Raw genomic sequence first — 48,430 nt, 5'->3', positions numbered from 1 at the left:
CTGGGGATCCCTCAGCCCCGCGGGAGAGGGTTAGGGTGAGGGAAATTAGCGCACACGGATCCCTTCGATAATCATCCGCTGCACGTTTTCCAGGGTGCTCTGGAAAAACGCCTCGTCCTGGAGCGTTTTACCGGTTACCGCCTCGACCTGGGCCGCGAAGTCAGCGTAGTGCTGGGTTGAGGCCCAAATCATGAAAATCAGATGTTGCGGATCGACGGGCGCCAGTTTTCCGCTGGCGACCCATCCGGCAATAATGGCCGATTTTTCGTCCACCAGCTGCTTTAGATCTCCCGTCAGCTCCGCCTGCAACAGCGGCGCGCCCTGTAACATCTCCAGACAAAACAGCCTCGATGCCTGGGGATAATCACGCGATACCTCCAGCTTCAGGCGTATGTACTCCTCTATCGCAACCAGCGGGGCCAGCTCTTCGCGAAATGCTTTAAGCGGTGCGAGCCAGATATCCAGGATCTGCTGCATCACCGCCACATATAGCGCCTCTTTCGACGGGTAGTAGTAGAGCAGATTGGTCTTGGACACCCCGGCCTGCTCCGCCACCTGCTCAAGGCGTGTACCGTGAATACCAAACTGCGAAAATGTCTCCAGCGCGGCGCTGAGGATCGCCTGTTTCTTGGCGCTCACCGCCTGCGAACGTTTACCGGGTGTTTTCACTGCGCCTTGTGTCATTTTCGCTCTCCATTTTCTGTCCTGCGCTCAGCATAGCAAAACCCCCGTCTCGCCACGACCTTCTGCACCCTCAGCGCGCATGAGTGCCTGTTTTCTGTGCAATGATTTTGACCACTTAGTCCACATTTTCGCTGTTAAATTTAACAGCCACCAGTTAACACCCTAATAACAAAGTATTTTTCAAAACTGGCACTCCCTTTGCAAAAACGTCGTGACACCTGCGACGTAATGAAGAGAGGTTCGTGATGAAAATTGGCGTATTTGTACCGATCGGCAACAACGGCTGGCTTATCTCGACCACGGCCCCGCAATACATGCCGACCTTTGAGCTGAATAAAGCCATCGTGCAGAAAGCGGAGCATTACCACTTCGACTTTGCGCTCTCGATGATCAAGCTGCGCGGTTTCGGCGGTAAGACCGAATTCTGGGACCACAACCTGGAGTCCTTTACCCTGATGGCGGGCCTGGCGGCGGTAACCTCGCGCATCCAGATTTACGCCACCGCCGCCACCCTTACCCTTCCCCCGGCAATCGTGGCGCGGATGGCCTCCACCATCGACTCCATCTCCGGCGGGCGCTTTGGCGTCAACCTTGTCACCGGCTGGCAAAAGCCGGAGTACGAGCAGATGGGGATCTGGCCGGGTGACGATTACTTCTCCCGTCGCTACGACTACCTGACTGAATACGTGCAGGTGCTGCGCGATCTGTGGGGCACCGGCAAAAGCGATTTCAAAGGCGACTTCTTCACCATGAACGACTGCCGTGTCAGCCCCCAGCCGTCGGTGCCGATGAAGGTGATTTGCGCCGGGCAGAGCGACGCGGGGATGGAATTCTCCGCCAAATACGCCGACTTCAACTTCTGCTTCGGCAAAGGCGTTAACACCCCTGCCGCCTTCGCGCCCACCGCGGCACGCATGAAAGCGGCCGCCGACAAAATCGGGCGCGACGTGGGCTCCTACGTGCTGTTTATGGTGATTGCCGACGAAACCGACGACGCCGCGCGCGCCAAATGGGAACGATACAAGGACGGCGCCGACGAGGAAGCCCTGAGCTGGCTGACCGAGCAGAGCCAGAAGGATACCCGCTCCGGCGCGGACACCAACGTTCGCCAGATGGCCGACCCGACGTCTGCCGTCAATATCAACATGGGCACCCTGGTTGGCTCGTATGCCAGCGTCGCCAGAATGCTCGACGAAGTGGCTGCCGTGCCCGGCGCCGAAGGCGTGCTGCTGACCTTCGATGATTTTCTCACCGGCGTGGAAACCTTCGGCGAGCGTATTCAGCCGCTGATGCAGTGCCGTGCCCACATCCCTGCCGTGACGAAGGAGGTGGCGTAATGACGACCCTCAACGCTCGCCCGGAGGCCATCACCTTTGACGCGCAGCAGAGCGCGCTGATCGTGGTGGATATGCAAAACGCCTATGCCAGTAAAGGCGGGTATCTGGATCTGGCCGGGTTCGACGTCTCGGCCACGCAGCCGGTGATTGAGAATATCAAAACCGCCGTGAGCGCCGCGCGTGCTGCGGGCATGCTGATCGTCTGGTTCCAGAATGGCTGGGACGACCAGTACGTCGAAGCTGGCGGTCCCGGCTCACCCAACTTTCACAAATCCAATGCCCTGAAAACCATGCGCCAACGGCCTGAACTCCAGGGCACGCTGCTGGCGAAAGGCGGCTGGGATTATCAACTGGTGGATGAACTGGTACCGGAAGCTGGCGATATCGTGCTGCCGAAACCGCGCTACAGCGGCTTTTTCAATACCCCGCTCGACAGCCTGCTGCGCAGCCGGGGCATTCGTCATCTGGTCTTTACGGGCATTGCCACCAACGTCTGCGTGGAGTCCACCCTGCGCGACGGCTTCTTCCTCGAGTATTTTGGCGTGGTGCTGGAAGACGCTACCCATCAGGCAGGGCCGGATTTCGCCCAGAAAGCCGCCCTGTTCAATATCGAAACCTTTTTTGGCTGGGTCAGTAACGTCAATGATTTCTGCGACGCGCTGGATCCCCCGCTCGCCCGCATCGCCTGAGGAGAACCGCTATGCCGAAATCCGTGATTATTCCGCCGGGCACCAGCACCCCGATAGCCCCGTTTGTCCCCGGTACCCTCGCCGACGGCGTGGTGTATGTCTCAGGCACGCTGCCGTTTGATAAAGACAACAACGTGGTGTTTATCGATGACCCAAAGGCGCAAACCCGCCACGTGCTGGAGACGATCAAAACCGTGATCGAAACGGCGGGTGGCACGATGGAGGACGTGACCTTCAACAGCATCTTTATCACCGACTGGAAAAACTACGCCGCGATTAACGAGATCTACGCGGAGTTTTTCCCCGGCGATAAACCGGCGCGGTTTTGCATCCAGTGCGGGCTGGTAAAGCCTGAAGCGCTGGTTGAAATTGCCACCGTTGCGCACATCGCGAAGTGAGGCCGCCATGAAACTGTCCATTTCCCCGCCCCCCTTTGCGGGCGCGCCCGTGGTGGTGCTGATTGCCGGGCTCGGCGGCAGCGGGAGCTACTGGCTGCCTCAGCTCGCCGTGCTGGGGCAGGAGTATCAGGTGGTGTGCTACGACCAGCGGGGCACGGGGAATAACCCGGATACCCTGCCGGAAGACTACACCCTCGCACACATGGCCGACGAGCTCGCGCTGGCGTTAGCCGGGGCCGGGATCGCCCGTTACTGCGTGGTCGGCCACGCGCTGGGGGCGCTGGTCGGCCTGCGGCTGGCTATCGATAAGCCTGACGCCCTCACCGCGCTGGTTTGTGTCAACGGCTGGCTGACCCTCAATGCCCATACCCGACGCTGTTTTGACGTTCGCGAACGTCTGCTGCATGCGGGCGGGGCTCAGGCGTGGGTAGAGGCACAGCCGCTGTTTCTTTACCCGGCAGACTGGATGGCTGCCCGCGCTCCGCGGCTGGAGGCCGAGGAAGCGCTGGCGCTGGCCCATTTCCAGGGCAAAGCCAATCTGCTGCGCAGGCTGCATGCGCTGAAACAGGCCGATTTCAGCCGCCACGCTGCACGCGTTCGCTGCCCCGTGCAGATTATTTGTTCCACCGACGATCTGCTGGTGCCGTCCGTCTGCTCCGCGGAACTGCACGCCGCCCTCCCGCACGCCCGCAAAACGGTCATGCGCCAGGGCGGGCATGCCTGCAACGTGACCGCGCCGGACATCTTTAACACGCTGCTGCTGAACGGGCTTGCCAGCCTGCTGCACAGCCCTGAACCCGCTTTGTAAGGAGCCTGAATGAGCGAAGCCATCACGCCCGCCGCGCTGGAAACGCTGTTTACCGGCGCACGTACCCATAACGGCTGGCTGGATATACCGGTCAGTGACGAGACGCTGCGCGAGATTTATGACCTGATGAAATGGGGGCCGACGTCCGCCAACTGTTCCCCGGCGCGCATTGTCTTTGTGCGAAGCCCGGAAGGAAAAGAGAAGCTGCGCCCGGCGCTCTCCAGCGGCAACCTTGAGAAAACGCTCACCGCCCCGGTCACGGCAATTGTCGCCTGGGACAGCGAGTTTTATGAGCGCCTGCCTGTACTGTTCCCGCACGGCGATGCCAGAAGCTGGTTTACCTCCAGCCCCGCACTGGCGGAAGAGACCGCCTTTCGCAACAGCTCGATGCAGGCCGCGTACCTGATTTTCGCCTGCCGCGCGCTCGGGCTCGACACCGGGCCGATGTCCGGCTTTGACCGGGAAAAAGTGGACGCGGCCTTTTTCACGGGCACGCTGCTTAAAAGCAATCTGCTGATTAACATCGGCTATGGCGATATGAGCAAAGTCTATGGGCGCTTACCGCGTCTGACCTTCGAAGACGCCTGCGGGCTGGCGTAAGGAGCCATCATGACGACACCCGATCAACAAACCTTCCGTGATGCCATGGCCTGCGTCGGTGCGGCGGTCAATATCATCACCACCGACGGCCCTGCGGGAATGGCGGGCTTCACCGCCAGCGCGGTATGCAGCGTGACCGATTCCCCGCCCACTCTGCTGGTTTGCCTCAACCGTGGCGCGTCCGTCTGGCCGATTTTCAGCGAGAACCGCACCCTGTGCGTTAACACGCTGAGTGCCGGACAGGAGCCATTATCCAACCTGTTTGGCGGTAAAACGCCGATGGCGGAACGCTTTGCCGCTGCCCGCTGGCAGACAGGCGACACGGGCTGTCCACGTCTGGAAAATGCCCTGGCCTCGTTCGACTGCCGCATCAGCCAGGTGGTTAGCGTCGGCACCCACGACATTCTGTTTTGCGACATCGTATCCATCGTTCGCCACCCGGCACCGCAAGGGCTGGTGTGGTTCGACCGCGGCTATCACGCACTTATGCGACCCGCCTGTTAATCCGCATTCAGGAGACAGAACATGTTCGGACTTCCTCACTGGCAGTTGAAATCGACCTCCACAGAAGCAGGCGTGGTCGCGCCGGATGAAAGGCTCCCGCTCGGGCAGACAATGGTGATGGGCGTGCAGCATGCGGTCGCGATGTTTGGTGCGACGGTGCTAATGCCCATGCTGATGGGGCTGGATCCTAACCTCGCCATTTTGATGTCGGGTATGGGTACCCTGCTGTTCTTTTTTGTCACCGGCGGGCGCGTGCCCAGCTATCTGGGCTCCAGCGCCGCCTTTGTGGGAGTCGTTATTGCAGCGACCGGGTTTAACGGTCAGGGCATTAACCCCAACCTGAGCGTGGCCCTCGGCGGCATTATCGCCTGTGGGCTGGTCTACACCCTGACCGGTCTGGTGGTGATGAAAGTCGGCACGCGCTGGATCGAGCGGATGATGCCCCCCGTCGTCACCGGGGCGGTGGTGATGGCGATAGGCCTGAACCTCGCGCCGATTGCGGTGAAGAGCGTATCCGGCTCGCCGTTTGAAAGCTGGATGGCGGTGATTACGGTGCTGTGCATCGGCGTGGTGGCGGTCTTTACGCGCGGGATGATCCAGCGGCTGCTGATCCTGGTCGGGCTGATTGCGGCCTGTCTGATCTACGCGCTGCTGGCGAACGTGTTTGGTCTCGGCAAGCCGGTTGATTTCACACTGATTCACCAGGCCGCCTGGTTCGGGATGCCGCACATGACCTCGCCCACCTTTAACGCTCAGGCGATGATGCTCATCGCGCCTGTCGCGGTGATTCTGGTGGCTGAAAACCTGGGCCACCTGAAAGCCGTAGCGGGAATGACCGGGCGCAATATGGACCCGTATATGGGGCGGGCATTTGTGGGAGACGGTCTGGCGACCATGCTCTCCGGCTCGGTCGGCGGCAGCGGCGTGACGACCTACGCGGAAAATATCGGCGTGATGGCAGTGACCAAAGTCTACTCGACGCTGGTCTTCATGGCGGCGGCGGTGATGGCGATGCTGCTCGGCTTTTCCCCAAAATTCGGCGCATTGATCCACACCATCCCGGCACCCGTGATTGGCGGCGCCTCGATTGTTGTATTTGGTCTGATTGCCGTCGCGGGGGCACGCATCTGGGTGCAGAATCATGTTGATCTGAGCCAGAACGGTAACCTGATCATGGTGGCGGTCACGTTGGTGCTGGGCGCAGGCGACTTCGCCCTGACGCTGGGCGGGTTTACGGTGGGCGGGATTGGCACGGCGACCTTCGGCGCGATCCTGCTCAACGCCCTGCTTAGCCGCCGCAAAGGGGATGAAGCGCAAGCGGAAGCCATCACCCCCTGAACCTGAAATAGCCGGTTGACGCTACGCTTACCCGGCCTACATGCCAATTGTAGGCCTGTGCAAGCGAAGCGCCGCCGGGCAAAACGGACAGCGTGCGCGTTGTTAGCTATCTGCCCCTTGTTCAGTGCCCAACCCGGCAGTCGACTTACGTCGTTTTTTTAACTTTAACTCGCTCACCAGCACCCCGGCGACAATAAATGCCGCGCCCACCAGCGCCAGCAGCGGCAGACGCTCCCCGGCGAGTCGCCCGAAAATACCCGCCCACACCGGTTCACCGGTATAGATGACCGTCGCCCGTGTCGGAGATACGCTGCGCTGCGCCCAGTTCATGGTGACCTGAATAATAGCGCTAAAAATGCCCAGCCCCAGCGCCACGACGATAAGCCCGGTAGACATCGGCGGGACGGACTCCCCTGCCGGCACCATCGTCGCGAACGCCACCAGCGACGCGGTGGCAAGCTGCACGACCGTCACCCGCTTGACGTCCACTTTTCCTGCCCAGGCGCTAATCAAAATAATTTCTGCCGCAATGGCAACGGCCCCCACCAGCGTGATGATCTCTCCCGGCCCCAGCGCCAGCAGATTATTTCCCGGCCCGGCTAATAAAATGAGGCCGATGAACGCCAGCACGATACCAATGCACGACATCAGGCCCGGTATTCTGCCCAGGCACAGCCACTGCAACAGCGGCACCAGCGGTACGTACATGGCGGTGATGAAGGCGGATTTACTGCTGGAGATAGACTGAAGCCCCCACGTTTGCAGGCTATAGCCCATGGCAATCGCCACGCCAATAGCGACACCCGCTTTAAGCTCTCTCAGGGTCAACCCGCGCAGGGTTTTCAGCGAAATAAGCGCCACGGCAACCGCCGCGGTTGCAAAACGCAGCCCTACAAAGAAAAACGGATCGCTCATCGTGACCGCGTACTGAACGGCAAGAAAGGTTCCGCCCCAGAACATGGTGATCAAAATCAGGATGGCTTCCTGAGGCTTAATGGAGAAAGTAAAACGGGAAACGGACATGGGACACCAGCACGAAGAATCAATCCTGTAGTGTGCGATGCCTTTGATTACAGTTCAATGTAGCAGACATAAAAAAACCGCCGGGAAACCCGGCGGCAGAGAGTTAACCCGGCGTACTACTTGTTGCTGCCGTGGCTATTTTTACCCCCTTTTTTGCCAGCCTCTGATGCGCGCTGAGGGTCGTTTTTAAAATTGCCCCCGCTAGACTGGCCACCTTTACGACCTGCTTCTGATGCTCTTTCACGGTCTTCAGCGAAATTACCTGAACCACCACGATGGTTTGCCATCTCTAACCTCCAGAGTGTGAAACATTAGACATCATATTGCATTCAGTAAAAGAGGATTCTTTCACCTCGCGGCTCAAGGACAGTGCCTTTATCTGTGCCGCGTGAAACTAAGCTTAGTGTAATGCGGCTATCCGGCAAGCGAGAGGTAATATTCTGCAACATGATCTCAGCCTTTCGTATGAAATATTGAGGAGGTCATCCATAAGCCGTTCTTATATTTTGAAAAATCAGCGCCGCTAAAGTTGTTTCATTTTGCTACAAAGCACGTAACGAAAAGATATTGTTATATATCAAATAAATGCCGTTCATTTTTGCAGTCTGGCCGTGATGTCATATCTTTAAAGTAACGCAGCGATCCGCTGTAAGAAAAACCAACGAGGAGTGATGCAAAATGGCAAAAGTTCTGGTGCTCTATTATTCCATGTATGGACACATTGAAACCATGGCTCACGCAGTTGCAGAAGGCGCAAACAGAGTAGACGGCGTTGAGGTTGTGGTTAAACGCGTACCGGAAACCATGCAGGCGGAAGCCTTCGCCAAAGCCGGGGGAAAAACACAAAACGCCCAGGTCGCCACCCCGCAGGAGCTCGCGGACTATGATGCCATTATCTTCGGCACCCCGACCCGCTTCGGCAATATGTCCGGCCAGATGCGCACCTTCCTCGACCAGACGGGCGGGCTCTGGGCCTCCGGCGCGTTATACGGCAAGCTGGCCAGCGTGTTCAGCTCTACCGGCACAGGCGGCGGCCAGGAGCAGACGATCACCTCAACCTGGACTACCCTTGCACATCATGGGATGGTGATTGTGCCGATTGGCTACGGCGCGCAGGAACTGTTTGATGTTTCCCAGGTCCGTGGCGGGACACCGTATGGCGCGACAACCATTGCCGGTGGGGATGGTTCACGTCAGCCAAGCAATGAAGAACTTTCGATCGCCCGCTATCAGGGTGAATACGTCGCGGGTCTTGCCAAAAAACTGAACGGCTAACCCAACAGGAGGACAAGTATGCCAACTCAAGAATCCAAAGCTCACCACGTGGGCGAATGGGCAAGTTTACGCAATACCTCTCCGGAGATTGCAGAAGCCATCTTTGAAGTCGCCAGGTATGACGAAAAGCTGGCTGAGCAGATTTGGGAAGAAGGCAACGATGAAGTGCTGGTTCGCGCCTTCGAAAAAACCGACAAAGACTCGCTGTTCTGGGGCGAGCAAACCATTGAACGTAAAAACGTCTGAATGTTCCCCCCGCCCGCGCGGGGGGTTTTCTTCTATTTCGCCGCGTTGTTCATCACCGCATTGAATTTATCGATCGGACAGAAGCCGTTGCCATCTACCGGACAGCCCTTCAGCTCCAGCGTCACGCGCTGCCCAGGAGATTGCAGCGACAGCACGCTGGCATTACGCAACTGCTCAGAACTCTGGTAGACATACTCAATTTTCATCAGCTCCTGGTTAGTGTTTTTGTCATGCCAGCGCTGGAAGACAATTTTACCGCCAATCGGGGTTCGTTCCTGCTGGTCGTGCAGCTGATACGGCCTGAAATCCAGCGCGGTCAGCAGCGAGGCAATGTTGGAGTCGTGCCCCACCAGCAGGGTAATTTTTGGCGCTTTGGCCTGTTCGGTCACCAGCGCTTTATCAATGTACTTCACCAACGGTTTAGCCACGTTCTGCGCCACGTCCGTCGAGGTAAACAGCGAGTCCTGGTAGCCGTTTTTCAGCTTCGACAGCACGCGCCACTGCTGATCGGTTTTGATTTCCCCCCATGCCACCTGGTCTGCCGGGAATCCTTCGTAATACTGTAGGGTGAACGCATCCACCAGCGAGTTACCCACTTTCAGCGGCCCGGAGACGCCCGGCTCTTTTTCATAATCGGCGCTGAACGTATCTTTCGCCTCCGTCAGGGAACAGACTTTTTTCTCCTTGCAGGACGGCGAGTCGCTATAGTTTGTCAGCAGCTCCAGCAGTTTGTAGCTTTCATCCAGCTGCATTTTCTGCCGTTCTGTCTCCATCGCTTTCAGCGCTTTCTCACGAAACTCAGGGGAATTATCGGTAATGACCGGATTGAAGGTGGGGTCCATAGTGCCCATTTTTTCCTGATGATGCACAGGCACATCGCACCCCGGGAACGCGCCGGTGATAAAGAACTGCGCGGTCGCCACGGTGCGCTGGAGGCTGTTGGCGTAGGCATAGACGGTATCCGCTTGCGGGCATTCACCCGTCTTCACCATCCCCTGCTCTGCCAGCCACTCGCGTATATAGTGACCCATATACACTTCCAGTACGCCCCCTTTGGTGGTGAGCTGTCCACCCGGGACGTCCCACTCCGGCCACTGCTTCGGCGTGGACTGCTCCAGCACGCTGCCGTTATTGGCGAGCGGCGCACGCAGGTTGTGGCGGCTCATGATGAGTACCTGTTCCAGCTGATAGCCGTCCGGTGTGTCCTGCGCCTGTGCGCCAAAGGTCACGGCAAGGGTACCTGCCACGGCAACTGCAAGTAGTGCTTTTCTCATCCCTAATTCCTCACACGTTTTTTTAATGTCGCATTGAGTGTGACAGATTCGTGACAGGTTTTTCGGGAAGCATTTCTCAAACTGATGAATACGTGACTCGCTGATTCAGAGGCTGATGCCGGTGACGATGCCGACATACAGCGCCGCCCATGCGCAGGCTGAAAGCAGGCTGATGGCGTAAACCTTTATCGCGCTCAGCCTGAGCATGCCCGCCGCCAGCGGCACGATATAGCGCAGTACCGCCAGGAAACGCGAGGTGAACAACACCAGCAGGCCATTTTTATGCAGCTGGCGCTGTACCCGCAAAAACTTCCCGGCATGTTTTGCCGTGAAGCGTGACACTCGCCGGGTATGCCCCATCAGCTGGCCGATATGGTAATTCAGCACCGATCCTGCCGTAGCGCCCATCACCACCGCCAGCCACGTCAGCGCCGGATGCATACTCGAATGGCTGACGGCAATCCCCGCCAGCAGCATGACCGATGCGGGCGGGAGCACGGAAGAGATCAGTACCGTTGATTTACTCAGTGCCATAACAACGAGCAACGCGAAGAGATGCGTTGGATAATGCGCAAAATGATCCAGCAGCGTGTCCAGCCATGCCATTTTACTCTCCCCGGTAACATCAGAATTCCCCATTAGAAGTGAAAATAGTTAAATAAAACGTCAACATTCATTCAATAATATTCATTTAAACCATACTTAAACATTATTAAAATTCCTCAGCAGCCATTTTAAATAAGCGTATTATCCCTCACGCTTTACAACGATCTCGTTATGGCGAGGCTCCTGTACAAATACACGTTATCGCTCTGGTGGGTTCGAGAGAACCGGCACAGGGTAAAACAGGCACTGTCGAATCAAGGCTTTGCCAGTATAACTTCCCTTACGGGATACGGTGTACAGTGCTGAACCCAGGACGTGGGGATCTCCTTTCCGACATGCCCTGTCTTGCTCGCCCCTGAGAGATTTTATTATTCAAAGGGAAGTTACAATGTCTTACGCTATTCACAACCAAAATCTGGCTTTTAACGACAGCGCCATCGCGCAATATATGAATACCGATTTTATCGTTATTGATATTTCATTATGCGTGGCTCTGGCACGCGAGCAGTTCTTTGAAAAATTGAAAGATGATGATATTCCGTCACATATTTTTATCGAAGACAACGGTCGCCTCGCGGGTTTGATTGCCGTACGTAAATTATTGCAGGCCACGGATACCGTACAGCCCGTTAAGGGGCTGATGATATCGGATTTTATCCAGCTTAAACCGGAAGATGAGCGGGCGGATGTCGCCGGGTTGCTGGCGCACGCAGGTGCGGATGTCGTACCGGTGGTGACCCACGGCAAGCTGGTGGGCTGCCTTACCGAGCGTGAAATCGCCCATCTGCTGGAAGATGACGTTACTGAAGATGCCCAGCTTCAGGGGGCAACGCTGCCGCTGGAGAAGCCCTATCTGGAAACCAGCGCCTTTAGCCTGTGGAAGAAACGCTCCGTCTGGCTGCTGCTGCTGTTTGTCGCGGAAGCGTATACCAGCTCGGTGATCCAGCATTTTGAAGAGGCGCTGGAATCCGCCATTGCGCTGGCGTTCTTTATTCCGCTGCTGATTGGCACCGGCGGAAACAGCGGGACGCAGATTACCTCGACGCTGGTGCGCGCCATGGCGCTGGGTGAAGTCCACCTTCGCGACGTGGGTCGCGTGCTGCGCAAAGAGATGAGCACCTCGTTAATGATTGCCGCCACGCTAGGCCTGGCGGGCTGCGTTCGTGCCTGGATGATGGGCATTGGGATGGAAATCACGCTTATCGTCAGCCTGACGCTGGTCTGCATTACGCTGTGGAGCGCCATTGTCTCATCGGTGATCCCGATGGTATTGAAACGTTGCAAAATCGACCCGGCGGTCGTTTCCGCGCCGTTTATCGCCACGCTGATCGACGGTACCGGGCTCATTATCTACTTCAAAATCGCACAGTATACGCTTGGGCTGGAATAACGAAAAAACCCTGCGATATTGCTATCGCAGGGTTTTCGAATTTGGCGGAAGCGTAGAGATTCGAACTCTAGAACCCTTTCGGGTCGCCGGTTTTCAAGACCGGTGCCTTCAACCGCTCGGCCACGCTTCCAAAGTGAGGCGCACTATAAACATCTCTGAGCATGATGTAAAGCAGGAAATTGCATTACGTTGAGCTTCTTGCGTCATTCCCTTCCGCTCCGATCACTTCTTCGTCATCGGCTGGCTAAAATGTAAACATTTATTTTTACATCACATAAACTTATTAGAATGAAAGTTTGTGATCTAGACTCTTTTTCATACACCGCAGCTTATCCGTGCAACATTACCACCTCAATATGCCCTTGTAAGACCCTATTCACGCAGGTCACTGCGATAAGAGATTTTCCATGAAATTATTCGATACCGATAACTACAGACTTATTCTCTGGCGTAAATTTCTGCCGTGGCTGATCCAGAACGGTGCGCAAAAAAACAACCCGCATGACTATTTTCTGGTGTACTTAAAAGATGCCGACAATACGCGTTATATTCTGAAGAAGCACGAAAGCAGCAACGTGGTGCTCTGCCCGATGCATAAAAGCGAAGATGTCAGTATGAGCGTGGAAGATATCAGCGAAATGCAGGCTGAAATCATTCACTATAAGCGCAATGGGTTTCAGGCTTACAAAGGCATTATCCCGTTTGCCTTTGACCATTATACGAAAATCATCACCTTAAAAACGGCCCTTGCTCGTCTGAAAGGGCGCTGTATTTCTGGCCTGAAATCTGATTCAGAAACCATCAGCCGGGACCGTTACAACTTGCTCAGGCTGCTGGTGACCGACTACGTCAACCAGCGCCCTTCGCGCGTTTCGTCTGGTTTCACCCAGCGGGAAGTGATCGCCATGCTTTACGGCACACTTTGGTATAAACATATCAAAAATGAGTCGTTTAGCAGAAAAATCGCGCTCTTACTTGAGTCGCTCGTGATCACGGGCGATCTCAGCGAAGAGGGTAAGGTGTACTACGTGCAGGGCCAGGCTATTACCACCATGGTCGAGTATGAAAAAGAGGACCAGCGGGTAACGCATCAGCAAAAAATGCAGAAAAAAATTACGCGTTTTATGTTTGCGATAACGCTATCTACGCTGCTGATTATTCTGGTTCTGCTGTCGATGGCAGGGGTCGTCGACCTCGCCGCTGTCTGGCAGAAAATACTACAGATTAAGCCTCTTAGATTTTTAATGAATTTTATCTAAAACCCTGACCATTAATTATGAATTTTATTTTTATCAGCGATAACTATTACCTTTGCCACGGTGTCTCAAGCTCACTGACATCTACCCATTTGATTCGCAATGAGGAGGATATTCACCATCTTTATGAGGTCGATCCCGAGCTGGATTTTATCATTGCGATTGAACAGGATAAGTTACGCAATAAAACCATTCAGCAGGTCAAAAAAGTCAAGCGTGATTACATTGTCCTGATGCATGAGATAGAAGCCAACAGCGCGGTGAGAATTGATAATATTATCTATTCGTCGATGCATTTTACTGCTCACCCTTTTCAGCAGCTGATGCGCTTTTATCGGGCGCTCAGGACACACTCCTTTACCCGACGCGAATATGACGTGCTAAAGCTTTTCCATATGGAAAATCATGAAATCGCGAAAAAGCTGCAACTGTCACAAAAAACGACCAGCACCTACCGCGTGAGGATCCTCGAGAAATTGAATATGCGTTCAAAAAACATTCTGGCGATGACCCGTATAAAATCGGCGATTGTCGATCAGAAACTGTGATCTTTTGGCTTACCTTGGGAAAACCGGGGCCTCAGGTTTCGCCCTGAGGGGGTTTGGCGGGCGCGGTATACCAGTTCTCTTTGGCAACCATTACGCTGCCCTCTGGCTGCATAACAAAATTCGGAGACATGATCTGCACGTTAAATTCGTTAAATACATCCTGTATCTGGCTATGCAGCTCATTGCGGGCAACCGCGAGGGACTGGTCGGGCAGCAGACGAACCTGCAACTCGTAGGCAATATACCAGTCCATTAACCCTAACTGGCGCACCAGCGGCGGCTCAGAAAGATCAATCCCTTTTGCCCGTTTCGCGGCCAGCTCCAGCATGGCATGCACCTGACGCCATGGGGTGTCATAACCGATAGTGACGCTGACCGTCAGATTGAGGCTGCCATCGGGCTGTAGCGCGCTAAGGTTGGTGATCTTACCGCTCACCACCACCGCATTGGGCACGGTAACGACATAATTTTCCCGGGTAATAATTTTGGTCGCCAGCATGCCTATTTCACTGACCTTACCTTCGTTATCCGCCACCCGAATGACATCGCCTTTACGCAGTGCGCGGGAGTAAATCAGGACCAGACCGCTCATGGCATGGTTCATCACCCCTGCCGAACCCAGCGTTAACATCAGGCCGAAGAAGACGCTAATACCTTTAAACGCCAGTGAGTTTGCGCCGGGCAGAAACGGCCAGGCAGCGGAGAGAGCAAATAGCCAGACGGCGACGGAAATGAGCTTACGGGTTGCCCCCACGGTTTCCGGATGTACGCCGGGAAGTTGCAGACGACCAGCCTCCACCTGATTCAGCACCATCCTCAGAAGCTTCAGAATAAAAGCGGTAATGAGGAAAATGATCAGAACAATCGTCAGCCCCGGCATAGCCGAGACAATCGCCAGGGCAATTTGCTGCACCACGCGAAGCGACCAGTCTCCCAGCGACGTGCCCCACACCCGCGTCCACGGAAACAGACTGAATGCCCAGCTCAGCCAGACGTAAAAGCCAATCAAACCCAGCAGGAACATCAGCAAGGCGTAAAGCCGAATCTCAATGGCGCCAATGTACCGCCGCCAGCTTTGCGGCACCCGGCTGCGATTCTCCACAATACGCAGACGGTAGACGCGTCGAAACCAGCGCCAGGATCGCCAGGCGCCATAGCAGAGCAGCAAAAGCGCCAGCAGGCCAGCGGCAGCTTTTACCGTCGACAGCGCCAGCCAGCCGGTATCGTATTGATCGCGCAGCGCCATTCTCTGCGCTTCCATGCGCGCCAGCACGCGCTGCGCCGCCTGATCGAGGGTGAGATCGTCCCCTTCGTCCAAATCCCCTTCCGTCAGCAGCATCACGGGCTTACCGTTCATCACGATCAGCCGCCCCTGCTGGTTATAGCGGGTCACGGGGACGATAGTGAGCGGCTCACGCACGTCCGCCTCGGTAAAATTGCGCAGGGTGTTGCGGATGCGTAAAACGCGCTCCTCCGGCGTGGTCAGGCCAAATTTCGCCTGAAGCATGACGATCGGCTGATGAAAAATATAGACCGTCCGGGCGCGCTCCTGCTCAGAAGGCGCCTGGCGGGGCTCAGCGGCATACGATGAGAAGGCGCTCAGGGAGGCAAAACAGAACGCAAACGCGAGCAGGATCTTTTTCATCCTCACTACCCCAAATCAGAAATCTTGTTGTTTTTCAGGCAACCCGCGAATGCCAGGTGGGTATGTTGAGAATAGTCCAGCCTTTCGTTTCTGCAACAAGCGACGGTGAGCGTGTTGCTCTCAATCACAATATATGTATTATGTTATAACATAACAATTTGGGATTGTGTTCTATGTTACTTAAAAAAGGGTTATTTCTGGCTTTACTGCTCTCCATGGCGCCTGCCGCTTTCTCAGCAACCTCATGGCCCCTCACGTTTGAAAATTGCGGCGTAAAGCAGACCTTTGCGCAGGCTCCTCAGCGCGTCGTGACCGTGGGACAGCATGAAACAGAATTACTGCTCGCACTGGGGCTGGAGAAAAAGATCGCCGCAACGTCGGTCTGGTTCGGCAAGCTCCCGGATCCGCTGGCAGATGCCGGGAAAAATATCCCCCGGCTTGCAGATAATTCCCCCTCCTTTGAAGCCGTGGTGGGACAGAAACCTGAGCTCGTTCTCGCGCAGTATCACTGGCACATTGGTCCGCAGGGAGAAGTGGGCACCCGTGAGCAGTTTGCCTCGCTGGGGATTAATACGTGGATCTCTCCTGCCGACTGCACGGATAAAGCGGTGACGGAAAAGTCAAACGCAGACGGAGCACGCAGCGCGCCGTTTTCGCTGGCCGAAATCACACGGGAAGTGACAGATCTGGCGACGATATTTGATGTTTCCGCGCGAGGTGAGCAGCTTAATCATACGCTGACGGAACGTATCAAAAAGGCCAAGGCGCGCGTCTCAGCGAAACCGCTTCGCGTCGTATTCTGGTTCTCAAGTAGCCGTCTGAATGGCGATCCCTGGGTGGCGGGGAATTACGGCGCGCCTGGCTGGATCAGCCGCACGCTGGGGTTGAAGAACATTATTGACTCTCATGACGAATGGCCGGCTGTAACCTGGGAACATATTGCCCAGTCGCAGCCGGACGTGATTGTTATCGCCGGGATGTCCCGCAGGCTCTACCCTGCCGATGACGTTAAGGTAAAAAAAGCATTCTTGCGTAATGACCCGGTGACGAAGAACATGCCTGCGGTCAGGAACAACCACATTATTGTGGTGCCGGCGATGTCGTTAAACCCTTCATTACGTAACGTCGATGCGGTTGAGCTTATCAGCGAGCGGCTGGCTTCTTTCCGGGATGAACAATGAGTCATTTCGCTTTTGACCGCCGCCAGCAAGGTTTACTGGCAGCAGGCGTCATGGCGCTGCCGCTAATGCTGGTTTTTGCCGCCAGTATCGGTGATATGCCGGTGTCGTATGCCAGTACCGGGAAAGCGATCCTCAACGGACTGGGTTTGACCTCTTATGCGTTGCCACAAACGGAGGAGGGTATCGTCTGGCAATATCGCATGAGCCGGGCAGTGATGGCCGCGTGCAGCGGCGGTGGCCTGGCGCTGTGCGGGCTGGTGTTACAGTCGATCCTGCGTAACCCTCTGGCTGAGCCTTATCTGCTGGGGATTTCCGCGGGCGCCTCGCTGGGGGCCGTCTGCGTGATGCTTCTCGGCATGGGGGGAAGCGTGATTGGCGTGAGCAGCGGTGCGTTTGTCGGCTCCTGCGCCGCCTTTGCGCTCATCATGGTGATTACAAACGGGATGAGTGAAAGCCCCTCGCGCATTTTGCTGGCCGGTATTGCGGGCACCCAGCTCTTCAACGCCATGACCGCGTACGTCGTCAGCACGTCCGCCAATGCCGAGCAGTCCCGTAGCGTCATGTTCTGGCTGATGGGGAGTCTGAGCGGCGTGCGCTGGCCTGACGCGCTGCTGGCGCTGGCCGTTACGCTTGCGGGTTTACTGGTGGTATTGCTCTTTTCCCGGGCGCTGGACACCTTCACCTTCGGGGATGAGGTCTCCACCACGCTGGGGATCCCGGTTACCGCCGTGCGTATTGTTTTATTGCTGACCTGTGCCGTTGTCACCGCCACGTTGGTGAGCGCCACAGGCGCAGTGGGGTTTGTCGGGCTGGTCATTCCCCATGTGACGCGCATGCTATGCGGGCCGGGCCATCGCCGCTCGATCCCGCTGACGTTTCTCATTGGCGCCCACTTTATGATCCTTGCCGATATCGTCTCACGCACGCTGATCGTGCACCAGGTTCTGCCCATCGGGGTGGTGACTGCGCTGGTGGGCGCCCCCGTCTTTGTGGCGTTGCTTTATCAAAATCGAAAGGAGCATCCATGAATATAACAGTGGCCGGGTTAACCGTAACCCGACAGGCGCAGACGGTGCTTAAGGATATCGATCTCGACCTGCCATCCGGGCAGATTGTCGGCCTGTTAGGGCCAAACGGCTCAGGCAAGTCGACGCTGCTGCGCTGCCTCGCCGGGCTGTTTCCACGACACAGCGAACGTGTTGCGCTTAATGGCACAACGCTTGGCTTGATGCCGCTGAAAATACGGGCGCAGCACATGGCGTTTGTCCCGCAACATGCTGAGGTCGACGGGGAACTGACCGTTGAGGATATTGTCAGGCTGGGGCGTACGCCCTACCGGAAAACATTCCAGAGAACCACGCGCGACGATGAGGCTGCGGTTGAACAGGCGATTGGCCTGATGCAGTTATGCAGCTTACGCCAGCGGCGATGGCACTCTTTGTCAGGCGGAGAACGACAGCGAAGTCAGATTGCCCGCGCGCTGGCCCAGCAGCCGCAGGTGCTGTTGCTCGATGAACCGACAAACCACCTGGACATTCAGCACCAGCTGGAGCTGATGCGGCTCGTTTCACAGCTGCCGCTTACGGTGGTGGTTGCACTGCACGATCTCAATCTTGCGGCCAATTATTGCCAGCGTCTGATCCTCCTGAAGGCCGGGCAGATCGCAGCCACGGGCGCGCCCGAAGCGGTGCTGACGCCCTCGAACATCGCGGATACCTGGTGCGTAAAAGCTCAGGTCTGTAAGGCCGACGCCGGGATCACGATAAGCTATAACATGGGTAACATGGCGGAGAGCCAGAACAAAAGCAAAAACCCCTGCGATATTGCTATCGCAGGGGTTTCGAATTTGGCGGAAGCGTAGAGATTCGAACTCTAGAACCCTTTCGGGTCGCCGGTTTTCAAGACCGGTGCCTTCAACCGCTCGGCCACGCTTCCTAAGTGAGGCGAACTATAAACACCTCACCGCGCGCTGTAAAGGGTGCGCGCATTCGTTCGCTTTAAAAATAGCCAAAATGCGTTTAATCGGTTGAATAGACAACAGATTGGCCGTTTTACCAGCATAATATCCACCGCGGATCGTTAGTGCTTTTTGATGTACATATCTTTGGTGTAGTAGTAGCCAAGCTTATCCGGCGTGAAGCCCCCTACCCACGGTTTCACCAGGTGCGTGCGCACGTAGTGATAGACAGGGATCGCCGGCACATCGCGCCCCAGCAGATCTTCTGCCTGCTGGTAGAACTTACCGCGCTCCTCCGCCGTTTTCGCCTTCGCCGCATTCACCAGAGCCAGATCGTATTCCGGATTGCTGTACTGAGTGGTGTTTTGGCTGTCACCGGTACGGAAGTTATTCAGGAAGGTTGCGGCGTCATCGTAATCAGCAATCCAGGCGTAGCGCACCGCGTCAAAGTTATGGGTGTGCATGGTATCAAGCATGGTTTTCCACTCCTGGTTTTGCAGCTTCGCCTCTACGCCGAGGTTCTTCTTCCACATCGAGCTGGCGGCAATCGCAATACGCTGGTGCGATTCCGAGGTGTTATAGAGGAGATTAAAGCTGAGCGGATGGCTGTCATTAAATCCGGCTTCGGCCAGCAGTTTTTTCGCCTCGGCAATGCGTTTATCCATCGGCCAGCTGGCGTAATCAGGGTTCTGTAACTTGACGCCGCCAATATCCGGCTGGCTGATGAGCCATGCCGGGCGTTGCCCCTGCCCTAAAACTTTCCCGGCGATAATATCTTTATCCAGCGCCAGATTCAGCGCCTTACGCACGCGGGCGTCGCTGAACGGCGGCCTGGTGGTGTTGAATTCGTAATAATAGGTGGCAAGCTGCGGCGATACATCCAGCTCGCTCCCCAGCGTTTTCTTCAGCTGAGCAAACTGGTTGATCGGCACCGTGTAGGCGATGTCGATTTCGCCCGCTTTGTAGCGGTTGACGTCAGCGGCTTCGGAGGAAATGGGCAGATAGGTCACCTTGTTGATGACGGTATGTGCGTTATCCCAGTATTTCGGGTTTCGCACCGCCACAATGCGTTCGTTCACCACCCACTGTGACAGTTTATAGGCCCCGCTGCTGACGAAGTGCTCCGGTTTGGTCCACTTATCACCGAAACGACCTACCAGGACTTTATCTATCGGCACCAGAGACGGGTGAGCCAGCATCGCCAGGAAAGCAGCATTTGGCTGGGTGAGCGTAACTTCCAGCGTGGTGTCATTGATGGCTTTCACGCCCAGCGACTCGGGTGCTTTTTTGCCTTCTGCGATATCAGTGCCGTTGACGATACGCATACTGCCGGGATAGCTGGCATACGGAGAGACGGTTTTCGGGTCGACCAGTCGCTGCCAGCTCCAGACGACATCTTCCGCGGTGATGGGGGTGCCATCGCTCCAGGTAATGCCTGGGCGCAGATGGAAAGTCCAGACGGTGTTATCTTTATTTTCCCATTTCTCCGCCAGGCGCGGCTGGATTTCACCTGCCGGAGAGACGCTGACAAGCCCGTCGAATAAATCGCTGATAATATTGAATTCGACATCGCTTTCGACTTTATGCGGGTCGAGCGAGGCGGGTTCACTGCCGTTGTTCCTGACCAGTTCCTGCTTATCTGCCAGCTGGGTTCCTGCTGGCACGTTAGCCGCCCAGGTTGCCGTGCTGGCGCACAGGACCCCTGCGGTTAACAAAGAGAGCGTAAAGTGCATGCGTGTTTGTGGTTTCATTTCCTTCGCCTTATTGTCTGTTTTTATGACGATCCGGAAATAACTCTTAGCGGCCTTAGGGAAATAACGCAATATTTTTCAGTGACCTATAAGAGGTTGATCTGAATACACCTTGCATACCGCACTTCATTCTGAGTACAAAGGCTTTATCAGAATAAAAAACCAGCATAATCCCTAAGGGGCTGAGTAAAGATGGGTAAAACCACTTTGCGTCTGCCGCGCCGTTTCCTATTCTTTGCGCTAATTACATCTGTCATAAGAGAGTGACTCATGGATCGTATAATTACTTCTTCACGCGACCGCACATCGCTACTCAGCACCCATAAGGTGCTGCGCAATACCTATTTCATGCTCAGCCTGACGCTGGCGTTTTCGGCGATCACCGCGACGGCCAGCACCGTACTGATGCTGCCTTCTCCGGGCCTGATCCTGACGCTGGTGGGTATGTATGGTCTGATGTTCCTGACCTATAAAACCGCGGATAAACCGGTGGGTATTCTCTCCGCTTTCGCCTTCACCGGCTTCCTGGGCTACATCCTGGGGCCAATCCTGAACGCCTATCTGTCTGCCGGAATGGGCGACGTGATTGGTATGGCGCTGGGCGGTACCGCGCTGGTGTTCTTCTGCTGCTCGGCCTACGTGCTGACCACCCGTAAGGACATGTCCTTCCTCGGCGGTATGCTGATGGCGGGTATCGTGATTGTGCTGGTCGGTATGCTGGCGAACATCTTCCTGCAATTGCCTGCTCTGCATCTGGCAATCAGCGCGGTGTTTATCCTGATTTCATCCGGCGCAATCCTGTATGAAACCAGCAACATCATTCACGGCGGTGAGACGAACTATATCCGCGCCACCGTGAGCCTGTATGTGTCGCTGTACAATATTTTTGTCAGCCTGCTGAGTATCCTGGGCTTCGCCAGCCGCGATTAACTCACCGTGCTGTGAACAAAGCCCCGCTTATGCGGGGCTTTGTTTTTTTGGTAGACTGAGGCGGTTTTTGACAAACGCGTGAATGAATATGTTGAGTTTTGAAGGCAAAGAGATCGAAACCGATAACGACGGTTATCTGAAAGAGAGCAGCCAGTGGAGCGAAGCGCTGGCGGAGAAAATTGCGGAAAACGAAGGAATTACCCTCTCCCCGGAACACTGGGAAGTGGTGCGCTTTGTGCGCGAATTCTACCTCGAATTCAACACCTCTCCGGCTATCCGCATGCTGGTCAAAGCCATGGCGAATAAATTTGGCGAAGAGAAAGGCAACAGCCGTTATCTGTATCGCCTGTTTCCGAAAGGCCCGGCTAAACAGGCGACAAAAATTGCCGGCCTGCCAAAGCCGGTAAAATGCATTTAATAGCGAATACTGAAGTCAGCGTATTCCCGGCCGGGTTGATGCGGTTCCGTTAGCACCTTATCAACCCGCGCGCTGCGCGGTCCGCCCGCTTTCAGCCACGCCACCAGCTTCTCTACCCGATCCGCCTCACCGCAGGCCACAACCTCCACGCTGCCATCATCCATGTTACGCGCATACCCCGTCAGTCCGAGCTGAAGGGCTTCGCGCTGGGTGCTGTAGCGGAATCCGACGCCCTGTACAAGGCCATGGACCCAGGCAATGGTGCATACATTTGACATCATCCTTCTCCTTATCCGACTGGCGCGTTGCATTTCCTCGCTGAAGTCGGGAAAATGGCGGCCATTTCATTGGAATCGACAGAATAGCAAATTATGAGTGTACGTTTAGTGTTAACCAAAGGGCGCGAGAAGTCATTACTGCGCCGCCATCCCTGGGTCTTTTCCGGCGCGGTTGCCCGCATAGAAGGTAAAGCCAGCCTCGGTGAAACCATCGATATTGTTGACCATCAGGGGAAATGGTTAGCACGCGGCGCATACTCGCCTGCATCTCAGATCCGCGCGCGCGTCTGGACGTTCGATAAAGAAGAAGCCATCGATATCGACTTCTTTGTCCGTCGTCTGCAACAGGCGCAGCAGTGGCGCGAGTGGCTGGCAAAGCGTGACGGGCTGGACAGCTATCGTCTGATTGCCGGTGAATCCGACGGGCTGCCGGGCGTGACCATTGACCGCTTCGGCAATTTCCTGGTGTTGCAGCTGCTGAGCGCCGGGGCGGAATACCAGCGTGCTGCGCTAATTAGCGCCCTGCAAACCCTGTTCCCGGAATGTGCCATTTACGACCGCAGCGACGTGGCGGTACGTAAAAAAGAGGGCATGGAGCTGACCCAGGGCCCGGTCACCGGCGAACTGCCGCCTGCCCTGCTGCCTATCGAGGAGCACGGCATGAAGTTGCTGGTGGATATCCAGGGCGGCCATAAGACCGGTTATTACCTCGACCAGCGTGACAGCCGTCTGGCAACGCGCCAGTACGTTGCCGATAAGCGCGTGCTGAACTGCTTCTCCTATACCGGCGGCTTTGCGGTCTCTGCCCTGATGGGCGGCTGTGCCCAGGTTGTGAGCGTCGACACCTCACAGGAAGCGCTGGATGTGGCGAAACAGAACGTTGAGCTGAACAAGCTGGATCTGAGCAAAGCGGAGTTTGTGCGCGACGACGTGTTCAAACTGCTGCGTAAATACCGCGACCAGGGCGAGAAATTTGACGTTATCGTGATGGACCCGCCGAAGTTTGTAGAAAATAAAAGCCAGCTGATGGGCGCCTGCCGTGGCTATAAAGACATCAACATGCTGGCGATCCAGCTGCTGAACCCGGGCGGCGTTCTGCTGACGTTCTCCTGCTCTGGCCTGATGACGACAGATTTATTCCAAAAAATCATCGCCGATGCCGCAATAGATGCGGGTCGTGATGTACAATTTATAGAGCAGTTCCGTCAGGCCGCCGATCATCCGGTGATCGCTACCTACCCGGAAGGGCTGTATCTGAAAGGGTTTGCCTGTCGCGTCATGTAACTTGAAAAGAGAAATATTGCCCGCACATAGTGTGTATGTAATGTTTCCCGGGAGGTGACTATGATTGCCAGCAAATTCGGTATCGGCCAGCAGGTCCGCCACACCTTGCTTGGATATTTGGGTGTGGTCGTGGATATCGACCCGGAGTATTCCCTTGATGAACCGTCAGCAGACGATCTGGCCGTTGACGCAGAGCTTCGCGCCGCGCCCTGGTATCATGTGGTTATGGAGGGCGACGATGGTCAGCCTGTCCATACCTATCTTGCCGAAGCGCAGCTGAGTGGTGAACTACAGGATGAGCATCCGGAACAACCCACTATGGACGAGCTTGCTCAGACCATCCGCAAACAGTTACAGGCGCCAAGATTGCGTAACTAAAGGTGTAAAAAAGCCCGTAAAACGGGCTTTTTTTATTTTGCCAGCCCCAGACGGGGAATATCGATTGCCGGACAGCGATCCATCACCACTTTCAGCCCGGCATCGCGTGCCAGCACGGCCGCCTGCTCATTAATCACGCCCAACTGCATCCACAGCGTTTTCGCGCCAATGGCGATCGCCTCCTGCGCCACGCCCCAGGCCGCCTCTGAATTACGGAAAACGTCCACCATATCCACCTTTTCCGGCACGTCCGCGAGCGTCGCATAGCCCTGCTGACCCAGCAGCGTTTTCCCCGCCACCTTAGGCGAGACCGGGATCACGTGATATCCCTGGTCCAGAAGGTATTTCATGACCCGGTAGCTTGGGCGATCCGGTTTATCGCTCGCGCCGACCAGCGCGATAGTGCGCGTGGACGTCAGAATCTCGACAATGTCGTTCTCTTTCATGCTGTTCCTCCTGGTTTTTTTCAAAGTGTACGTCAAAGCAGACATCTCAACCACGCATCCCATACAGAAGTATGAGGGCAAAACGGCAGAATATGTCTATATGTTAGTAAACGTGTTTATCGAAAAATTTTGATACATTCTTACCGGGTGGTTTGTCTACAGGAGTCTGCTATGAAAACCGGCATTGCCTGGGCTGTGGTTGCGTTAATCATGCCGGTTTGTGTTTTCGCAACCACCCTCAGACTCTCAACCGACATTGACCTGCTGGTGCTGGACGGGAAAAAAGTCTCCAGCTCCCTGCTGCGGGGCGCAGACAGCATCGAGCTGGATAATGGCCCGCATCAGGTGGTTTTTCGGGTTGAAAAGACGATTCGCCTCGCCGACAACGAACAGCAGGTGTACATTTCGCCTCCGCTGGTGGTCAGCTTTAATACCCAACGCATCAGCCAGGTCAATTTTCGTCTCCCGCACCTTGAAACAGAAAAAGAGTCACTGGCATTTGATGCCTCACCGCGCATTGAGCTGGTGGACGGGGATTCTATGCCCATCCCGGTAAAGCTGGATATCCTGGCGCTGACAAAAAGGCCAAAAGGAACAGATTACGAAGCGGACACGGAGATCTATAACAGAGCCAGCAGGCGCGCCTCCCTGCCCCAGTTCGCCACTATGATGGCGGATGACAGTACCCTGCTTTCGGGCGTATCGGAGCTGGATGTACTCCCTCCTCAGTCGCAGACCCTTACTGAGCAACGCCTCAAATTCTGGTTCCAGAATGCCGATCCGGACACGCGCGCCCGTTTTCTGCAATGGGCGAAACGACAACCTTCGTCGTAAGCCACATTTTTTCGTCCTTTCTCTTGCAGCATCAGTCAGTTCCCGTCATCGTGTAGCGAGGTAACCTCACGGATAAGATTATGGAACTGACAACACGCACACTTCCGGCGCGCAAGCACATTGCTCTGGTTGCGCACGATCACTGTAAACAAATGCTGCTTAACTGGGTTCGTCGCCATCAGCCTCTTTTACAGCATCATGCCCTTTCTGCTACGGGAACAACCGGCAACCTGATCCACCGCGAAACCGGTCTGGAAGTGAATGCCATGCTGAGCGGCCCGATGGGGGGTGACCAGCAGGTAGGCGCTCAGATTTCGGAAGGTAAAATTGACGTTCTGATTTTCTTCTGGGATCCGCTGAACGCGGTTCCGCATGATCCGGACGTTAAAGCGCTGCTGCGTCTGGCGACGGTATGGAACATTCCGGTAGCCACCAATCTTTCAACGGCAGATTTCATCATTGAATCGCCGCAGTTTAACGATCCGGTGGAGATTTTGATCCCGGATTATCAGCGTTATCTTGCGGAGAGACTGAAGTAGTTTTTTGCCCGGTGGCGCTGCGCTTACCGGGCCTACAGAATTTGCCCGGCGCGTTACGGCTTTCTCGCCACCGGCACGTCAATACTTTTCAAAATATCGACAAACACCGACGGCTCCTCTTTGTTGAACAAGAGCCACACGCGATGGCGCGCGCGGGTTATCGCCACGTACAGTAAGCGCCGCTCCTCTGCATCCGGGAAATCTTCCGGAACAGGTAATAACGCCTCTTCCATCACGGATTCCCGCGCCGGTGCCGGGAATCCGTCACTCCCCTCTTTCAGCCCCACCACAATTACGTAGTCGGCCTGCTGCCCTTTACTGGCGTGAATGGTCATAAAATCGAGCTGTAGCTTTGGCCAGCGCGTTGCCGCTTTTTCCAGCGCCGTCGGCTTGAGGTGGTGATAACGCGCCAGGACCAGAATCCGTTCATCCGGTTTCGCATAGCCGCTCAGTTTATCCAGCAGCGGTTCCAGCTGATCGTCCGCCAGCAGCGTGACGGCCTTTTTATCCCCCGACGTCAGGCTGTTAAGCGGCTTCGACAGCTGATGCGGGTTCTGCTGAATAAAACGGTTGGCAATTTCACCAATCCGCGAGTTGAAGCGGTAGGTGGTGTCCAGATCGCTGCGATCGCCTTCCCCAAAATAGTTATGGAAGGCCGTCGTGAGGGAAAGTTGCGCCCCGCTGAAGCGGTAGATAGCCTGCCAGTCATCGCCCACGGCAAACAGCGACGTGTGTTTATTCTGCGCCCGCAGCGCCGAAAGCAGCGCAGCGCGCTGCGGCGAAATATCCTGAAACTCATCCACCAGAATGTGTTTCCACGGACTGACGAAGCGCCCTTTCTCCAGAATGATAATGGCCTGATGGATTAGCCCGGAAAAATCGACCGCGTTTTCGTCTTTCAGCGCGGTTTTCCACGCTTTCAGCATCGGCGCCATTAGCTTTACCCGCTTAGAAAACACGGCGCGGATCGCTTCCGGTGCGCTTTCTATCATCTCCGCCTGAGAGCCGCCGTGCATGCGCATCAGGCTTACCCACCGGTCGAGACGAGAGCCCAGCCGGCGCGCCAGCTTTTCATCCTGCCAGAAGCTGCCCTCCGGCACCTCCCAGTTGAGTTCCTCTTCAAGCCACTGACGCCAACCTTTCGCCTGCGCCTTTTTTTCACTGCACTGCTGACGCCATGCCTTGATAAACAGCGCCTGGCGAGCCTGAGCATCATTCTCCAGCTTGCTGACAACAGGGACTTTTTTGCTGCCCTGTTGAATGATGTGTAAAGCGAGGGAGTGGAACGTGCACGCCGAGATATCCTGGGTATGCAAACGCGCCTGAATGCGCTCATCCATCTCCTGCGCCGCCTTGCGACCAAAAGCCAGCAGCAAAATCTGGTCGGCAACTGCCTCGCCCGTTGTCAGAAGCCAGCCCGCGCGCGCCACCAGCACCGACGTTTTGCCGCTCCCTGCGCCTGCCAGCACCAGTAAAGAGTGCTCGCCATTCACCACTGCGCGCGCCTGGGCAGGATTGAGAGGCGATGATTCCACCGTACTGAAGAAATCGGCATATTGCGTAAGCATCGCCTCAGTCCAGGTCTGGTTATGCGCCAGACGGCTTTTCTCGATATCGCTAAGCCAGGCCTGACACTTCCGCCACGCATCGCGACAGTTATCAAATTCCTCAAGCCGCGCCACCGGTAAAGGCAATGCCGTCAGCGCCTGGGTGATTTTTTGCTGAAGCCCGGCGGTTTGCTGGCGCGTCAGCCACTTCTGCTGCGTATTGCTTAGCGCGATATCGTCCAGCACCTGATGCAGCACCTGTGCGGCAATCACGCTCATCTCCTGGCTCCACTGGTGCCAGCGCATGTTCAGATGATGGTAGAAGCGTTGGGTTTCCGCCCACTCGGTCCCGTGGAGTCGCACCACTTTCTCTGCCGGCAGAACGAACTCCAGCTCCCCCCATACCAGCCCTCGTTTACAGTGAATGGCCAGTAGCTGATTAAACGGAATAAGGTATTCGTGGCGTTCACCGGAGACTTTCACTCCCGCATTAAGAAGCACAACCTTGTCGTAAGGGTGCTGCGCCAGGCGTTTGCCCATTGAAGTTGCTTTCAGTTCCATATCCTGCCGGATCCACGAGGTCATAATTTGTCAGACAGTTTAACTGCCAGTTTTAAGGTGCTCCAGCCCAAAAAAACGTTACAATCACCGGGCGTTAATCATATCGAAGGAAATGAGGGTTTATGCGTACCGTTCTGAATGTGTTGAATTTTGTCCTTGGCGGTTTTGCCACCACCCTTTCCTGGCTTTTTGCCACCCTGGTGAGCATCGTGCTTATCTTCACCCTTCCGCTGACGCGCTCCTGCTGGGAAATCACCAAACTGTCCCTCGTTCCTTATGGAAATGAAGCCGTGCACGTGGATGAACTGGAGCCGGAAAGAAAAAATGCCCTGATGAATACCGGCGGCACGCTGCTGAATATTTTATGGCTAATCTTCTTTGGCTGGTGGCTGTGTCTGATGCATATCTTCGCCGGTATCGCCCAGTGCATTACGATTATTGGCATTCCGGTTGGCCTCGCTAATTTCAAAATTGCCACCATCGCCCTGTGGCCGGTAGGACGCCGAGTTGTTCCGGTCGAAGTCGCGCAAGCCGCGCGTGAAGCCAATGCCCGTCGTCGTTTTCAGTAATAAGGACTGGCCGCTCTCATGCTAAGCCCCCTGCTTCGTCGCTATACATGGAACAGTAACTGGCTGTATAACGTCAGGATATTTATCGCCCTCTGCGGCACCGTCGCTCTGCCGTGGTGGCTGAATGATGTGAAGCTCACCATCCCCCTCACGCTTGGGGTGGTGGCCGGCGCGCTGGCGGATCTCGACGACCGCCTGGCCGGTCGTTTGCGTAATCTGGTCATCACGCTGGTCTGCTTCTTTATTGCTTCCGCCTCCGTTGAGCTGCTTTTCCCGTGGCCCTGGCTGTTTGCCTTAGGGCTGACGGTGTCCACCAGCGGCTTCATTTTGCTCGGCGGCCTCGGGCAACGCTACGCCACTATCGCGTTTGGCGCCCTGCTGATTGCCATTTACACCATGCTGGGCGTCTCTCTTTACGATCAGTGGTATCAGCAACCGGTCCTGCTGCTATTGGGCGCTATCTGGTATAACCTGCTGACCTTAACCGGGCATCTTATTTTTCCGGTTCGTGCCTTACAGGACAACATTGCCCGCAGTTACGAACAGCTGGCCCACTATCTGGAGCTGAAATCCCGGCTGTTTGATCCGGATATCGAAGAGGACAGCCAGGCGCCCCTGTACGATCTGGCGCTGGCAAATGGCCAACTGGTCGCCACGCTGAATCAGACCAAAGCGTCTCTGCTCACCCGTCTGCGCGGCGATCGCGGTCAGCGCGGTACCCGGCGCACCCTGCACTACTACTTTGTTGCCCAGGATATTCACGAGCGCGCCAGCTCCTCGCATGTACAGTACGCTGATCTGCGCGAGAAATTCCGCTACAGCGACGTGATGTTCCGTTTCCAGCGTCTGCTGTCGATGCAGTCTCAGGCCTGCCAGCAACTTGCGCGCTCAATACTGCTGCGCACGCCCTATCAGCACGATCCTCGCTTTGAACGTGCATTCAGCCACCTGGATGCGGCGCTCGATCGCGTTCAGGCCAGTGGAACTTCGCCGGAACAGTTCAAAGCCCTGGGATTCCTGCTCAACAACCTGAGAGCCATCGATGCTCAGCTCGCCACCATTGAGTCTGAACAGGCGATGGCGATGCCGGGCAATGACGCTGACAACCAGCTTGCCGACGACAGTCTCAACGGTTTCAGCGATATATGGCTGCGCCTGAGCCGTCATTTTACGCCGGAATCCGCCCTCTTTCGCCATGCGGTAAGGATGTCGTTGGTACTGTGCGTTGGCTACGCGTTTATCCAGATAACAGGATTGCACCACGGCTACTGGATCCTGCTGACCAGCCTGTTCGTCTGCCAGCCGAACTATAACGCTACCCGCCATCGACTCGCGCTGCGTATTGTCGGGACGTTAGTCGGGGTCGCCATCGGGCTGCCGGTGCTCTATTTTGTGCCTTCAGTAGAAGGGCAACTGATCCTGATTGTGATTACCGGGGTACTGTTCTTCGCCTTCCGCAATGTGCAGTATGCCCACGCCACGATGTTCATCACGCTGCTGGTTCTGCTCTGCTTCAATCTGCTGGGTGAAGGCTTTGAAGTGGCCCTCCCCCGTGTGATCGACACGCTTATCGGCTGCGCCATCGCCTGGGCGGCGGTGAGCTTTATCTGGCCGGACTGGCGTTTCCGAAATTTACCGCGCGTGTCCGACAGAGCAATGAACGCCAACTGCCGCTATCTGGACGCCATACTTGAGCAATACCATCAGGGTCGCGATAACCGTCTGGCCTATCGGATTGCCCGTCGCGATGCGCATAACACTGACGCAGAGCTGGCTTCCGTTGTCTCGAATATGTCAACTGAGCCGCGCGCCACGGCAGAAATCAGGGAGACAGCCTTCCGCCTGCTGTGTCTGAACCACACGTTCACCAGCTATATCTCTACCCTTGGCGCCCACCGAGAGAAACTGACGAATCCGGGCATCCTGGCACTGCTGGACGATGCCGTTTGCTACGTTGATGATGCGCTTCATCATCAACCTGCGGATGAGCCACGGGTTCACCAGGCACTGGATGAACTGGTGCAACGTATCGCACACCTTGATCCAGGCACCGACAACAAAGCTCCGCTGGTCCTTCAGCAAATTGGCCTGCTTATCGCTTTGCTGCCGGAAATTTGTCGGCTGCGACAGCAGATCGCTACCTGGCGGAATGATGGCCCTGCGACTCAGGCAGCGCATTAAACCACTCCGTAAGCTCCCGGCGAATATCCGCCGGGAGTGCCGCTTCATGTAACCCTTCAATCGCGCCTTCAAGCGCGAACAATACCCGGATACTCAGCGCTTTATTCTTAGAGCGCATTTTCAGCCAGCTCGTCTTCGCCCCCAACTGTCGTAGCGTCTCTTCATTAGTAATGCCCGCCTCCATAAGCAGGACCTCAATCTGAAAGGTCAGGTTCGGCAGATCTTTAAGCCGGTTACGCTGATGGCGCTGGTAGCGCTCTTTCCTGGCGGCATCGAGCGCAAACGAGGAGAGCTGAAGCAGTTTTTCCCTGTTTTGCCACAGACCTTCATCCACACGGTAGTAATTAAGCAGCACAGGACGTCCTCGTTTCATCAGGGTCAGAAAAGAGGAGGCGTTTTTTACACAGTATTTTGCACTTTGCTCACAGGCGCGAAGGTAAAGCTCACCGTCAGACACCATCGCGAACACCGCTTCATCCACGGCAAGGGTATAACCGCCAAACAGGGCGCGATGATGAATTTCGCCCAGCGGAGAGAGGTATTCTTGAGATTGATAAATCCGATCATAAGATATCTTTTTCATGATAATTCCATTAAAAATCATACAGTAACCACGATATTTCTTACTAACGGATCCGTTAGCAGGAAAATAGGCAACTTATTGCCGTTGGGCAAGATGATTTTTTCAGGTTCACCAGGAATGGATGAAATTTGCGAGTCGCTTTCCGAAAATGAGGTTGATCTTTATGCATACAGGGGTTACTGTATATCCATACAGTAACTACAGGGCTGGAATGAATATGTACACTTCAGGCTATGCAAATCACTTAACACCTTCTACTTCTGCCGCAGGCAATGCTGCGCAGAATTCTATCGGGCGTGAATCGACAGGGCTTATCAGTGAAGTGGTTTACCGTGAAGACCAGCCGCTGTTGACACAACTCTTACTCCTGCCGCTTTTGCAGCAGCTCGGGCAACAGTCTCGCTGGCAGCTCTGGCTGACGCCACAGCAAAAATTAAGTCGCGAATGGGTTCAGTCGGCTGGGCTGCCGTTAGCGAAGGTGATGCAGATTAATCAACTCTCCCCTTGCGATACGGTCGAGTCGATGGTCCGGGCATTACGTACCGGGAACTATAGCGTCGTGATTGGGTGGTTGCCTGAGGATCTGTCGCAAGAGGAACATTTGCGTCTGACTGAAGCGGCTGAAGAAGGTAACGCGATGGGTTTCATCATGCGGCCAGTTCGTGGAGATTCCTATCGCAGAGGACAACATCCCGGGCTAAAAATTCACTCAAATGTGTACCATTGAGTCATTTTAAGAGTTTTCCTGGAATTTTTTTCGACCGCAGTATGCAAAAAAAGTTCAACGCGCCAAAACTGCGGCAAGGCTTGTCTGACGCGGTTCTCGTTAATTTTACTGCACAAAATTCGTTCAAAAATTGTTAAATATTAGGTATACGGAACTTTTTTTTTCATATGCCTGACGGACTTCACACTTGTAAGTTTTCAGCTACGTTGTAGACTTTACATCGCCAGGGGTGCTCGGCCTAAGCCGAAGATATCGGTAGGTTTATATTTGACCACGCCCCCCGGTGAAGGATTTAACCGTGATTCCTCCGATGGAGATATTCATGGCAAATTTTGGATGATAACGAGGCGCAAAAAATGAAAAAGACAGCTATCGCGATTGCAGTGGCACTGGCTGGCTTCGCTACCGTAGCGCAGGCCGCTCCGAAAGATAATACCTGGTATGCAGGTGGTAAACTGGGCTGGTCTCAGTTCCATGACACCGGTTGGTACAACAGCAGCCTGAACAACGATGGCCCTACTCACGAGAGCCAGCTGGGTGCAGGTGCGTTCGGTGGCTATCAGGTTAACCCGTATGTTGGCTTTGAAATGGGTTACGACTGGTTAGGTCGTATGCCTTACAAAGGCGACAACGTAAATGGCGCTTTCAAAGCTCAAGGCGTACAGCTGACCGCTAAACTGGGTTACCCAGTAACTGACGATCTGGACGTGTACACCCGTCTGGGCGGCATGGTATGGCGTGCAGACTCCAGCAACAGCATCGCTGGTGACGACCACGACACTGGTGTTTCCCCAGTATTCGCTGGTGGCGTTGAGTGGGCAATGACCCGTGACATCGCTACCCGTCTGGAATACCAGTGGGTTAACAACATCGGTGACGGTGCTACCGTTGGTGTTCGTCCAGACAACGGCATGCTGAGCGTTGGTGTTTCTTACCGTTTCGGTCAGCAGGAAGATGCGCCAGTCGTAGCTCCAGCTCCGGCTCCAGCGCCAGAAGTACAGACCAAGCACTTCACTCTGAAGTCTGACGTTCTGTTCAACTTCAACAAAGCTACCCTGAAACCAGAAGGTCAGCAGGCACTGGATCAGCTGTACACCCAGCTGAGCAACCTGGATCCTAAAGACGGTTCTGTAGTGGTTCTGGGCTTCACCGACCGTATCGGTTCTGACGCTTACAACCAGGGTCTGTCTGAGAAACGTGCTCAGTCTGTAGTTGATTACCTGGTATCTAAAGGTATCCCAGCTAACAAGATCTCCCCACGTGGTATGGGCGAATCTAACCCAGTTACCGGTTCTACCTGTGACAACGTGAAACCACGCGCTGCACTGATCGACTGCCTGGCACCAGATCGTCGCGTAGAGATCGAAGTTAAAGGTATCAAAGACGTTGTAACTCAGCCTGCGGCATAAGTTATCGTCTTATAAAAAAACCCCGCCATGCGGGGTTTTTTATTATCTGAAGAAAAGTAAAAAGCTTATTTTTTACCTAACAGTGCCTGTAGATCGTTTTTCAACGTCGACATCTGGCTGGCATACTTCTCTTTGTGCTCGGCATCTTCAATCAGCTGCACCACCGTTTCCGACAGGGTTTTCCCGCGCCGTTGCGCAAGCCCGGCCAGACGCTGCCAGACCATGAACTCCAGGTCGATGGATTTCTTACGGGTGTGCTGATGCTCGGCATTGAAATGCCGTTTACGACGAGCTCGGATAGTTTGCTTCATCCGGTTTAACAAGGCCGGATTAATGTGTTTCTCGATCCAGCCGTTGACCTGTACCGGTTCGTTTTCGAGGGTCAGCAACATATCCACAGCTTCTTGTGCCGCGCTGGCTTCGATGTAGCAGGTGATCAGCTCCCCTTCACGGTGCTTTTTGACCAGGTACTTCCATTTCCAGCCGCTTTCGAGGTTTTCCAGTTGTTGATATTTCATTGCGATCTCAGTGTTACCGTGTAACTCTGTTCAGAATATCAGTTTTTTGGCAATCTGCTGAAAAGAAATCATATCCTGTGAAACGTCGCAGGCGATCCGCATGACGAAAACCCGAATCCTGATTGGGCAGAGTGCGCCGCTTACGGTATACTCCACGGTTTTACTTCTGACTAAAAAACATCAACTTTGACCATTACGAAACTTGCATGGCGTGACCTGGTTCCGGATACCGAGAGCTATCAGGAGCTGTTTGCACAGCCAGACCTCACAAAAGAACACAAATTCATACTTAGCGAGACACAACCGCGTTTGCATTACGCGCTGGAGCAGATGTCATCCCCATGGGCTACATCTCCTTTCATGCTGCTCAAAGCCCCGGAAGAAGCCGAGTATCTGACGCTTCTCGGTGATGCCATGCGCCAGTTGCAGCCAAAAACGAATGCCGTTTTTGGTGGTCAGTATCATATTGCCGGTCGCGACGTGACATTCGAACCTGCCACGCAGGCAGATGGATTGTTCGCTGCAAAAGGCGAGGTGATCACCGCCAACTGGGTGGAAGCAGAACAGTTGTTCGGCTGCCTTCGTCAGTTCAATGGCGATGTTTCACTGCAACCCGGGCTGGTACACCGCGCGAATGGCGGCGTATTGCTCATCTCTCTTCGCACACTGCTTGCGCAGCCGCTGCTGTGGATGCGCCTGAAAACGGTGGTGACGCAGCAACGTTTTGACTGGGTAGGCTTCGACGATTCACGTCCTCTGCCTGTTTCCATTCCGTCTATGCCGCTGTCGCTGACCGTCGTGCTGACGGGTGACCGTGAATCACTGGCTGACTTCCAGGAAATGGAGCCAGAACTCGCGGAGCAGGCGGTTTACAGCGAATTTGAAGACAATATTCAGATTGCAGATGCCGATGACATGGCGCAGTGGTGTCAGTGGGTTATGGCCGTGGCGGAACGTTTCGCGCTGCCCTCACCTGCCGAGGATGCGTGGCCGGGCTTAATCCGAGAGGCCGTACGCTACACCGGCGATCAGGAAACCCTGCCGCTCTGTCCGCTCTGGATCGGCAAACAGCTGCGTGAAGTGGGCGTTATCAGCGGCAACGGTACGTTCAACGGTGAGCAACTGAGCCAGATGCTGGCCCAGCGTGAATGGCGCGAAGGCTATCTTGCTGACCGTATGCAGGATGAAATTCTGCTTGAACAGATTCTGGTGGAGACCGAAGGCGAACGTATCGGGCAAATCAATGCCTTGTCCGTCATCGAGTTCCCCGGGCACCCGCGCGCCTTTGGTGAGCCTTCCCGTATCAGCTGTGTCGTACACATTGGTGACGGCGAATTTACCGATATCGAACGCAAGGCCGAACTGGGCGGAAACATTCATGCTAAAGGCATGATGATCATGCAGGCATTCCTGATGTCTGAACTTCAGCTCGAGCAGCAGATCCCCTTCTCTGCCTCGTTGACCTTTGAGCAGTCCTACAGTGAAGTCGACGGCGACAGCGCCTCAATGGCAGAGCTGTGCGCCGTGATCAGCGCGCTTGCAGACGTGCCGATTAACCAGAATATTGCGATTACCGGGTCCGTGGATCAGTTTGGCCGTGCCCAACCGGTGGGCGGACTGAATGAGAAAATCGAAGGCTTCTTCGCAATCTGCCAGCAGCGCGGTTTAAACGGCAAACAGGGCGTGATTATTCCGGCACCTAACGCTCGCCATTTGAGCCTGAGCCAGGCGATTCTGGATGCGGTAGAGCAGGAACAATTCACTGTCTGGGCCATCGAAGGGGTTGAGGATGCACTACCCTTATTGACAAACCTGGTCTGGGACGGCGAAGGCCAGACAACCCTGATGCAGACCATTCAGGAACGTATAGCTCAGGCGACACAGCAGGATGCTCGTCATCGTTATCCGTGGCCGTTACGCTGGTTAAGTTGGTTTAGTGCGAACTGATCGGACTTGTTCAGCGTACACGTGTTAGCTATCCTGCGTCCTTCACTAAAATAAGGCTTACTGAGAACATGGTAGATAAACGCGAATCCTATACTAAAGAAGACCTTCTTGCCTCTGGTCGCGGTGAACTGTTTGGCGCGAAAGGCCCGCAGTTACCAGCCCCAAATATGCTGATGATGGACCGTGTCGTGAAAATGACCGAAACCGGCGGCAACTTTGATAAGGGTTACGTAGAAGCAGAACTCGATATCAACCCGGACCTGTGGTTCTTCGGTTGCCACTTTATTGGCGATCCGGTAATGCCTGGCTGCCTGGGCCTCGATGCCATGTGGCAGCTGGTTGGCTTCTATCTGGGCTGGCTTGGCGGTGAAGGCAAAGGCCGTGCGCTGGGCGTAGGCGAAGTGAAATTCACCGGTCAGGTTCTGCCTACCGCGAAGAAAGTCACCTACCGTATCCATTTCAAACGCATCGTTAACCGCCGTCTGATTATGGGCCTGGCGGACGGTGAAGTGTTGGTTGATGGTCGTCTGATCTATACCGCGAACGACCTGAAAGTGGGTCTGTTCCAGGATACCTCCGCTTTCTGATAACGGCTTTTAGCCCCTTCCAGAAAGGCGAAACCTCCGCATTGCGGAGGTTTCTTTTTAAAGAGACGGTATCAAGCAAGTACTGCCCTGTCTCCGATGGCTTCTCGCCAGCCCCCTAGCCAATGGGACCTTTGATTCAGGGCCTGATAGGGACACATTTCTTTAGAACGTCCGGCGATGCCAGCCTGATAACCACGTTGATGAGCCCTTTCCAGGCGATCTCGTTTCTGTCTCTTCATGCCTCGTTTCCCTCATTCTTTTGTCTGGTGGAAAGAAAACAGTGGTTGCAATATGTGCAAGCACAGTTAACGAATACCCCGAATCTGCGTCAGCGTCAACGTTCAAAATTCATACGGGTGTCATATTTGTGAGCTACATGGAAGATCGTTTGTACAAAAAGTGTGATGCGGGACAAGTAACAACCTGAACGTAAAACGAAAAAAAAACCGCAATCAGCAAGAAGCTGAGTGCGGCTTTCGTCGATGAATTTTACTTATGGCAGGCGGGAAATCTCTCTTGCTATAGTAGCCGACTCCTGTGCCCATCCCTGCGCAAGTACTTTCACCATTTCGTCATAGCCATCTTTCTGCTGCTTGAGTTCAAGATGGAAAGGACGCTTAATCAGCTGACCCTGGTGATTCAGCAGCCACTCCCCGCTGATAACAACGGCACCATCATAGCGGCCATGGAATCCCGTCACGTTAACATTCAGAGTGTCCTGATCGCTTCCCAGAGGCTGCGAGGCAACGACCCAACCGGGGAGCTGGCTGCTCAGATTCGCCACCAGCGTATTGCGTAGCTGCTGATCCAGCGGGCTGGCCCACAGGTTATTGTTGGCGATTACATACTGCACATCGCTGGTCTGGTAGACCACCCCGTTGCCCGCCAGGTAATCTGGCACGGCAACCTGCTCAACCCACAGCAGACGGCTGCCCTGCGAGGCGCTGCTCTGCGCCCCCGACTGCGCGCTTAACGGCAGCTGGTAGTAGCTTTTGTTATCGCTTCCAGAGCTACAGGCCGTTAATACCAGTGCGCCTGCGATGATTAGCCATTTTTTCATTGTTTCGCCCTCTTAGGCTCAGGATCCTTTTTATCTTTCGCTTCAAACACCAGCGCGTTGCTCTTTTCATTGAGCGTTTTCAGAACGGGCTGTAGCTCGCGTAAAACCTGATCAAGACGTTGCATATCCGCCACCATCTTGTTGTAGGCCGCTGAGCCCGGCTGGAAGCCCTGCATACTGCGATTCAGTTCTCGCAACGTTTTCTGCATATCCTGCGGCAGCTGCTGCATGGACTGGTTGGCCGTGATCTTGTTGATATTATCCAGGGTGGTTTGCAGACGTTGCATCGTCGCCTGGCTCTGATGCAGTGATCCCGTCGCAGCCTCAAGCATTGGATTCAGCGGCAGATTGTTGATCTTATCCAGCGTTTCCATCAGACGCTGTTGGATCTGCGCCAGGCCACTGCTGACCGTAGGAATGATTTTGTAGCCGCCAAATTCACGGACTCCCGTCATAGGTGGCGCTTTTGGATAGAAGTCCATATCGACATACAACGCCCCTGTCACCAGGTTGCCGGTTTTCAGCGAGCCACGCAGACCGCGATTCATCAGGTCGCTGATATGCTCCCCAATATCCTGATCCTCACCAATCTGGTTAATTAAACGCTCAGGCTCAATGCGTATCAGCACCGGAATACGATAATCATCATCAAGCATTTGCTTGAGTCCCGGAACAAAGTAAGGCACTTGCCCCACTGTACCCAGACGGATACCGCGGAACTCAACTGGCGCTCCTGGCTGCAAGCCGCGTACAGAGTCCTTAAAGAACATCAGATAATCGATGTGATCGGTATAGAGCGCATCCTGAATGCTTTTTTGATCGTCAAACAGTCTGAAGGCGGTTTTTTCCGCCACCGGTTGTCCCAGATCTATACCTTCCGGCACGTCAAAACTGACGCCCCCACCAAACAGCGTGGTGAGTGAACCCATCTCAACGCGCATCCCCGCAGAGGTGAGATCCACAGCGATCCCACTGTCTTTCCAGAAACGAACGTTACTGGTCACCAGTCGGTCATTAGGCGCATTGATAAATAGCTGATAGCTGATGGTCCGTTTTTGCGGATCGAAGGTGCTCGTTTCAACCGAACCGACACGATACCCACGGAACAGCACCGGATCGCCCGGCGAGAGCTGGCCCGCTTTTTTGCTGTCCAGAATGACGCGGATCCCTTTTGCATCCGGTGGCGCAAGCGGCGGTGAATCCAGCAACTGATAGTTTGCTGGCTGGGCGCCTTTATTGCCGGGCTGGAGTTCAATGTAAGCCCCTGACAATAGCGTCCCTAAGCCGCTGATCCCTTCTCTTCCGACCTGCGGTTTCACCACCCAAAAAACGGAATCTTCATGGAGCAGTTTTTCCATGCCAGCATTCAGGCGGGCCTTAATTTCAACATGGGTTAAATCATCCGTCAGGGTCGCGCTTTCCACGACACCCACATCCACGCTGCGGCTCTTGATGGTGGTTTTTCCGCCCTCAATTCCCTCTGCATTGGTGGTAATTAGCGTGACTTCCGGTCCCTGATGGCTGTAATGATAAAACAGGATCCATGCACCGATCAGCGCGGTCACGATGGGGAAAATCCACACCGGCGACCAGTTTCTGACCTTCTGCACTTTAGCCTCTCCACTCTTATTTTCCATGCTCTTACTCTTCCTCATGGCTTGAATCGGGCTCACGATCCCACGATAAACGAGGGTCGAAGGTCATGGCCGCAAACATGGTCATAATGACGACCAAAGCAAACATCAGCGCTCCCATAGCGGGATAAATACTCATCAGCCCACCCATACGCACCAGCGCTGAGAGAACCGCAATCACGAACACGTCAATCATCGACCAACGGCCAACAAATTCCACGACCTCATAAATCAGATGCATGCGCTCACTGTCACGCTTACCGTGCCCTTTTGCATCCCAGCAAAGCCAGGCAATGGCAATCATCTTTAAGGTCGGAACCATAATGCTGGCGAGAAATATGACGCCTGCAACAGGGTATGACCCTTCGCTCCACAGCAAAATTACCCCGGCAAGGATGGTCGAGGGCATTCTGTCGCCGAGCAGATCAGTGATCATGATCGGCAAAATATTGGCGGGCAGATAAAGCATGACAGAGGTCACCAGCAGCGCCATGGTCCATTGCAGGCTATTTTTGCGTCGGACGTGACCTTTTGTTTCACAGCGGGGACACACCTCGACATCCGCGGGCAGCACGGCGGTGCAGCAGGAGCAGGAGCGCAGCCCCTGACGGATACCCGGTACGCCCACCTTTACCGTCTGCGAGAGCGTCGGTGCCGGGGCAATATCGTCCCAGGTCCAGCGTCGGTCCACGCACTGGAAAGCGCGCAGTTGCAGCACGCAATACAGACACCACGGAATAAAGCTGCTGCCAATCCCCACATCGCCGTAGGCCATCAGCTTCACGAAGCTGACCAGGATACCCGCCAGAAAAATTTCCGCCATCCCCCAGCTTTTCAGCTGGAACAGGATCCGCGCGAGTTTGATTTTAAGGGCGGTGGGCATCCTGACGCGATTGACCAGTAGCAGAATGACGACCAGGCAAAAAGCCGGGACTATCTGCACGAACAGAAGAAAGAAGGTGCCAAGGCTGGCGTAATCTTCCGAGAACATCACGCCTGGAATTTCCAGTAACTCCACCTGGCTTACCATCCCGCCCACTTTCATAGAGATGAAAGGGAAGAGATTGGAGAGTAGTAACATGAACAGGGCTGCCAGTGCGTAAGCCGTAGGACGCTGCCTTGGCGCGTCCCACTCGGTCGTCAGCGTAGCTCCGCAGCGCGGGCAGGCAGCCTTATGTCCGTGACCAAGCTCTGGCAACGCCACGAGCATATCGCATTGCGAGCATAAAATATGCCGATCGGCATGGTGCTGGTCACACATAGATTATCCCTGTTTATGCGCCGTTTTTCAGAGACTCAAGGTACTCCCAGCGCTCAAATGCCTCTTCCAGCGCCTGCTCGGCCTGGGAGAGTTCAGCCAATACTTTCTGAGTATAGTCGTGAGGCTGCGTAAAGAATGACGCATCAGCGACCTGAATTTGCAGTGCTTCCAGTGCGGCTTCCAGCTCTTCCAGACGCTGCGGCAGCCCTTCCAGCTCGCGCTGCAAATTATAGCTCATTTTAGCAGGAGACTTTTTGACAGTTTCTGCTTTCACAACAACAGGTTCAGCGACATTTTTGGTCTTCGCCTGTTTTTGCGCCAGCGACTGCGATTGCTGTCCACGCGCGTCATGATAGCCGCCCACATATTGACCGATGCGTCCTTCGCCTTCGAAGATCCAGCACTCGGTCACGGTGTTATCGACAAATTGACGATCGTGGCTGACCAGCATCACGGTTCCCTGATAGCCATCAATCAACTCTTCCAGCAGTTCCAGCGTTTCGACATCCAGATCGTTCGTCGGTTCATCGAGAATCAGTAAGTTACTGGGTTTCAGGAACAGGCGCGCCAGTAAAAGACGGTTACGCTCACCGCCGGACAGCGCGCGCACAGGCGTCAGGGCGCGTTTTGGGTGGAACAGGAAGTCCTGAAGGTAGCCCAGCACGTGACGCGGCTTGCCGTTAACCATCACCTCCTGTTTACCCTCTGCGAGGTTGTCCATCACCGTACGGTCCGGATCCAGCTCTGCGCGATGCTGGTCAAAGTACGCTACTTCCAGCTTGGTACCACAGTGAATACGACCGCTGTCTGCCTGCAACTGGCCCAGCATCAGTTTCAACAGCGTGGTTTTGCCGCAGCCGTTTGGACCAATAAGCGCAATTTTGTCGCCGCGCTGAACCTGTGCGGAGAAATCGTTCACCAGCACTTTGCCGTCAACCGAATAACTCACGTTCTCCATTTCGAAGACAATCTTGCCCGAGCGGGACGCCTCTTCCACCTGCATTTTGGCGCTACCCATGACTTCACGGCGTTCGCTACGTTCGCGGCGCATCGCCTTCAGGGCGCGAACGCGGCCTTCATTACGGGTACGACGCGCCTTGATGCCCTGACGGATCCATACCTCTTCCTGCGCCAGCTTGCGGTCGAACTCGGCGTTTTGCAGCTCTTCCACGCGCAGGTTCTCTTCTTTCTCCAGCAGATAGGTATCGTAATCGCCCGGATAGGTCACCAGCTTGCCGCGGTCGAGGTCGACAATGCGCGTGGCCATGTTGCGGATGAACGAACGGTCGTGGGAGATGAAGATAATGGTGCCATTGAAAGTTTTCAGGAACCCTTCCAGCCAGTCAATCGCTTCGATATCCAGGTGGTTCGTTGGTTCGTCCAGCAGCAGTACCCTGGGCCCGCTCACCAGGGCACGGCCCAGCGCGGCTTTACGCAGCCAGCCGCCGGAGAGCGCCGACAGCTCCATATCCGCTTCCAGGCCAAGCTGAGCCAGCACTTCGTTAATGCGGTTTTCCAGCTGCCACAGGCCATGGTGATCAAGCATCTCCTGCACTTTTGCCAGCTCGTTGAGATTTTTGTCGCTCGGGTCGGTCATGACCAGATGCGAAATCTCGTGGTAGCGCTTGAGGTATTCCGCCTGCTCTGAAATTCCTTCGGCCACAAAATCGTACACGCTGCCGGTAACGTTACGCGGCGGATCCTGTTGCAGACGAGAGACGACCAGATCCTGCTCGTAAACAATACGGCCGTCGTCCAGCCCCTGCTCACGGTTGAGGATTTTCATCAGCGTCGATTTACCTGCGCCGTTACGGCCGACCAGACAGACGCGCTCGTTATCTTCGATATGCAGCTCTGCATTATCGAGAAGCGGTGAGTCGCTGAAAGAGAGCCACGCGCCGTGCATACTAATTAAAGACATTTATTTTTCCTTTCAGACTGCGGAGATCAGCCAGCAGTTGTGGATTTGACGGTTACGGGCAAAGTCCTGAGACAGCGTTTTTTGGCTGATTTCTTGTGCTTTCAGTCCCAGTTCGGCCAGGCCGTCGTGATCCATGCGGAATCCGCGCTTGTTATTCGAGAACATAATGGTGCCGCCTTTACGCAGCAGACGCTTCAGGTCGGTCATCAGGCGCAGGTGATCGCGTTGAACGTCAAAGCTATCCTCCATACGCTTGGAGTTAGAGAAGGTCGGCGGATCGATAAAGATCAGATCAAACTGCTCGTCGGTATCGCGCAGCCAGCCCAGCACGTCGGCCTGTAACAGGCGATGCTGACGACCGGTTAAGCCGTTAAGACGCAGGTTGCGCTCTGCCCACTCCAGATAAGTACGGGACATATCGACCGTGGTGGTACTACGCGCCCCACCAAGCCCTGCATGAACGCTGGCGCTGCCGGTATAGGAGAACAGGTTCAGGAAGTCTTTGCCCTTACTCATCTGTCCCAGCATGCGGCGGGCGATGCGGTGATCGAGGAACAGACCGGTATCAAGGTAATCGGTCAGGTTAACCCACAGGCGCGCATTATATTCGCCCACTTCGATGAAGTCGCCCTTCTCGCCCATCTTCTGATACTGGTTTTTGCCTTTCTGACGCTCACGGGTTTTCAGCACCAGCTTGTTTGGCGAAATGCCGAGTACGGCGATGGTGGCCGCAATCACATCCAGCATACGCTGACGCGCTTTTTGCGCATCAATGGTTTTCGGCGGGGCGTATTCCTGAACCACCACCCAGTCTGCATAGCGGTCAACCGCCACGTTGTATTCCGGCAGGTCAGCGTCGTAAAGGCGATAACATTCGATGCCTTCCTGCTTCGCCCACTTCTCAAATTTCTTCAGGTTTTTGCGCAGGCGGTTGGCATAATCTTCCGCCACGCCAGACGGTTTGCTGTCCGCTGCTATCTCTGCCAGATGGTAGTTTTTCTGCACGCAGTCCAGCGGGCCGTTTTTCGCCTTGAACTGGCGATCGGCACGTAATTGCAGGCAGCTCAGCAGCTCCGGCGAGGCGCTAAACAGGGAGAGGTTCCAGCCGCCGAAATGCGCTTTCATGTTGCGGCCCAGCAGGCTGTGTAGCGCAATCAGCGCTGGCTCGCTGCCAAGACGCTCACCATACGGCGGGTTGCTGATCACCGTACCGTACGGGCCTTTTGGCAGCGGATTGGTCAGGTTCGCCACATCTTTGACGTCGAAGGTCACCAGCTCACCGATACCGGCACGACGGGCGTTGCTGCGCGCGCGTTCAATCACCCGTGGGTCGTTGTCCGAACCGTAAAAGTGAGAGGTGTACTCCGCCAGCCCTTTACGGGCACGGGTCTGCGCGTCGTCTTTGACCTCTTTCCAGAGGGCTTCATCGTGCTGCGCCCAGCCTTTGAAGCCCCACTGTCCACGATGCAGCCCTGGCGCGCGGTCGGTGGCCAGCATCGCGGCTTCAATCAGCAGCGTACCGGAACCGCACATTGGATCGAGCAGCGGCGTACCCGGCTGCCAGCCGGAGCGCATCACGATAGCGGCGGCCAGTGTCTCTTTGATTGGGGCCATGCCGGTGCGATCGCGATAGCCGCGCAGATGCAGGCCTGCGCCGCTCAGATCCAGGGAAATACTGGCAGTGTCGCCGTTCAGCCAGACGTTGATACGCAGATCCGGGTTTTCACGATCAACGTTCGGACGTTCTCTATTACGACGCGTGAAGCAGTCCACAATGGCGTCTTTGACGCGCAGGGCACCGTACTGGCTGTTGCGGATCTCATCGTTGACGCCGTTGAAATGCACCGCAAAGGTAGCGTCCGGGGTGAAGATCTCTGTCCAGTCGATCATCTGTACACCGGTGTAGAGATCAAGATCGCTGTAGACCTTGCACTCTTTCATCGGCAGCATGATGCGCGACGCCAGACGGCTCCACATCAGGCTCTGGTAAATAAGCCGCGTGTCGCCCTCAAAATGGACACCACCCTGAACCACCTGGCACTCTTTCGCGCCCAGGGTTTCCAGTTCAGTTTTTAACAGCTCTTCCAGCCCACGGGCCGTACTGGCAAACAGAGAATTCATATCGTCACTTTTACTCATAGAAAATTGTCGCGCATTATAGCTAATATGGCGTGTATGTCATAAAGTTGAAGGCTTATTTTATTTAGCGGGAGTGTGCAGTGGCGACGTTATCCAGGCTTTTTATTCATCCGGTGAAATCCATGCGTGGTATCGGCGTGACGCACGCGCTGGCCGATATGAGCGGATTCGCCTTCGATCGTATTTTTATGATCACCGAGCCTGACGGTACGTTCATCACCGCACGTCAGTTCCCGCAGATGGTTCGCTTTACGCCTTCCCCGCTTCATGACGGATTGCATTTGACCGCGCCAGACGGTTCAAGCGTCGTGATCCGCTTTGCTGATTTTGCGCCGGTTGAAGCGCCAACGGAAGTGTGGGGCAATCATTTTACCGCGCGTATCGCGCCGGATAACATTAACCAGTGGCTGAGCGGCTTTTTCTCACGTGACGTTCAGCTGCGCTGGGTTGGGCCTGCGCTGACTCGTCGCGTGAAACGTCACGACGCGGTTCCCCTCTCCTTTGCGGATGGTTTTCCCTTCCTGCTGACCAGCGAGGCCTCGCTGCGTGATTTACAAACCCGTTGCAAAGCCAGCGTGCAGATGGAGCAGTTTCGCCCGAATCTGGTGGTGACCGGAGCGGATGCCTGGGATGAAGATACCTGGAAAGTGATCCGCATCGGCAGCGTTATCTTTGATGTCGTGAAGCCGTGCAGCCGCTGTATTTTTACCACCGTCAGCCCGGAGAAAGGTCAGAAACACCCTTCCGGCGAACCGCTGAAAACCTTGCAATCATTTCGTACCGCGCAGGATAACGGTGATGTCGACTTCGGCCAGAACCTGATCCCCCGCTCCAGCGGCGTAATCCGCGTGGGCGACGAGGTCGAAATTCTTACCCGCGGCCCTGCAAGAGTGTACGGCGCAGGCCAGGAAGAAGAAATGGTTGACGTTGTCACCAACGTCGCTTCCGCAGTGGATATTCACTGGGAAGGCAAAGTTATTCGTGGTAACAATCAGCAGGTGCTACTGGAACAGCTGGAGCATGCGGGTATCCGCGTACCTTATTCCTGTCGCGCGGGGATTTGCGGATGCTGTCGCATTAAACTGGTCGATGGTGAAGTGAGTGCCCTGAAGAAATCTGCGATTGGCAGTGACGGCACGATCCTGTGCTGTAGCTGTGTACCGAAAACATCCGTACAGCTGGAAGCTTAAACCGCCTGTTCGAGGCTGAAGGAATCGACGCGCAGCTGAGGCTTCAGCCTGTCATTCATCACTTTGATGGCATCACCTAACTGCATGACTCGCCCGGCAATGGTCACGCCGGGTTGGGCCAGCAAACAGAGCGCAGCGTTTTCACCGGGTTCAACCACCAGCAAATTCACCTCATCTTCGGTATCGCTCAGATTGACGCTGGCCGCATCGCCGATAGCCGGGGTCCAGCTCATACCGTGCGCGAGGAAATGCCAGCTTTTCGGCATTTGTGGTTTCAGGAAACGGATCGCCACCAGCGCATTTAGTACCAGTTCAGCGCGCTGTTCTTTGGAGAGATTGAAGTCGCGGCATTTTTCTTCAAAAGAGAAATAGAGTGCAGCGTCGTCAACGCAAAAGCCTGAGGGAGCAAACGCGTCTGGCGTTAACATTCGGCGCGCAAAACGAGAGCGAAACAACATGCCATTGGCTAAGTCGAGCATCATACGGTCATGCTCGTCACAAAAATACCAGCGCCAGTTATCGTCAGGTTTAATTCGCATGTTTCTCTCCCGTCCCCAAAACGTCCTGTACTAAAAATGTCCTGTTTGCCGCTTCGCTTATAACACTAGTAATAAAAGACTATAATGTCTAAATAAGCAACAATGACGGAATATAAAACAACCAGGGCTGGAAATAAAGCCCTGGTTGTCTGATTAAGAGAAAAGATTAGATATGCGTGACAATTTCTTTAATCAATGGCGGCCCTTTAAAAATAAAGCCGGAATAAATTTGCACCAGTGAAGCCCCTGCCGCCATCTTCTCACGTGCAGCGATGACGGAGTCAATGCCACCCACGCCAATAATCGGCAGCTGGCCTTTTAATTCCGCGGAGAGTGCGCGAATAATTTCGGTGCTTTTTAATTGTACCGGACGGCCGCTTAATCCACCCGCTTCGTCACAGTTTTTCATTCCCTGGACGAGGGAGCGATCGAGCGTTGTATTGGTCGCAATCACACCATCAATATTATGGCGAACTAAACTGTCGGCAACCTGGATCAATTCTTCTGCCGAAAGATCCGGGGCGATCTTAACCGCGACCGGAACATATTTATGGTGGATCGCCTGTAGTGCCGTTTGTTTATTTTTAATGGCGCTAAGAAGATCGTCAAGCGCTTCGCCATATTGTAATGAACGCAGCCCTGGGGTGTTAGGCGAGGATATATTCACCGCGATATAACCGGCATAGGCATAGACTTTTTCCATACAAATCAGATAGTCATCTTTACCCTGCTCGACTGGCGTGTCTTTATTTTTGCCAATATTAATACCCAGCACACCATCAAAATGGGCTTTCTTAACGTTCTCAACCAGATGATCGACGCCAAGGTTATTAAAGCCCATGCGGTTGATCAGCCCCTCGGCTTCAACCAGGCGGAACAGACGTGGCTTGTCATTTCCCGGCTGCGGACGCGGCGTCACTGTCCCGATTTCGATCGAGCCAAAGCCCATCGCGCCGAGTGCATCAATGCATTCGCCATTTTTGTCCAGACCGGCCGCAAGGCCCAGTGGATTTTTGAACGTCAGGCCCATGCATTGGACAGGTTTTTCCGGCACGTTTTGACGCACCAGCGCGGCCAGAGGCGTTCCTGTAATACGACGTAACTGCTGAAATGTAAATTCATGAGCGCGCTCAGGATCGAGCTGGAAAAGGGCTTTACGAACGAAGGGGTAGTACATGAACTCTCCTGGATTCCCGGTGTGCAAACCGGGAGGGGATTATGTGCGATCCCGCCCGGAAAGGGAATTGACCTGTGGCAAAAAAAGCCATGTTAAACGCAATCGTTTACTTATCGGTTCGCTTCTTATGCTTTTTTCTGCATTCATCCTGAGGATAAATCATTTAGTGGAATAACCACGCAATGTCACACTCCTGAAAATTGTTATGAATGTTAGATAAAAGCAAACAATTAGTTATAAGGAGCAACCATGCGCGTCATTACCCTGGCCGGAAGCCCCCGCTTCCCCTCTCGATCCAGCGCACTGCTGGAATACGCTCGCGAAAAGCTTAATGCTCTGGATGTCGAAGTGTGTCACTGGAATTTGCACAATTTCGCGCCTGAAGATCTGCTCTACGCCCGTTTCGACAGCCCGGCGCTGAAAACCCTGATCGAACAACTTAAGCGTGCTGACGGGTTGGTCGTCGCGACACCAATTTATAAAGCCTCTTTTTCCGGTGCACTGAAAACGCTGCTCGATCTGCTGCCCGAACGCGCGCTGGACGGTAAGGTCGTCCTGCCGCTGGCCACAGGCGGTACGGTAGCCCATTTACTGGCGGTGGATTATGCCCTCAAGCCGGTTCTGAACGCGCTGAAAGCGCAGGAGATCCTGCATGGCGTCTTCGCTGACGACTCACAGGTAATCGACTACCAGCATAAACCGCATTTCACGCCGAATCTGCAAACCCGCCTCGACAGCGCGCTTGAAACCTTCTGGCACGCCCTTAATCGTCGGGATCGCCACGCGGCGGCATTTCATCAATTACAAGGAGTGGCGCATGTTTAAAACAGTTACCCGTATCGGGCTGGCAGGTCTGCTGGCAGTGGCATCGCTGGCTCAGGCGGCGGAGAAAACGCCGGAGAGCCTGCGTATCGGTTATCAGAAAGGCAGCGTCAGCATGGTGCTGGCGAAAAGCCATGCGTTGCTGGAGAAGCGTTTCCCGCAGACCAAATTCTCATGGGTCGAGTTCCCTGCCGGACCGCAGATGCTGGAGGCGCTGAACGTCGGAAGTATTGATTTAGGCAGCACCGGCGATATCCCGCCGATCTTTGCCCAGGCGGCCGGGGCGGATCTGGTTTACGTTGGCGTTGAGCCCGCCAAGCCGAAGGCAGAGGTTATTTTGGTGCCGGAAAACAGCGAGATCAAAAGCGTCGCCGATCTCAAAGGCCATAAGGTTGCTTTCCAGAAAGGTTCAAGCTCGCACAACCTGCTGCTGCGCGCGTT

At 55.0% G+C, this 48,430-nt stretch carries 50 protein-coding genes, 2 tRNA genes and 1 riboswitch (1 of these 53 running past the window's edge); of the genes, 30 read left to right on the top strand and 22 right to left on the bottom strand.

The annotated features are described in order from the left end of the window. Positions 1 to 45: 45 nt before the first annotated feature. Positions 46 to 684, bottom strand: coding sequence for an HTH-type transcriptional regulator RutR (gene rutR / locus INF86_RS09045; protein ID WP_022647683.1), 639 nt, complete (start codon positions 682 to 684; stop codon positions 46 to 48). Positions 685 to 929: 245 nt separating this feature from the next. Here rutR and rutA point away from each other — a divergent pair, with 245 nt between their 5' ends. From rutA to rutG, 7 genes are read left to right on the top strand one after another with little or no spacing between them, the layout of a single operon-like run. Further along, positions 930 to 2,021, top strand: a complete 1,092-nt coding sequence (rutA, locus tag INF86_RS09040; protein ID WP_023305836.1) for a pyrimidine utilization protein A — start codon at positions 930 to 932, stop codon at positions 2,019 to 2,021. Then, positions 2,021 to 2,710 (top strand): pyrimidine utilization protein B, encoded by a 690-nt coding sequence (gene rutB / locus INF86_RS09035; protein ID WP_022647681.1) that lies wholly within the window; start codon positions 2,021 to 2,023, stop codon positions 2,708 to 2,710. Before rutA ends, rutB begins: the two co-directional genes overlap by 1 nt. 11 nt (positions 2,711 to 2,721) lie before the next feature. Next, positions 2,722 to 3,108: a pyrimidine utilization protein C gene (gene rutC / locus INF86_RS09030; RefSeq protein ID WP_015570870.1), complete on the top strand. Its 387-nt coding sequence runs from the start codon at positions 2,722 to 2,724 to the stop codon at positions 3,106 to 3,108. A gap of 7 nt (positions 3,109 to 3,115) precedes the next feature. Beyond that, the gene (gene rutD, locus INF86_RS09025) at positions 3,116 to 3,916 is read left to right on the top strand and encodes a pyrimidine utilization protein D (RefSeq protein WP_022647680.1); all 801 of its coding nucleotides are present in this window, start codon (positions 3,116 to 3,118) and stop codon (positions 3,914 to 3,916) included. A gap of 9 nt (positions 3,917 to 3,925) precedes the next feature. Further along, on the top strand, positions 3,926 to 4,516 hold the full coding sequence (locus tag INF86_RS09020) for a malonic semialdehyde reductase (RefSeq protein WP_022647679.1): 591 nt from the start codon (positions 3,926 to 3,928) through the stop codon (positions 4,514 to 4,516). A 9-nt stretch (positions 4,517 to 4,525) separates the two neighbouring features. Beyond that, a complete protein-coding gene (gene rutF / locus INF86_RS09015) occupies positions 4,526 to 5,020 on the top strand; it encodes an NADH-dependent FMN reductase RutF (protein WP_023299762.1) in 495 nt (164 codons plus the stop codon). 21 nt (positions 5,021 to 5,041) lie between these two features. Next, positions 5,042 to 6,358: a pyrimidine utilization transport protein G gene (gene rutG, locus INF86_RS09010; RefSeq protein WP_193543441.1), complete on the top strand. Its 1,317-nt coding sequence runs from the start codon at positions 5,042 to 5,044 to the stop codon at positions 6,356 to 6,358. Positions 6,359 to 6,460: 102 nt separating this feature from the next. On the opposite strand, the gene INF86_RS09005 is transcribed toward rutG, so the two are convergent. Together INF86_RS09005 and INF86_RS09000 are read right to left on the bottom strand one after the other, a co-directional pair. Beyond that, entirely contained in the window at positions 6,461 to 7,381 is a 921-nt protein-coding gene (locus tag INF86_RS09005) for a DMT family transporter (RefSeq protein ID WP_193543440.1), read from the bottom strand. Between the two features lie 116 nt (positions 7,382 to 7,497). Then, a complete protein-coding gene (locus INF86_RS09000; protein WP_001273664.1) occupies positions 7,498 to 7,668 on the bottom strand; it encodes a general stress protein in 171 nt (56 codons plus the stop codon). Positions 7,669 to 8,059: 391 nt separating this feature from the next. On the opposite strand from INF86_RS09000, the gene wrbA reads away from it, so the two are divergent. Both wrbA and INF86_RS08990 read left to right on the top strand, forming a co-directional pair. Next, positions 8,060 to 8,656 (top strand): NAD(P)H:quinone oxidoreductase, encoded by a 597-nt coding sequence (wrbA, locus tag INF86_RS08995; protein WP_022647675.1) that lies wholly within the window; start codon positions 8,060 to 8,062, stop codon positions 8,654 to 8,656. Positions 8,657 to 8,674: 18 nt separating this feature from the next. Further along, positions 8,675 to 8,902 (top strand): YccJ family protein, encoded by a 228-nt coding sequence (locus INF86_RS08990; protein WP_022647674.1) that lies wholly within the window; start codon positions 8,675 to 8,677, stop codon positions 8,900 to 8,902. Between the two features lie 32 nt (positions 8,903 to 8,934). On the opposite strand, the gene agp is transcribed toward INF86_RS08990, so the two are convergent. Further along, complete coding sequence (agp, locus tag INF86_RS08985) at positions 8,935 to 10,176, bottom strand: bifunctional glucose-1-phosphatase/inositol phosphatase (RefSeq protein WP_155025265.1); 1,242 nt, start codon at positions 10,174 to 10,176, stop codon at positions 8,935 to 8,937. 105 nt (positions 10,177 to 10,281) lie between these two features. Then, entirely contained in the window at positions 10,282 to 10,782 is a 501-nt protein-coding gene (locus INF86_RS08980) for a DedA family protein (protein ID WP_180251156.1), read from the bottom strand. Positions 10,783 to 10,940: 158 nt separating this feature from the next. Beyond that, positions 10,941 to 11,110: riboswitch (M-box (ykoK) riboswitch) on the top strand. A gap of 60 nt (positions 11,111 to 11,170) precedes the next feature. On the opposite strand from INF86_RS08980, the gene INF86_RS08975 reads away from it, so the two are divergent. After that, positions 11,171 to 12,172: a magnesium transporter gene (locus INF86_RS08975; protein ID WP_003858115.1), complete on the top strand. Its 1,002-nt coding sequence runs from the start codon at positions 11,171 to 11,173 to the stop codon at positions 12,170 to 12,172. A 42-nt stretch (positions 12,173 to 12,214) separates the two neighbouring features. On the opposite strand, the gene INF86_RS08970 is transcribed toward INF86_RS08975, so the two are convergent. After that, positions 12,215 to 12,302: transfer RNA gene (locus tag INF86_RS08970), tRNA-Ser, on the bottom strand. 277 nt (positions 12,303 to 12,579) lie between these two features. On the opposite strand from INF86_RS08970, the gene INF86_RS08965 reads away from it, so the two are divergent. Continuing rightward, the gene (locus INF86_RS08965) at positions 12,580 to 13,431 is read left to right on the top strand and encodes a hypothetical protein (protein ID WP_023299756.1); all 852 of its coding nucleotides are present in this window, start codon (positions 12,580 to 12,582) and stop codon (positions 13,429 to 13,431) included. 17 nt (positions 13,432 to 13,448) lie between these two features. Then, a complete protein-coding gene (locus tag INF86_RS08960) occupies positions 13,449 to 13,976 on the top strand; it encodes a LuxR C-terminal-related transcriptional regulator (protein WP_154848757.1) in 528 nt (175 codons plus the stop codon). Between the two features lie 31 nt (positions 13,977 to 14,007). Here the strand turns inward: INF86_RS08960 and INF86_RS08955 are convergent, their stop codons facing one another. Continuing rightward, positions 14,008 to 15,621, bottom strand: a complete 1,614-nt coding sequence (locus INF86_RS08955; protein ID WP_193543439.1) for a mechanosensitive ion channel family protein — start codon at positions 15,619 to 15,621, stop codon at positions 14,008 to 14,010. A 173-nt stretch (positions 15,622 to 15,794) separates the two neighbouring features. On the opposite strand from INF86_RS08955, the gene INF86_RS08950 reads away from it, so the two are divergent. From INF86_RS08950 to INF86_RS08940, 3 genes are read left to right on the top strand one after another with little or no spacing between them, the layout of a single operon-like run. Beyond that, positions 15,795 to 16,802 (top strand): ABC transporter substrate-binding protein, encoded by a 1,008-nt coding sequence (locus INF86_RS08950; protein WP_193543438.1) that lies wholly within the window; start codon positions 15,795 to 15,797, stop codon positions 16,800 to 16,802. Further along, entirely contained in the window at positions 16,799 to 17,830 is a 1,032-nt protein-coding gene (locus INF86_RS08945; RefSeq protein ID WP_038415793.1) for an iron ABC transporter permease, read from the top strand. The genes INF86_RS08950 and INF86_RS08945 overlap by 4 nt, the downstream gene beginning before the upstream one ends. Next, positions 17,827 to 18,663 (top strand): ABC transporter ATP-binding protein, encoded by an 837-nt coding sequence (locus INF86_RS08940; protein WP_223863098.1) that lies wholly within the window; start codon positions 17,827 to 17,829, stop codon positions 18,661 to 18,663. The genes INF86_RS08945 and INF86_RS08940 overlap by 4 nt, the downstream gene beginning before the upstream one ends. On the opposite strand, the gene INF86_RS08935 is transcribed toward INF86_RS08940, so the two are convergent. Further along, positions 18,650 to 18,737 (bottom strand) — tRNA-Ser (locus INF86_RS08935). The genes INF86_RS08940 and INF86_RS08935 overlap by 14 nt on opposite strands. Positions 18,738 to 18,881: 144 nt before the next feature. Beyond that, the gene (locus tag INF86_RS08930) at positions 18,882 to 20,510 is read right to left on the bottom strand and encodes an ABC transporter substrate-binding protein (protein WP_063152038.1); all 1,629 of its coding nucleotides are present in this window, start codon (positions 20,508 to 20,510) and stop codon (positions 18,882 to 18,884) included. 270 nt (positions 20,511 to 20,780) lie between these two features. Here INF86_RS08930 and yccA point away from each other — a divergent pair, with 270 nt between their 5' ends. Next, a complete protein-coding gene (yccA, locus tag INF86_RS08925; protein WP_003858127.1) occupies positions 20,781 to 21,440 on the top strand; it encodes an FtsH protease modulator YccA in 660 nt (219 codons plus the stop codon). Between the two features lie 88 nt (positions 21,441 to 21,528). Beyond that, positions 21,529 to 21,858, top strand: coding sequence for a sulfurtransferase TusE (gene tusE, locus INF86_RS08920; RefSeq protein WP_003858129.1), 330 nt, complete (start codon positions 21,529 to 21,531; stop codon positions 21,856 to 21,858). Here tusE and yccX read toward each other — a convergent pair. Beyond that, the gene (gene yccX, locus INF86_RS08915) at positions 21,855 to 22,136 is read right to left on the bottom strand and encodes an acylphosphatase (RefSeq protein ID WP_003858131.1); all 282 of its coding nucleotides are present in this window, start codon (positions 22,134 to 22,136) and stop codon (positions 21,855 to 21,857) included. The genes tusE and yccX overlap by 4 nt on opposite strands. A 93-nt stretch (positions 22,137 to 22,229) precedes the next feature. Here yccX and rlmI point away from each other — a divergent pair, with 93 nt between their 5' ends. Continuing rightward, the gene (gene rlmI, locus INF86_RS08910; RefSeq protein ID WP_193543437.1) at positions 22,230 to 23,420 is read left to right on the top strand and encodes a 23S rRNA (cytosine(1962)-C(5))-methyltransferase RlmI; all 1,191 of its coding nucleotides are present in this window, start codon (positions 22,230 to 22,232) and stop codon (positions 23,418 to 23,420) included. A gap of 60 nt (positions 23,421 to 23,480) precedes the next feature. After that, positions 23,481 to 23,798, top strand: coding sequence for a heat shock protein HspQ (hspQ, locus tag INF86_RS08905; protein ID WP_003858136.1), 318 nt, complete (start codon positions 23,481 to 23,483; stop codon positions 23,796 to 23,798). A gap of 32 nt (positions 23,799 to 23,830) precedes the next feature. Here the strand turns inward: hspQ and INF86_RS08900 are convergent, their stop codons facing one another. Beyond that, the gene (locus tag INF86_RS08900) at positions 23,831 to 24,244 is read right to left on the bottom strand and encodes a CoA-binding protein (RefSeq protein WP_006809337.1); all 414 of its coding nucleotides are present in this window, start codon (positions 24,242 to 24,244) and stop codon (positions 23,831 to 23,833) included. Between the two features lie 171 nt (positions 24,245 to 24,415). On the opposite strand from INF86_RS08900, the gene INF86_RS08895 reads away from it, so the two are divergent. After that, positions 24,416 to 25,078: a DUF2057 family protein gene (locus INF86_RS08895; RefSeq protein WP_023305822.1), complete on the top strand. Its 663-nt coding sequence runs from the start codon at positions 24,416 to 24,418 to the stop codon at positions 25,076 to 25,078. Positions 25,079 to 25,158: 80 nt separating this feature from the next. Then, a complete protein-coding gene (mgsA, locus tag INF86_RS08890; RefSeq protein ID WP_003858146.1) occupies positions 25,159 to 25,617 on the top strand; it encodes a methylglyoxal synthase in 459 nt (152 codons plus the stop codon). 53 nt (positions 25,618 to 25,670) lie between these two features. Here the strand turns inward: mgsA and helD are convergent, their stop codons facing one another. Continuing rightward, positions 25,671 to 27,725 carry a DNA helicase IV gene (helD, locus tag INF86_RS08885; RefSeq protein ID WP_193543436.1) on the bottom strand — a complete coding sequence of 685 codons (2,055 nt, stop codon included), beginning with the start codon at positions 27,723 to 27,725 and terminating at the stop codon, positions 25,671 to 25,673. A gap of 122 nt (positions 27,726 to 27,847) precedes the next feature. On the opposite strand from helD, the gene INF86_RS08880 reads away from it, so the two are divergent. Beyond that, a complete protein-coding gene (locus INF86_RS08880) occupies positions 27,848 to 28,294 on the top strand; it encodes a YccF domain-containing protein (protein WP_022647660.1) in 447 nt (148 codons plus the stop codon). Between the two features lie 18 nt (positions 28,295 to 28,312). Next, positions 28,313 to 30,475 carry a YccS family putative transporter gene (gene yccS / locus INF86_RS08875; protein WP_023299744.1) on the top strand — a complete coding sequence of 721 codons (2,163 nt, stop codon included), beginning with the start codon at positions 28,313 to 28,315 and terminating at the stop codon, positions 30,473 to 30,475. On the opposite strand, the gene INF86_RS08870 is transcribed toward yccS, so the two are convergent. Continuing rightward, positions 30,432 to 31,058: a TfoX/Sxy family DNA transformation protein gene (locus INF86_RS08870; RefSeq protein WP_023299743.1), complete on the bottom strand. Its 627-nt coding sequence runs from the start codon at positions 31,056 to 31,058 to the stop codon at positions 30,432 to 30,434. The two genes, yccS and INF86_RS08870, sit on opposite strands and share 44 nt — an antisense overlap. A gap of 217 nt (positions 31,059 to 31,275) precedes the next feature. Here INF86_RS08870 and sulA point away from each other — a divergent pair, with 217 nt between their 5' ends. Together sulA and ompA are read left to right on the top strand one after the other, a co-directional pair. Next, positions 31,276 to 31,785 carry an SOS-induced cell division inhibitor SulA gene (sulA, locus tag INF86_RS08865; protein ID WP_032610196.1) on the top strand — a complete coding sequence of 170 codons (510 nt, stop codon included), beginning with the start codon at positions 31,276 to 31,278 and terminating at the stop codon, positions 31,783 to 31,785. Between the two features lie 356 nt (positions 31,786 to 32,141). Further along, complete coding sequence (ompA, locus tag INF86_RS08860; RefSeq protein WP_017694761.1) at positions 32,142 to 33,194, top strand: porin OmpA; 1,053 nt, start codon at positions 32,142 to 32,144, stop codon at positions 33,192 to 33,194. 65 nt (positions 33,195 to 33,259) lie between these two features. On the opposite strand, the gene matP is transcribed toward ompA, so the two are convergent. Then, a complete protein-coding gene (gene matP, locus INF86_RS08855; RefSeq protein ID WP_006809347.1) occupies positions 33,260 to 33,712 on the bottom strand; it encodes a macrodomain Ter protein MatP in 453 nt (150 codons plus the stop codon). A gap of 186 nt (positions 33,713 to 33,898) precedes the next feature. Between matP and INF86_RS08850 the strand changes: the two genes are divergently transcribed. Further along, on the top strand, positions 33,899 to 35,659 hold the full coding sequence (locus INF86_RS08850; protein WP_022647656.1) for a Lon protease family protein: 1,761 nt from the start codon (positions 33,899 to 33,901) through the stop codon (positions 35,657 to 35,659). A 68-nt stretch (positions 35,660 to 35,727) separates the two neighbouring features. Beyond that, a complete protein-coding gene (fabA, locus tag INF86_RS08845) occupies positions 35,728 to 36,246 on the top strand; it encodes a bifunctional 3-hydroxydecanoyl-ACP dehydratase/trans-2-decenoyl-ACP isomerase (RefSeq protein ID WP_000227926.1) in 519 nt (172 codons plus the stop codon). A gap of 71 nt (positions 36,247 to 36,317) precedes the next feature. On the opposite strand, the gene rmf is transcribed toward fabA, so the two are convergent. The 6 genes from rmf to rlmKL form a co-directional block, all read right to left on the bottom strand. Further along, positions 36,318 to 36,485: a ribosome modulation factor gene (gene rmf, locus INF86_RS08840; RefSeq protein WP_193543435.1), complete on the bottom strand. Its 168-nt coding sequence runs from the start codon at positions 36,483 to 36,485 to the stop codon at positions 36,318 to 36,320. Between the two features lie 254 nt (positions 36,486 to 36,739). Then, positions 36,740 to 37,306 carry a membrane integrity-associated transporter subunit PqiC gene (gene pqiC, locus INF86_RS08835; protein ID WP_022647654.1) on the bottom strand — a complete coding sequence of 189 codons (567 nt, stop codon included), beginning with the start codon at positions 37,304 to 37,306 and terminating at the stop codon, positions 36,740 to 36,742. Further along, positions 37,303 to 38,943, bottom strand: a complete 1,641-nt coding sequence (gene pqiB / locus INF86_RS08830) for an intermembrane transport protein PqiB (protein WP_022647653.1) — start codon at positions 38,941 to 38,943, stop codon at positions 37,303 to 37,305. Before pqiB ends, pqiC begins: the two co-directional genes overlap by 4 nt. A gap of 4 nt (positions 38,944 to 38,947) precedes the next feature. Then, positions 38,948 to 40,201: a membrane integrity-associated transporter subunit PqiA gene (gene pqiA / locus INF86_RS08825; protein WP_022647652.1), complete on the bottom strand. Its 1,254-nt coding sequence runs from the start codon at positions 40,199 to 40,201 to the stop codon at positions 38,948 to 38,950. Between the two features lie 13 nt (positions 40,202 to 40,214). Continuing rightward, positions 40,215 to 42,122 (bottom strand): ABC transporter ATP-binding protein, encoded by a 1,908-nt coding sequence (locus tag INF86_RS08820; protein ID WP_045308863.1) that lies wholly within the window; start codon positions 42,120 to 42,122, stop codon positions 40,215 to 40,217. Between the two features lie 12 nt (positions 42,123 to 42,134). Beyond that, positions 42,135 to 44,243, bottom strand: a complete 2,109-nt coding sequence (gene rlmKL / locus INF86_RS08815) for a bifunctional 23S rRNA (guanine(2069)-N(7))-methyltransferase RlmK/23S rRNA (guanine(2445)-N(2))-methyltransferase RlmL (RefSeq protein WP_032622253.1) — start codon at positions 44,241 to 44,243, stop codon at positions 42,135 to 42,137. A 98-nt stretch (positions 44,244 to 44,341) separates the two neighbouring features. Between rlmKL and INF86_RS08810 the strand changes: the two genes are divergently transcribed. Then, the gene (locus INF86_RS08810) at positions 44,342 to 45,451 is read left to right on the top strand and encodes a YcbX family protein (protein WP_193543434.1); all 1,110 of its coding nucleotides are present in this window, start codon (positions 44,342 to 44,344) and stop codon (positions 45,449 to 45,451) included. Here INF86_RS08810 and zapC read toward each other — a convergent pair. Together zapC and pyrD are read right to left on the bottom strand one after the other, a co-directional pair. Continuing rightward, on the bottom strand, positions 45,448 to 45,990 hold the full coding sequence (gene zapC, locus INF86_RS08805) for a cell division protein ZapC (protein WP_193543433.1): 543 nt from the start codon (positions 45,988 to 45,990) through the stop codon (positions 45,448 to 45,450). The two genes, INF86_RS08810 and zapC, sit on opposite strands and share 4 nt — an antisense overlap. A 166-nt stretch (positions 45,991 to 46,156) precedes the next feature. Next, positions 46,157 to 47,167: a quinone-dependent dihydroorotate dehydrogenase gene (gene pyrD / locus INF86_RS08800; protein WP_015570907.1), complete on the bottom strand. Its 1,011-nt coding sequence runs from the start codon at positions 47,165 to 47,167 to the stop codon at positions 46,157 to 46,159. Positions 47,168 to 47,416: 249 nt separating this feature from the next. Between pyrD and ssuE the strand changes: the two genes are divergently transcribed. Together ssuE and INF86_RS08790 are read left to right on the top strand one after the other, a co-directional pair. Beyond that, positions 47,417 to 47,992 carry an NADPH-dependent FMN reductase gene (gene ssuE / locus INF86_RS08795; RefSeq protein WP_063199509.1) on the top strand — a complete coding sequence of 192 codons (576 nt, stop codon included), beginning with the start codon at positions 47,417 to 47,419 and terminating at the stop codon, positions 47,990 to 47,992. Continuing rightward, a protein-coding gene (locus INF86_RS08790) for a sulfonate ABC transporter substrate-binding protein (RefSeq protein ID WP_063199512.1) crosses the window boundary here: on the top strand, positions 47,985 to 48,430 show its 5' portion. It continues 517 nt past the right edge of the window; 446 of the gene's 963 nt are visible here — the first part of the coding sequence; the start codon lies at positions 47,985 to 47,987; its stop codon lies off the right edge, out of view. The genes ssuE and INF86_RS08790 overlap by 8 nt, the downstream gene beginning before the upstream one ends.

This window comes from Enterobacter cloacae complex sp. I1M (assembly GCF_014982425.1).
Taxonomy (GTDB): domain Bacteria; phylum Pseudomonadota; class Gammaproteobacteria; order Enterobacterales; family Enterobacteriaceae; genus Enterobacter; species Enterobacter intestinihominis.
Note: the sequence above shows the minus strand (reverse complement) of the source record. Positions and strands in the feature narration are given on the sequence as shown.

What these genes read in the sequence shown, in the direction of transcription:
- rutR (WP_022647683.1), bottom strand. Translation starts at nt 684, where the DNA reads ATGACACAAGGCGCAGTGAAAACACCCGGTAAACGTTCGCAGGCGGTG.
- rutA (WP_023305836.1), top strand. Translation starts at nt 930, where the DNA reads ATGAAAATTGGCGTATTTGTACCGATCGGCAACAACGGCTGGCTTATC.
- rutB (WP_022647681.1), top strand. Translation starts at nt 2,021, where the DNA reads ATGACGACCCTCAACGCTCGCCCGGAGGCCATCACCTTTGACGCGCAG.
- rutC (WP_015570870.1), top strand. Translation starts at nt 2,722, where the DNA reads ATGCCGAAATCCGTGATTATTCCGCCGGGCACCAGCACCCCGATAGCC.
- rutD (WP_022647680.1), top strand. Translation starts at nt 3,116, where the DNA reads ATGAAACTGTCCATTTCCCCGCCCCCCTTTGCGGGCGCGCCCGTGGTG.
- INF86_RS09020 (WP_022647679.1), top strand. Translation starts at nt 3,926, where the DNA reads ATGAGCGAAGCCATCACGCCCGCCGCGCTGGAAACGCTGTTTACCGGC.
- rutF (WP_023299762.1), top strand. Translation starts at nt 4,526, where the DNA reads ATGACGACACCCGATCAACAAACCTTCCGTGATGCCATGGCCTGCGTC.
- rutG (WP_193543441.1), top strand. Translation starts at nt 5,042, where the DNA reads ATGTTCGGACTTCCTCACTGGCAGTTGAAATCGACCTCCACAGAAGCA.
- INF86_RS09005 (WP_193543440.1), bottom strand. Translation starts at nt 7,381, where the DNA reads ATGTCCGTTTCCCGTTTTACTTTCTCCATTAAGCCTCAGGAAGCCATC.
- INF86_RS09000 (WP_001273664.1), bottom strand. Translation starts at nt 7,668, where the DNA reads ATGGCAAACCATCGTGGTGGTTCAGGTAATTTCGCTGAAGACCGTGAA.
- wrbA (WP_022647675.1), top strand. Translation starts at nt 8,060, where the DNA reads ATGGCAAAAGTTCTGGTGCTCTATTATTCCATGTATGGACACATTGAA.
- INF86_RS08990 (WP_022647674.1), top strand. Translation starts at nt 8,675, where the DNA reads ATGCCAACTCAAGAATCCAAAGCTCACCACGTGGGCGAATGGGCAAGT.
- agp (WP_155025265.1), bottom strand. Translation starts at nt 10,176, where the DNA reads ATGAGAAAAGCACTACTTGCAGTTGCCGTGGCAGGTACCCTTGCCGTG.
- INF86_RS08980 (WP_180251156.1), bottom strand. Translation starts at nt 10,782, where the DNA reads ATGGCATGGCTGGACACGCTGCTGGATCATTTTGCGCATTATCCAACG.
- INF86_RS08975 (WP_003858115.1), top strand. Translation starts at nt 11,171, where the DNA reads ATGTCTTACGCTATTCACAACCAAAATCTGGCTTTTAACGACAGCGCC.
- INF86_RS08965 (WP_023299756.1), top strand. Translation starts at nt 12,580, where the DNA reads ATGAAATTATTCGATACCGATAACTACAGACTTATTCTCTGGCGTAAA.
- INF86_RS08960 (WP_154848757.1), top strand. Translation starts at nt 13,449, where the DNA reads ATGAATTTTATTTTTATCAGCGATAACTATTACCTTTGCCACGGTGTC.
- INF86_RS08955 (WP_193543439.1), bottom strand. Translation starts at nt 15,621, where the DNA reads ATGAAAAAGATCCTGCTCGCGTTTGCGTTCTGTTTTGCCTCCCTGAGC.
- INF86_RS08950 (WP_193543438.1), top strand. Translation starts at nt 15,795, where the DNA reads ATGTTACTTAAAAAAGGGTTATTTCTGGCTTTACTGCTCTCCATGGCG.
- INF86_RS08945 (WP_038415793.1), top strand. Translation starts at nt 16,799, where the DNA reads ATGAGTCATTTCGCTTTTGACCGCCGCCAGCAAGGTTTACTGGCAGCA.
- INF86_RS08940 (WP_223863098.1), top strand. Translation starts at nt 17,827, where the DNA reads ATGAATATAACAGTGGCCGGGTTAACCGTAACCCGACAGGCGCAGACG.
- INF86_RS08930 (WP_063152038.1), bottom strand. Translation starts at nt 20,510, where the DNA reads ATGAAACCACAAACACGCATGCACTTTACGCTCTCTTTGTTAACCGCA.
- yccA (WP_003858127.1), top strand. Translation starts at nt 20,781, where the DNA reads ATGGATCGTATAATTACTTCTTCACGCGACCGCACATCGCTACTCAGC.
- tusE (WP_003858129.1), top strand. Translation starts at nt 21,529, where the DNA reads ATGTTGAGTTTTGAAGGCAAAGAGATCGAAACCGATAACGACGGTTAT.
- yccX (WP_003858131.1), bottom strand. Translation starts at nt 22,136, where the DNA reads ATGTCAAATGTATGCACCATTGCCTGGGTCCATGGCCTTGTACAGGGC.
- rlmI (WP_193543437.1), top strand. Translation starts at nt 22,230, where the DNA reads ATGAGTGTACGTTTAGTGTTAACCAAAGGGCGCGAGAAGTCATTACTG.
- hspQ (WP_003858136.1), top strand. Translation starts at nt 23,481, where the DNA reads ATGATTGCCAGCAAATTCGGTATCGGCCAGCAGGTCCGCCACACCTTG.
- INF86_RS08900 (WP_006809337.1), bottom strand. Translation starts at nt 24,244, where the DNA reads ATGAAAGAGAACGACATTGTCGAGATTCTGACGTCCACGCGCACTATC.
- INF86_RS08895 (WP_023305822.1), top strand. Translation starts at nt 24,416, where the DNA reads ATGAAAACCGGCATTGCCTGGGCTGTGGTTGCGTTAATCATGCCGGTT.
- mgsA (WP_003858146.1), top strand. Translation starts at nt 25,159, where the DNA reads ATGGAACTGACAACACGCACACTTCCGGCGCGCAAGCACATTGCTCTG.
- helD (WP_193543436.1), bottom strand. Translation starts at nt 27,725, where the DNA reads ATGGAACTGAAAGCAACTTCAATGGGCAAACGCCTGGCGCAGCACCCT.
- INF86_RS08880 (WP_022647660.1), top strand. Translation starts at nt 27,848, where the DNA reads ATGCGTACCGTTCTGAATGTGTTGAATTTTGTCCTTGGCGGTTTTGCC.
- yccS (WP_023299744.1), top strand. Translation starts at nt 28,313, where the DNA reads ATGCTAAGCCCCCTGCTTCGTCGCTATACATGGAACAGTAACTGGCTG.
- INF86_RS08870 (WP_023299743.1), bottom strand. Translation starts at nt 31,058, where the DNA reads ATGAAAAAGATATCTTATGATCGGATTTATCAATCTCAAGAATACCTC.
- sulA (WP_032610196.1), top strand. Translation starts at nt 31,276, where the DNA reads ATGTACACTTCAGGCTATGCAAATCACTTAACACCTTCTACTTCTGCC.
- ompA (WP_017694761.1), top strand. Translation starts at nt 32,142, where the DNA reads ATGAAAAAGACAGCTATCGCGATTGCAGTGGCACTGGCTGGCTTCGCT.
- matP (WP_006809347.1), bottom strand. Translation starts at nt 33,712, where the DNA reads ATGAAATATCAACAACTGGAAAACCTCGAAAGCGGCTGGAAATGGAAG.
- fabA (WP_000227926.1), top strand. Translation starts at nt 35,728, where the DNA reads ATGGTAGATAAACGCGAATCCTATACTAAAGAAGACCTTCTTGCCTCT.
- rmf (WP_193543435.1), bottom strand. Translation starts at nt 36,485, where the DNA reads ATGAAGAGACAGAAACGAGATCGCCTGGAAAGGGCTCATCAACGTGGT.
- pqiC (WP_022647654.1), bottom strand. Translation starts at nt 37,306, where the DNA reads ATGAAAAAATGGCTAATCATCGCAGGCGCACTGGTATTAACGGCCTGT.
- pqiB (WP_022647653.1), bottom strand. Translation starts at nt 38,943, where the DNA reads ATGGAAAATAAGAGTGGAGAGGCTAAAGTGCAGAAGGTCAGAAACTGG.
- pqiA (WP_022647652.1), bottom strand. Translation starts at nt 40,201, where the DNA reads ATGTGTGACCAGCACCATGCCGATCGGCATATTTTATGCTCGCAATGC.
- INF86_RS08820 (WP_045308863.1), bottom strand. Translation starts at nt 42,122, where the DNA reads ATGTCTTTAATTAGTATGCACGGCGCGTGGCTCTCTTTCAGCGACTCA.
- rlmKL (WP_032622253.1), bottom strand. Translation starts at nt 44,243, where the DNA reads ATGAATTCTCTGTTTGCCAGTACGGCCCGTGGGCTGGAAGAGCTGTTA.
- zapC (WP_193543433.1), bottom strand. Translation starts at nt 45,990, where the DNA reads ATGCGAATTAAACCTGACGATAACTGGCGCTGGTATTTTTGTGACGAG.
- pyrD (WP_015570907.1), bottom strand. Translation starts at nt 47,167, where the DNA reads ATGTACTACCCCTTCGTTCGTAAAGCCCTTTTCCAGCTCGATCCTGAG.
- ssuE (WP_063199509.1), top strand. Translation starts at nt 47,417, where the DNA reads ATGCGCGTCATTACCCTGGCCGGAAGCCCCCGCTTCCCCTCTCGATCC.